Origin of the sequence: Paenibacillus sp. GXUN7292, assembly GCF_050864975.1 — a bacterium.
Taxonomy (GTDB): domain Bacteria; phylum Bacillota; class Bacilli; order Paenibacillales; family Paenibacillaceae; genus Pristimantibacillus.
The window spans coordinates 1-54,945 of the sequence record NZ_JBOZWO010000041.1; the positions used below are offsets into that span (position 1 = coordinate 1).

Here is a 54,945-nt window from a genome sequence, read left to right on the forward strand (position 1 = left end):
GTGTGTCCGGCTGATTCCGCTTACTTGTTCAACAACTTCTACCGGACCGAGAGCGTAAGCCAGATGCGTGAACATGGTGTTAGAGTCGGCTGAACAATTGGCTTGGATGGGTTTATCCCTTCTAGAGTCTAAAGAGGAATAAGAACCCACCTTTGGCGTCAACCTTGGGGTGGGTTCTTACTTTTTCTTGTTGTTATCGCTGACGTATGTTAAAAGTACAAGGATAAACATTCCAAATAGGAACATAATCGTTATTGCATCTTCCGAAGGAAACTTACTTCGTAAGCTTATGCTCAAAGGGATACTATGCCCACCCAAGATTCAAATTATCTTTTACTATTCTACCATGATATACCAAAAAAAGAAGATCGATTGTTCCTGTTACTTACGTCCTTCTTATGTTTTTAAATCTTGTTAATTTCACCTAACGTTCAGATATTCACGACGTTCATTCCCCTTAGATAGCTCTTCGAATGGTTCGATGCGTGAATATGGTGTTATCAGAGGGACCATTCTTCCATGAGTTTCTATAGTAAAGCTTCAAATGAAAGTATTTGTTCAGAACTTTGATCTACAGCATACCAAGTTGAAGCATCATATTTGTTTGAAATAGAATTCCACGCTATATATACATGAAATTGGCATAATTCATTAACTCTAATACTCGGAAGTTCTATTGTTAACCCTTCTTCATTACTCATTACTAAATCATACGAATCTCTTAATCTTATAGGCATTAACTTATTACCATTCATTCTTTGAACCATGTATTCCGAGTCCTCGGCTCCTATAGATAGACGCCGACAATCTTTATCCCAAGTCGATGCTTCCAGGTATTGTCCTGTATCACTTCCCCCATCTTCCCAACATCTTTGTGACCAATACGTTAAAAATCTCAGGGAAATGTTATCTGTTTCACATAATATTCTTATTAGAATACCTACAGCACTATCCATTTTCATCGTTTCCGGAATATAAATTGGTGGATTAGAAATTACAGTTTCAACAATAATGTTTCTAGCTTCCCATCCATATATCCGTCCTCCGGATGGAAGTACTTTATTAAAATTCGGTTTCTCTAACAAGATATCAAGATCACCATAATAAAGCGATAGATTAACTGTACCCAACGGAGTAATAATTGATGGTTCAGTATTGCACTCATTAAATTCTATTGTTGTGCTAGGTTTAAATAATTTCATATTTTTCACCCCTTATGGTCTTTCTGATAACGTCGTCACATTCGCGAACCCCACCGACTTAGATAGCTCTTATCTTAGTCGGTGAGGGTATCTGCTGATTCCTCCTCCTCGAAATTCCTCGGCAGACCGAGAGCGCCAGCTCGATGTGTGGATGGTGTTATGTGATTTTACTGACTTCCTACGAACGACTTACAAAAATATTTATCTGCGGTCATGGCAATTTAATAGGTGATCCTGAAATATATTGAGTAATTACCCATTCTTTATTTATTTTCTCAAGTATAATCCTATCCGTCTCTGTCGTAGTACTATCATGTCCATATTCTACTTCAACGAAAACATATCGCTTATTTTTACCAAGCCAGAGTATTGGCTTATATTGAATTCCTTTAATATCACCATACCAATGTCGATAATTTATAAGAAATGTTGCAATAGAACCTTGTTTTTCGGTAAAATCCAAGTCATTTCTGTATTTTATATCAAAATATTTATAAAGATCCGCATACTCTTCATCAATGAAATCCTCGTAGAATCCATTTAATGTAGTTTTCACATTCTTCTTTTCCTGTAGGCAAAGAAGAAAATATATAAAAGATAAAAGGATAAGTATTATAAATAATGTTATGATAATTTTTTTCTTCATCTATTGCTCCTTAGTTCTAGATTTTTATTTTTTTCAGTAATTTCCCATAACGTTATTGTATTCACGACGTCCTACTATCTTAAGCCTGAAGGGCGGCTTCGATGCGGTTAGGTGGTGGGATGTGTCCCGTTGATTCTGCTTCCCCGGTATACTGAAATGCCTCACTGAACTCACTTCGGACTGCTGCCGGACCGAGGACCGAATGGCCCGAAGCGAATATTGTGTTAGCAGACTTCCTGAAATACTCTCGAATGCTTCATTAAATTTGTTCTTAAATCCGTTCTTTCATCTGTTCTTAAATTGCCAAATATACAACACTTAAATAAATTCATTAATCCGTATAGATTTGTTCTATGTCCATTAACATCAATGATTGTATCTCTTGGAACTTTTAGTTTTTTCAAAGTATTTATTACAAGGTCTTTAACCTCAATTTCATTAGTATCGTAAACTTCAATATCAAGATTTCCCGTACCTCTCTCACCTTTCCCTTGAAGTACCTCTTCAATCGCATCTTCAATAACATCTTTCGGTACTTCGACTTTTGAATGAAAGTAGATAAAGATAAAAGATATCCATTTACTAATCCCCTTACTGGAATCGATTGTACTTGTTCCTTCTTGAACTTGTTTTCCTAAACTCAATCACTTAGGAATTTCTGCTAACGTTCATATATTCACGACATCCATTCCCCTTAGATAGCTCTTATATTAGGGGAATGGATGTGTCCGCAGCCTTTACTTCTTGAATCAGCTTCTGTAGACCGAGATCCGAATGGATCGATGTGTGAATATGGTGTTAGACGAAGTTCATTTGAATTACTCACACTTTTTATATATGTTTTCCTATATTTATTCTTTCCTCTGCAATTGATCTTATTTCTTCATCCTCATCATTGATTAATACTTCAAGAACTTTTAATGTTACTTTTTTATTTCTAACAACAGAGCTTCTAACAAAATGAATACAATGCTAGTTTCATTTGAAGCTCATCCGTTATCTTGTTTTTTGATGCTATCATACGTCCATTCCCCTTAGATAGCTCTTATCTTAGGGGAATGGATGTGTCCACAGCCTATACTTCTTGCAATCCCTTCTGCGGACCGAGATCCGAAAGGATCGATTCGTGAATATTTTGTTATGTGAAGTACCTGACATCTTGGAATATCAATCAAAAATCTTAATTAATTCATTTACGAGTTCATTTAAATAGGTTTGATCTGATTCAATGTTGAAAGTTAATTCGTTGTCTTTATCGTGTCTCTCTCTAAATGTTCCCTTTACTTCTATATACCCTCTGGTTTTATACTCAATAATTAATTCTAATGTCCCTTCATAATTAATTAATTTCGCTACTCCCTTACATCTTTTATGTGCCTCTATTAATCCTATATAGAATAATCTAATATCTTCAATTGATATCCAAAGAACACCTGAAACTGAATAATTACCACTTTTGATCTCTATTCCTGCAGTGTCAATTGTCTCATAGTAGAGCTTCTCTTCAGAATTTCTTATTTCAGAGTAAAGTGTTAATGTTATCAAACCTTCATCACACTTAATGATTTGAATGGTTTTCATTTCACTAATCCTCGTTATTATTTAATTATTTTGGATTTCAGGTATTTCACATAATGTTATTATATTCACTACGTCTATCCCCCTTAGATAGCTCTTATCTTAGGGGGATGGATGTGTCCGGTAACTCCTGCTTCCCCGAAATCCATCTGCCGAACCGAGGGCCGAATGGCTCGATGCGTGAATATTGTGTTATATGGCGGAACTCTGAGTTACCTGCATTAATAATATTTTGTATTTATTACATCCTCAATTGATAATCCTTCAGGAGATTCATCTGTAAATTCATTACTAGGATCATAGTTCTCATTTTTCCATCTATTAAGCATTTCATTCTCAACAATAGTAATTGGTAGCAATCTTAGAAAGTCAGAATTCATTTCCTTAATTATTTGTTTTCCTTCGATAATCGTTTCAACTTTAGGAATAATTATTGATATTGGCTCTAAACTCCACAAATTATGATGATGTTCATACTTTTCATATAATCTTATAAATACTGAATAATTTTCATCAATATCCTCAATAATTTCATCAACCAGCCTATAATACATAGTATCAGTTATTTCAAAATCAAAATCAGGAAATTCCCTCTCTATTCCCTCTTGTTTCATGTTTAATATCTTATAAGAGTCTTGGTTACGTTCATGCCCCCAGACTTTGTCTGATTTCATAATTGTTTTGTTAATTTCAATATTTACAATAAATAAAATCAGAACAATAAAAATTGCAATCACAATAGAAGTTTTTAATGTATTCACTTACTAATCACATCTTTCTTCGTTCTGTCATCTAACGTTCGTTCAGATATTCACGACGTCTTTTCCCCTTAGATAGCTCTTATCCTAGGGAAACAGATGTGTCCGCGTATTTACTCTACGGACCGAGATCCGAAAGGATCGACGCGTAAATATGATGTTTGTTATATGAAGTCTGTGGCATCTTAGAGCTACTCGATCTGAACTATTTTTTATTAGTATATTCAATTACATCTTCAATTTTGTTTGTACTTAGTATTACTTTCTGTGACTTCATTCTCAATGTACAGTACGTTCAGTTAGGTGTTTTGTTTTATTTTGCCCAGGGAAAAGCCATTTTGATGGATTCTCTTGGACGCGATACTGCCTGACCATTGCAAATGCTGCTTCTGAAAGTAAGGCAAAGCGAGCTTTTCTGCCTTTTCCTTGTCTTATTCGGATCGTTTTAGCTTCTTGATCAAAATCCTGCAACTGGAGGCGTACCACTTCGCTTACTCGCAAACCTGATGAATAGGTAAGGTATAGTAATGTTTTGTGCTTTATGTTTTGTAGGGATTCTAAGATGTTTTTTACTTCATGAAGGGTTAATACGTTGGGCAGTTTTTTTTCTTTTTTGGGACGAATGTATGAAGGAGCAGTTTGTTAGTTCAGTACTTTCTCGTAATAAAATTTGATTGCACTAATGGCTTGATTGACGTAGGAATGAGACAGCTTTTTATTAAGTAAAGTTAAAGTATAAGATTGAATAGCTAGGTTTTGACTGTTTTTCTCATTCTTGCGATTTGACTTATGTCCAAGCTTGTTCTCACCCTTATAGCTATCTTCAAACGAGTTCGTACTTTCGGATTCATTGATATATCCATTCTGTTTTTAATTAAATTCAAGCTCATTTATAAACATAATATAACGTTCAACATGGCTGCTATAGGTCTTTATTGTCTTTATGCTGTACCCGCGAATTTGCAGTGCTTCCTTTAATTTTTGTTTGGATTCTCGATTCCATTGCGGTACTCCTGTTGTTTTCAAATCTTTCAGCTGAGGACACTCAGCTTTAAGCTCAGAGTCAACATGAAGCTCGAAATTTTGCAATGCTTCTATTAATTGAGAGATAGCTATATATTTATAGGGTATTGTCCATAATTTTTCTGCAGGGTGCCATCGTCTGCCTTGAATCAATTTAATCGCTGTGACAATTTCTCCACTATATTCAAATTGAATTGCAAGTAATGAGTCTGTTAACTTTGACAAATAAACTCCCATACATATCCTCCTCATTATACCTTTATTTTTAATATTTGGTAACAAAAAGAGGTCTGCAGTTCAGTCTTGTTGGACCTTTGCAAACCTCCGATTCTTTCGGCGCACTTAAGAATATATTTTTCTATTATCTGACTAGATTATTAATGCTAGACTCTTATTTCACTATCACATCTAAAGCAATTTTAGACCAATTTTCTAAATGGTCGTAATCCAATTTCAACTCTTCAGCTGAAGAAAGCTTTCCGGCTAATTGATCAACTTCTTTTACACGAATTTCAGTGCCTTCTGGGTATTCCAACTGAATCAAAATACCAATATGTACTTTCCCCACTTCATTAGAATCATCATTTATAAAGCCAAGTGTGGTTAGTTTAGGTTCGACATTAGACTTAATTTCCAGCTCTTCATTTAGCTCTCTTTGAAGATTTTCTAGAAGAAGCTCGTCCCAGCCTTTGCCCTCTATTGTATTCATATGTCCGCCTAAGCCAATGGAGATCATATTATGGAGTCTTTCCTCTCCGCCTTTGTTAAGCCTTTTATACGTAAATAGATCAGCCCCGACTTTCACGATTACATAGGGAATCGGTTGTTTATAGAGCGGATTTGTTTCAGCATCTCCTCTTCTCATTTCTTCAAAATGCCTAGACAAATTCTTATTCATACACTCAACATTCTTTTTATCAGCTGTAAACCCTTGAAATTCATTAATTTCTTGAAAAAGCTTTTCTCTTTCTATAACAACGATAATTTCATCATTTTTACTCATTAACAATCTTCCTTTCAAAGTTAAAAATACTGTCTGTTATGATGGACCTTTCTCTATAATAACAGAATATGAGCATTAACTATATCGCTTATCATTTCCTCTTTAGGAACGCTAAAAAGCCGAGTGCATTTAGCACTCGGCTCATCAAATGAGCTTTGATTTCAAAAGCCCATGTCCAGTTATGAACTAATAATTGAAACTGCCTCTTGCTTTAACTTAGGGCAAGTAGAGCAATAATCCTCTTCAACGCAGGTCTGATAATAAAGACAGCATGTTTTCCGTATACGAATCGGCTCGTCGGATTTCGCTGTTAGCATTTTAGGTTGATCGAACTTAGCTAGCGGGTTTAGGGTTTCACCGAACAGATGCGCAGGTGCAGCTTTGAGCAAGTATCGGAAGTCATCTTCGATCCTCATTTTCTGTTCGGCCGTAGCACCCTCGCTCATTCTTTTCTCGTACAGCCAGTATACGTAAATGGAAGTGTTTTCCCATAACACAGACTTCGAAATAGGAGCTGTTTTAGACATCGAACGCCATACTACCGCGATATTTTCTGCAAAAATATGACGGATCACTTGATCCCGCCATTCTTCCCGTTTGCCATCAACAGGCTGGGATACATCCCAGTTGGCCAAACGCAGATTTGGGAGCCATAATTGTTCATCTTTGCTATAATCGATATAGCAATTTTCAATGGAATAATCAAATGCTTTATCGAACATGGTCATCGCATACAGGCTTGAAGCGATCATCAAATAACTGTATCTTTTAGAAAAGAGTGAGGCAGCCACTACTCGGGTAGAGGCGTTCAACAGCGTCGATACCTCATTCAAATAATCTAATAAAATGTACGGTTCCAATAAATCAATCGCATGTATGGTAAAGGAATGGTCAGCCGATTGTTCAAGCGCTAATCGATAATCCTTCGTTAATACATGTAACTCTTCCGATTTAAACAAATTTGCCACCACGCTTTACTCCTTTTACCTATATATATGTGATTGATAATTTTTATTAACTTTCCTTTTACTCGAAAATTTCGTGCGTATTTATCAAAAATGATAATCATTATTAATTAGAATTTTATCGCATATTGCTGCGGCTGTCCATTCCGTTACATTCGAGAGGTATTTTTAATAAAGGAGGCAGATTTTTTTGGGAAAGAAACTATCTAAAACATTAAAAAGACCGGTTATGATTATAGGAATAATTATCGGAGTATCAATCATAGCCTCAAGTTGAAAGAAGACATCTGCTCCTTTTTTGGATAGATGCCTTCTTTTTGTTTTTAACTGCGAAAGATTGAGAACTGCCACATTGTCGCTTTAACTTCGCCTTTGGGCATCCATACAATGCGATATAATTGCTGACCCCAAATATGCCTAAGCTTTTCATCGACAAGTTCAATCGGTTCAATCTTACATTCCAGGGACGGTCCGCTAATCTGAACTCGAGCAACCTCCCGTTCTTCGAAGAACAATCGAACTTCATTATTAGTTACAACCTTTGGTAAACAGGGAGTCATCCAATGCATGGCGATGTTAGCCGTTTCTTCACGCAGGATGACGTTTTCTTCTAGAGTTACTTTCGGCGTTGTCGTACGGTCGAGTATTAAACTTCGCCTCCAACGTTCCACTCCTGCCTCCACCGGATACGCACCTGCCAACTCCACAGTGAAGCTGGCCTGATCCTGTTTTACTTCATAGTCACAGGAACGAGCTGCGTATTCTCGTCCGGCCTGTTGTTGAAATCCGTTGATCGCGGGCAGATTGTGATAGGAAGATTGCATGCACCATATCTCATAACGCTTGTCGGAGAAGGTCTGCGCGGTATATATCCCTACTCCCGGGTCTATTAAAAGCGGCTTGCCATCAAGATAAACAATGAACTGCCCCACATCATTATGATTGTGGTTCTCTGCGTTGTTTCCTCCCTTGGCGGACAAGTAGAAACCTTCGGCCGATCCCGATGTTTCTCTTGCTGTTGCAATCTGCAAATCCGGCATCCATGTATCTTGAAGGAATATCTCTCCTTCCTCATCAGCTGTCAGACGTTCGTAACAAGCGAGTTCCTGCAGCTCGCGATACAGGGAATTTGCCTGTAACAGTTCGCCTTGCTTGCGCCCCTCTCGATGAAGACGTCTTCCCAGCGAGGCTAATCCCGCATCTAAAATCCGCTCACCGTACCTGTATAGACAAACCGGTGTACCCAAATGACGTGCCGAGCCGTCCGCATAGTTCACAAAATAATCATCAGCTATATATGTCTTCAGCATAAAACGCCCAATCTCACCAATCAGCCGTTCATTGTATATACTAATTTTTCCACCACTGGCCGTATAGAGAAGTTCAAGGCAGTCAAACAGCGATCCTCCTGCACGATACCAATACGAGCTGCCTTCATCGCAGCCGCCGTCGGCAGGATAACTCGCAATGAACAAATCCAGCGTACGCATACTTTTGGATACAGCCTTCATGCGCTTGGATTCGTCCGCCTCCAGCAGCAGAATAACGCCTAGACAGTTAGAAGTGCACCAGGGAGCCCAATTATTGATTCCAAAAGGGTTAACTTCCAGCATCCACCAATAATCATTACGTTTCAGATAAGGATCTATGATTCGCCGCTTTAGCTCATGCTGAATGCGCTCTACCAGCAAAGGGCTTACTCCTGCGAGCGCTGGCTCGAGCAAATAAAGCGCCCATGCAAGCTCGGCTCCCGTTTCGCTGGCGAATAAATCAATTATGGGCTCGGAGACATCCGCAATTGGTTCATGCTTCTTACTCGCCATATAAAGATGGGCAGGCAATATCCATGTCGTCTCTTCGCAAATCGCCCAAAGACCATTGATAATATCGTCCAGAAATCTCCCTTTCCCTTCGATCCACTCCCCCATAATCAAAGCATGGAGGGCATGACGACGGATGAAATAAGGTTTTTCATAACGTGCTCTGTTGCCCGTTCTAACAAAATCCATGAACAATGTTGCGCTCAAGGACGGCCAGTCAAAATGCAAATATTTTTCTGCACGCTCCAGAATAAATGACTCTAGTTCATCAGAAACTCCCCGTTGCGCAGACCATTTTGAGTCGAACGGAAGGAAGTTTTCCAAAGGCACAAGCAGATTCTTTAATTGACTTGCATATCGCTCAGTCAGCATTATAAATCATTCCCCACAATCCCTTTTTCAGCAGTTTGTCAACATCAAACGGGCAGTTGCCACCCCTTCTCCCTCCACAACTACCTGAATAGGTCCAGGCTCATCGCTGGAACGGATCACAGCCAAACATCGGCCCTTATATGCATGGCAACGGTCGGATCTGTAGCTTGTATTGCTAGTCAGATCGGCGGATATCACCCCCAGCAAACTTCCACTGCCCTTGACCTTAACAGTCACCCTGTTTGAAGCATCGGGTACCACAACTCCACTTTCATCTACAACAGCAATTTCAATTGCGGTATCCTCCATCCTCGCTCCCTGAATAGCGTTGTCTTGACAATTCAATTGAATCCGCGAAGCACGTCTGGAGGTCACAAGCTCGCTTGTGCATACAGGCTTGCCCTTTATATATCCGATTGCCTGCAAGATGCCTGGCGCATATTCCAGATTCCACTCCATAGCAAAAGGATTGTCTGGCTCCGTTCTGCGCAAGCCTAGTGATATCCCATTTAAGACGAGCTCTACCTGCTCACAATTTGTAAAGCAGTAAACAGTTTTGTTGGCTCCTTTGTCTGGAAAATTCCAATGCAAGTCAGCCTTCAAATAACGGTAATGTCCGTAATCTTCCTCGTTTTCTGCTTTTACGGCCAACTGAAGGACGGAGGTATCAGACCAAATACTGGCTCTGTAGAAATATTCACCATTAGGTGTATCAATGCTGTCCACCATACCGTAAGCATAGCCGTGTCGCAATATCCGATCCGCGCTTTTATTGGAACTAGCCAATCGCGAAATATCGAAGGTATCTCCCAAGCAGGCGTCCTCTCCAAAACGATCTATACCCTCTCCTATATAATCGTACCCAACCCACAGAAACTGACCTATCGCGTAGTTCTGCTTCTGGATAGCCTGCCAGTGCTCCGGATCAAAGCTTGTCTCCGATCCTACAACTACCTGACTGGGACGTTGCCGATGTATGTTGGCATAATAGGACTTTCCTTCACGATTGGAAACATAATTGTACCCGGCCACATCCACCTGATCCATGATCCCTTCATAAATGGGAAGCATGTGGCTGCCCTCCGCACATACCGTAACAGGTCGGGTGTTATCCTCTTCCTTGCAAATCTTCACCAGTCTTTTTAGAATATCAATGCCATCTTTAAAATATAATTCCGGTATTTCATTTCCTACACTCCACATGATGACGCTTGGGTGATTACGTCCGCGACTGATCATCGCACGCAGATCGGTATCGTGCCACTGTTGAAAATCCAGGTAATACCCATATCTGTTTTTACCATAGGGCTGGTCGCTGTATCCCCTTGTCCACCCGGACTGCCATTCGTCAAATGCCTCATCCATAACCAGGAGACCTAAAAAGTCGCAGACATGATAGAACTCGGACGGGAACGGATGATGTGCCGTACGAATCGCATTGACTCCGGCTTTCTTCAGCAGACCAAGCCTCCTTACCCAGGTTTTATAAGGCACCGCTCCTCCGTAAATTCCCGCATCCTGGTGGAGACAGACACCCTTTAGCTTCATCGTTTGCCCATTAATAGAGAAGCCTTCATTCTGGTGAAACGAAAGCGTCCTTATCCCTAAAGGTGTCATGCAATCATCCACCAGTTCTCCATTCGCCAGCAGTCTGGAACGAATACGATACATTTCCGGATGTGTCGGACTCCATAAAGAGGGCTTGTCTACCCGCAGCTCCTGTGTGAACTCATGCCTGCTGAACTCAGGAAACACCTTCGATTCCTGCGCCTCTGCCACGATGCGCCCTTTGCTGTCGATAATGGAGGTGATTAATACCGCATTTTTCTGTACCTCGTGATTATCTTTTATTCCTGTGCCTTGCCAGTTAAAGGCGTTCCATATTGTATCCTTATAGCGCTCAACGCGGACATTGGTGCGAATTGTAAGTTCAGCACGGTCTTCATCGGCGGCTGCGATGTCCGTCCTGATTCCCCATTGCTCGATATGCAGGGCATTCATGGAGATAAGAAAAACTTGGCGGTATAAGCCCGCCCCCGTATAAAATCTGGAATACGGCTGCAGGGAACTGTCCGCCCTAACAGCAATAATATTGACCGCCCCTTCTTCATGATGAATAAAAGGGGTGATGTCATACCAGAAAGGGGTAAATCCGTAAGGGTGCTGTCCCAGAAATTGTCCATTCAGCCATACCTGACTCTTCATGGCAACGCCGTCAAACAGTATATAATACTTCTCCTGTCTGTGACCGGTGGGCAATATCAAATGCTTCCGGTACCAGAGCACACCGCTTTGCACAAATCCGTTGGCCTCATGTTCTTCAGAAAATTGTCCCTCAACAGAATAATCATGTGGAATATTCAGCGTACGCCAGGAGGAATCATCAAAGTCTTCCCGAAATGCATGGGGAACATCGTGCGGACAAAATTTCCAATCCTTACATAAGGATCGCACTTCTCTGGCCTCCAAATCAGAGGTCATCCGATCCATGTATGATGCGATGGTAGAGTTAAGATTCGTGCTCATGACAAACCTCCGTAAACAAATTGTCAAAAATCCCAAGGCAGAAGGATGTTGCTGGGCTGCAGACGCAAAATAGACTCGTACAAAAAGTAATCTCCATAGATTAGACTTTGATTGGAATAGATGTACTTCCGATCTTTTTCTTCCTGGCTGCCCTCCTTGTACGCAGGCCCCACGCTTCCATGCAAAAGAAAAGCATGAACGTAAGGAGAGGTTGGGGGGCGATGGGCTTGAAGCAAGCGGGATATAATCCGCTCCGCCACCTCCTGCAATTCTCCGTCGACAGAATCGTGCAAGCCCAATTCTAGAATCCCGCAGCTTGCAATACTCATGGCGGAAGTATCCACAGGGAGCCATTGATTGCGTGGTGCGGCAAAATCCCAAGGAGCATCGCCTTCAGGTAGCGTAGACTGTATCCAATATTGCAGGCAGCGCTGTGAAGCCAGGAGGAAATCCTTGTTGCCCGTATACCGGTATGCTAGCGCGAATCCATATATGGCCCACGCTTGGCCCCTGGACCAAGCAGAAGTATGGGAATAGCCTTGCACAGTGCTCCCGCCAATCGGACTTCCAGTTTCGTGATTGAAATTATAGGTATGGTAAGTGCTGCCGTCTTCCCTCACGATGCAGCGTGCCAATTGGGTGGCATGAGCCTCCGCAGCATTCCGGTAGCAGGATTGGCCTGTTTCTTTGGCTGCCCAGAATAGGAGCGGCACATTCATCAGACTGTCAATGATGGCCTTCCCCTTTTTTTCCTGCCGGAATTGCGGTGTATCTGTTTCCCAGTCATTCCATGCACGGATATAGCTGCCGTTCTTCTGATAACGACCTAGCAGCACTTCCGCTGACCTCAGCCCTACCGTCCTTGAAGACCTCGAACCAGTCAATAAATAGTGGTAAACAGCAGTGAGATGAAATATGAAGCCTACATCATGATCCAGATCCATATATCCCCTGCTTTTATTAACCAATGAATCATTATTTACCCGCTCCTCCAGAAACGGCATATACCGCTCATACTCTCGCAACAGCAGATCATCCTGATTTCCCGAGTATGCCAGCAAAAGCAGCCCTGGCCAGAAACCGTCGGTCCACTGTCCTTTTCCCGACAAGGCGTGCTGCCCATCCGCCGAACCGACAGCAGTGGGAATGTCTCCATTGTAATGCAGACAGTTTCTATATAATTTCAGATTTAGATCCCGCATCGCATCATATCGTTCTATTTCATAATCGGTCACGTTTGTACTATCATTAATCATATTCTTTTTCATCCCTTAACCGCCCCCAGCGTAACCCCTTTGACAAAGTATTTTTGCAAGAATGGATACAGCGCTACAATCGGCAAAGCTGTCAATATGACCGTTGCCATCTGAATGGAAACCGCCGGAGGCAGGGGGCGGTCCGAGTCATTGAGATTAAACATGTCGAACTGCCCGACCGTTACCACTTGCCGGAGAAGAACTTGCAGTGGCCATAATGTTGGCTTATTAATGTAAATAACGGCGGAAAAGTACTGATTCCAGTTGCCGACGGCATAAAACAAGGTGAATGTGGCAAGAGAAGCCGTGGAAAGAGGCATCATAATCCGCCAGAAAACTCCCCAATCAGAGCATCCATCAATTTTTGCCGATTCAATAATCCCTTCATCAATACTTCGGAAAAATTCCCGAATGATAATAACATTGAAGGCCGAAACCGCACTGGGAATCATCATGGCCCACAAGGAGTTGATGAGACCGGTTGCTTTAACCACCAGATAAGTGGGTATAAGTCCGCCTCCGAACATCATGGTGAAAATGATCATCAGCATAATCCAACGTCTTCCTGAGAAGTTATGCCGAGACAAGGCGAAAGCTGTAAACGTTGTAAGCAGCATGTTAAGCGCAGTACCTAGCACAGTAACAATGACCGAATTGCGAAATAACTGAAAAAAGATGCCAGTGTCAAATATATATATATAAGAGGTAAAATCCCAAGTTCGTGGCCAAAGAATAAAATCGCCGGACATTTGATCCTTCACTGTCGCTGTAGACATAGCGAAAACATGAAAGAAAGGAAGAATGCAAAGCAAAGCGAAAATAGATAAAAACACCACATTTAAAATGTCAAACCATCGGGAAACCGCTTTCTCAGTCAAGGTATTAGCTCCTCTCCAAACCTCAGGACCTGTCAATACAGTCCCTGTCCGTTTATTTTCCGAACTATTTTGTTTGAGCCATAAATGAGCACAAAGCCAATCAATCCTTTGAGCAGCCCTACGGCAGTGGCAAAGCTATATTTGCCGCTTACCAGACCGGTCGAATACAGATAGGTTTCCAATACTTCTCCAACCCCGCTGACCCGTGCGTTCAGCATGAGGAATACTTGCTCGAAACCCACATCAAGGACATTACCCAAACGTAAAATGAATAGCACCAGAATGGTCCCGCGCAGACCCGGGAGAGAAACATGCCATATTTGTCGAAACCGTCCGGCACCGTCAATTTTGGACGCTTCATACAATTCTGGACTAATGCTCAGCAAGGCAGCCAGATAGATGATTGTTCCCCAACCCGATTCTTTCCAAATCAGTTGAAGCACAAGCATCAGACGAAAATGATCCGGATCGGATAATAAATTGAAATCATGAACACCTACTTGCCCGAGGAGTGTCGTAATTCCTCCGTTGCTGCTGAACATAAGGTAGAAAATGCCTGCAATAACCGGCCACGATAAAAAGTGGGGCAAATAAACTATCGTCTGGATCGGCCGCTTCAGCCAGCTTTTACTCAATTCATGAATCATGATGGCCAGCACAATGGGAAATGTAAAGGCTAACACAATTTGATAAAAACTGATAACAAGGGTATTCCAAAGCACACGCGGTATTTCATCGTTTTGGATGAGATTTAAAAAATGCTTCAGTCCTACCCATGGACTATCCGTAACGCCTCGAATCGGATTATAGTCTTGAAAAGCAATTACGATGCCAAACATGGGAATATATTTGTAAATAATGAAAAACAGGACACCCGGCAGAACCATTAGCCATAAATACCGTTCTTCCTTTAATGTCTTCCAGATTTTTCTTCGTCTGGTTGACGCAGGAGCAACCTTTAACGCCGGAAGCTTTTTTGTATTCATTGTCGTGTCTCCTCTTAAACGAAACGAGCCTATCAAGATCAGGTATGAAATGCTAGATAATAAGCTGTTTCTCCAAAATGGAACGGCCCGCGACCGCGGGCCGTTCCGTTCGTTTGCCCGTCTTATTTGTTTTGGCTTGCCTGATACGTTTCGTTCATTTCATCCAGAATTTTTTGGCCCCCCTTGGCCTTCCAATCTTCAAGCGCTTTGTCGTAGAATTCCAAAGGCTGCTCTCCGGTAATGACTTTTACGATATTTTCAAACAACATTTTGTTCAATTCCGTTCCTTTTTCCTTAAAGGTAGGAGATGGCACAAGCTTGAGCGCAGGATCCGAATAAGGCGTTCCTGTCAAGGCAGCCTTATAAGAGGCATTTTTTACATCTTTAATTTCCTGGCTGTCATTGGGATTATTCAAGTCGACAACATCCGTCGGTGGATTCGTAATGAGATATAAAGATGGTCTCTCTTTGTTGCCCAAGTCGGTATAAACGACTTTTCCATCTTGCATATTGTAATGCTCGCCTTCTATTCCATGTTTCAGCAATCGATACAGTTCAGAGTTTATATCCGATTCCATCTGATCATCCAGGAATTTAAGCATGCGCTTTACCTTTGCTTCGTCTTTGGCTTGAGTCGCCGGAATCGCAACAAAACCATTGAAGCCTGATCCCTTGGCATAACCCTGGAATCCATTTGGTCCCTTAAGCGCGGGAATCGGCTCCCATTGAAAATCGGGATTAATGGCCCTGGCTTTGTTCAATCTGTCTTCATTGTAAGCGTTCCAAGCGAAATCCCCGATTACCCCTGCACGGCCGCTCAGAAAATCATCTTCTGCCTGATTGCCTTTCATGATGACAAAATCCTTTGAAAGGATACCCTCGCTGTACAATTTGGCCAAGTATGCAAGACCATCACGGAAATTCGGATGCGCAAGGACAGGATATATTTTTCCATCCGTATGCTTGTTCCAATTTATATTCATGGGCGTGTTAAAAGAACCAAGAAGAGAAACCGCGCCAAGCGCACCGGATCCCGCATTGAAAGCCAGACCATAGGTATCTTTCTGGCCATTCTCATCTGGATCGCGCTCCACAAACTGCTTCATGACCGATTCCAATTCTTCGTAAGTCGTAGGCATGTCCAAGCCCAGGTTATCCAGCCAATCCTTGCGGATAGTTAATGTATGAGCTGCTTGGGAACGGAGCCTTGGGAGACCGTATATGTGACCGTTATACGTCATCAAGTCCATAATTTCTTTCGGCATCTTGGCCAGATTGGGTGTATCTTGTTCATTAATGTAGTTTTCGAGAGGCATAAACACACCATTCTCCACATAGTTGTACCAATTTTCATCCAGTGCGGGGTAAACTGTAAGATCCGGAAGATCGCCGGATGCTACCATAACCCCCAGCTTGTTATAATAATCGGCAGCTGCTACGGGAATAAAGCTGTAATCCATGTTGTATTTGTCCTCCAAAATTTTCATTCCCGAGCTCTTATCTGGAGGAGCAGCTGAATACAGTATGGTCATGGCTGATACATTAATCTTTTTTGTTGTATCGTCTTTTTCGTTGGCTTGATTTTGAGTCGGCGTGGATTCCGATCCAGGCTTATTGTTTTTGTTGTTATTGCTGTTGTTGCTGCATGCTGCTGTAAGCAACGTTGTGACCAGCACAAACGCTAGCGACAGCGTAATCATTTTCTTCATTTGCTCAACAGACCTCCCATAATAAAATATATTGTAACCGTTTATCTTTGGGTGACTTTCACCATCGGCCGAATGGTTGCTTTAACTTTACCTTACAGCTTAAATTGCAGGCAATGAAACTCTTTTGCCCCTTTGATTCCTTTGCGTTGCTGAATCCTCGCAATTAAGGTTCATTCGTTTGCAAAAGTTGTTCATAGATTTGCACCTAGATATTATTGAATGAAAGCGGACTCCAGCAGCAGTCTTCGGATAACTGCCGCAGCTTCCGCCCGGGTGATCGCCGAACTGGGAGCAAGTTCACCGTTGGCGCGGCCGCCAATAATACCGGATTTCACACAATCAACAGCCGCAGATCGGGCCCAGGAAGATAATGCTGCCGCATCCGAATAACGTTCAAGGCTTCCCTCCGCCTGATCGTCTATCTTATTCTTCAGTCCGGTCATCGCCATAGCTTTGGCCAAAATGACCATAGCTTGCTCGCGGGTAATGAAATCATGAGGACGGAAGCGTCCATCCTCATATCCGCTGACCAACCCATACGTATTAGCGGTAAGAATGTAGCTGCTGTACCAATCGGATGAATCCACATCCGAGAAGACCGAATTACCATGCACCGGCTTTAGACCTAATCCGCGAATAATAATGGCGGTAAACTCGGCCCGGGTAATCTGCTGATTCGGGCTGAACTTGCCCTCCCCTATTCCATTGACAATCATCCGCGAACCCATATCATTCACTTCGGTCCTGGACCAATGATTTGCAACATCGGCGAAATTCTGCGGATTCCAAATAACTGAATAAATGCTGTTGGTGAGACTGCTCATTTCCGCCCAATATATTTCACCCTTCCGTACAATTTTGGTCGGAATATGGCGGACGACACCGTCTGGTTCAAGCACGACACCAGTCGTGATCCTATCGGAATTGACATGATCGGGAATTGCGATAGACCTTTGCACATACTCATTGAATTTATCCACTTCAATGGACTTATCTCCATATGAAGCTGTTACTTTAAAGCTGATGGGCGGAGCAACAAGAGTGAACCTTCCACGATCGGCGGCTTTTTCGAACGACAAAAAGCTATCTTGTTGAAGCTGGGCAACTTCAATCCGTACCATAATATCTTCAAGAGCCGCAGAGCTGCCGAGCTGCATGGCCAGATCTTCAATGTTGAGCTGTCTGGCAGGAAGGGTGTACACGGCCTGCTTCGTCTTGACTTCCAGAATGGCTGATTTCTCCTCCAGTTGCTTCACCATTCGGCCATCTATTTGGCCAATGAACACATCGGCCTCTTCTTCCCCGGCAATGGTCACCACTGTACTGGGGCCTTCACTGGCCAACTTGTCAGCCAACTTTTTTGAGTTTACTTTTAAAGTTAATACGGTTTGACCGTTCAAGCTTGTGAGTGATGCGTCTCCTATAGAGTCAGGCTTGTCGTTGATCGGCACTTGAACGACCGGCAGATTCGGAAGCGGAGGCAGCTTAATCAGAGCCGATGGAGCACTTGCAACACCGTTCACGCTTTGAATCGCATAAAAGGAAGCATCGGCTGTCAGACCGGCGAATCGATGAGTTCTGTCCGGCTGTATCGTCGGGCTGTCGGAGATCATTTCGTCGTCCTCCCCATATAGACGGACCGTCGCTTGCGGATACACATTGCCTACATCCACATAGCCGATTCCTGCATGGACTGTCGGCTCCCGCAGGCTAACCAATACTGAATTGGAGTTCAAGCTCTCGTTTCCGTTTACCGTCTGGGTTACATAATAATGAAGATTATCGGGCAGCACATCGCTGAAGGTGTAAGTAGTCCCTGTCACATTCTCCGCCTGGGCTTTCAACGTATCGTCTGCAAGATACAGCTTGAGCGTTGCTCCCGGACTATAGCCGCTGACATCAACACTTTCTACACTGCCTTCAGCCGCAGGCGCAGCAGGGGTGACGGCAGCAGTCTCGCCATCGTCTACAAAAACCCAATCGATGGAGCCGCTCCACGTGCTTGCAAGAGAACCAATACGATAATTCCAGCGATAGGATGGCTGTATCATGAGACGCTCAATGGTTCCTGTCCATGCCGGAATGGTCGACATGTCCAAAACGTAATCAACCATTCCTCCACCAGGTACAAGCGGGATCGAGATTCCCCTCCCATCCACTTCATTAGCGGGAGGAAAGCCTTTTTCCGGGATGTCGAATGCCGGAGCTTCGCTGGTTGTAAATAATAGAAACGCCGTAAACCGGTTATCGGGGTTGGACATGCGGATATGCACGTAGCGCTGTGTTGCCGCATCGATGCCCAGACCGTCGGGGGAAAGAAGGGCCGGCTCGTAACGTCCGCTTCCAACGATCTTTCCGTCGGCTACCGTAACAGGTGTATAACCTTCGTCAACCGGGGTTGATTCGAATTGTGTGGCAGAATAGGTGCGGAAGCGCAAGCTCCGTTTTGAAGATCCCTCCGGTCCGCGCCAGACGCCCCGTCCGTCAATGCTATAGTAAACGTTCCCATCCGTGTAGCGGCCGGTATCGTCATAACCGACGCCGTAGTTGCCGCCGTTCGGGACGACATAAGGGCTGAAAATTTGCCAGTTGTACAGTTCATTGGGATCAAGTCCCGTAAGCCGTGGATATACGCTGATGAAATTCCCGTTGGTTGATACCTCGCTAGGCGGAACAGCGCCTGTGAACAAAGCATTGTCATTGGCGTCCGCGACCCGGATATAGAGACAGCCGGCTGGATTTCCGGTTTTGTACGCCCACACGTCCAATTGTGCCAACGTGCCCGTTGATACCTTAAAGGTTTGAGAACGGGCCTTGTTCCAGTTGATATCCGCTACTCTGCTAGTATTCCAATCCCCGTTGTTAATGTCGATTTCCGGATCGAGCGGGCGAATCCCGGGTGATGCGCAGCTGACGTCAGGGTTGATCTTCCACCCGCCATCGTTGTTGAAGTCCCAACGAGGCCCCGCTGGGCTCGCAAACTGTACCGAATCGATCTTCACTTCGCCTTCGCCCCCTGCGAGTTCAATACGAATCTGATCGATTCTTCCACTCCAACCGTCTGCTTCGGTAACCGGAATAAGCAAGTTCGTGAAGCCCTCGGCTAATCCCTTCTCTTCTCGTGGATTCACATGAAAGCGTACCGACCGGTTTTCCGAAAAATCTTCCCCATCTGTCCGGAACAGCAGCCGTCCAGAGCTTATGCCGCTGCGATTGGCTAGTCGAAGACGGATAGCACTGCTCGACGCAGCCTCAATACCCAAGGAAGGCGGGGAGGTCAATTGGGTTCCAGTAGAAGTTGTCCCGACGACTAACGAGCCCGCCCTCACATGAAAGTCTCTGTTCGAAGTCCAACCTTGGGCGTCTTTGTCGACAGAAAAGTTCCATTCCCCGAGACCGTCTAGCGACTCGGATTCACCTGTGAAGCTCACTGAAGGCGTCCAACTGACTGCTGGTTCTCCAGCCGGCACAACAAAACGAACGACATCTCCCGCCTGTACTGTGATGTCGTCAGCCAGCAGCACAACACCTTGCTCGTCCACGGCAGCAGATGCTATCTCGTTTCCATTTACGGTGATGCTTACATTCGCTGTTCCTGCTCGTGAGATCGGGAAACTGCGAATCGCAATATTGCCAAGGCGTGGAGCCGTCCATGCAAGCCCGGCGTCAGAGCTTGCTCCAGGAGCAAGCTCAAAACGGGAGATGTCCACATCGCCGTCTCGGTATGTCCCGGTTAAGGAGTCCAGAGGCAGATCTGCCCAGCCTGAGGCAGTCCATTGTTGGTAGGACCACGAACTATTCTCGTTTAGGTAATCCGCGGAGGATTGCGAAATCCAATCGCCGTTTTCAAGCTGGAGATTGTTCGTGACGGTGAGCCCCGAGGCGTTCCCTCTTAAGTGTGCAGTAAGGAAAGCGTAAGGTTCATAGGCAATGTTATCGGCGATGACTGCATCCGGCACAAAGCCGTTGCCAAGCGTAGAGATGGAGCCGCCACCAAGATACGGGATGTTATGAATGTAGCCGTTGCGAACGAAAACATTGGCCCGAATGGCGTTGCCGGTGGAATAGTCGTTAGAACCATGGATCGCCAAATATTCGATTCCGCCTCCGTAATTGTCAGCGAAATAATTGCCCGCGATCAGCACATTGTTAGTACCTGCCTCGTGGTCAATGGCTACCATATCCGGGTTTCTTGTATTAGGAGTGTTGGTGAAGATATTGTTGGCAATCACAACATCCTTGACCCCTCCCAGATAGAGGGCGGCGGTTCCCGAGTTGGTTCGACAGCCTGCTGAACCGTCAAAAATCGAGTTGCGAATCATAACGGAGGAAGCGGAGCCGATAGCAAGACTGTCGGGACATCCGGCATCAATCTGGGCGAATACTTGGGACGGATCAGGATTGTTGTTGTTGTCGTCATGTTGCCAAAGATTTTCAATAAGCACGTTGCGAAAGATCCGGTTGGCAGCGGTCTCAGGCGATGCCACAGGCGCAGGGTTGGTGACGGTGCCTTGACTAGCAAACACGATGCCGTGAGCGTTACGGGTGGTCTCGATATTGCGCAAGGTTATGCCATCCAACACGGTGTCCGTCCTCGATAACGACATTGTGTTGCGGACAAACATGCCGGTTACACGATTGTCGTGAAGGAAAAGGTCCTCAAACACAACATTACTGTTGCCAAGGGTGGAAAAATCCACACGCAGTCCATAGTGGAAGGCTCCTCTTCCCTCGGCGGTTGTGTCGCCGATGTCCAGATTCCGAACAATTACATGACTAGGATTGGTGATGGTCATGGCTGTATTGGTGCCATTGGCGACGAATTGTGGACGCGGTCCTTCGCCGTAAGCTTCGATGACCACGGGCTCGGAAGCAGTACCCTGGGGATTGTCGATTCTGACTTGCTCCGCAAAGCGGGTTCCTCTGGCAATGAGAAGCCGATCGCCTGCCTCCAAGTTCACTGAAGCAAGTGGCGCAAAACTGCACCAGGGGGCTTCGGGATCTGTGCCGCTTCCGTTATCGGAACAAGCAGCTGGTAAGCTATTGTCAATGTAGTAGTTTTGCCCTGCAGCCTCTACCATCTGTGGAAGCGCTAACAAAACAATCGACAGCAAAATAAGGAATAGAACAGGCATTAACTTGCTTCTTATACTGGCCGGACTGGATAAAGATATAGGTTTCAGCATATTGGAACAGTTACCTCCTTCAAATGAATAGTTAAGCAAAAACACTTTTTTTTGCTTCATGCCTCAGTAGACTAGTTGAATCCGTCCGCTCTGGTCTGCCAGCCTTTCACCTCCTTACAGAACCAATTTAACTTTACCCAGACTTGTAAGTGACAGGCAATGAACCTGTTTTGTCGGCATATACAGGCTGATTCGGAGTGCATTTACAAAAAAGGTTCACTAACTGCAAAAGATGTTCATCTCTTAACAACTCCTATCCTTCCTTTCTATATTGACTTGTCCAACGAATAAAGATTATTCTGATTAATATTTGGATTAAGGAGGTGTCTGTGTGAAGCACAAGGTAATGCGCTTTTTTCGACTGTCGTCCACACCTACACTAAAAACCAAAATGCTGGCCTATCTACTCCTTATGTCGAGCATTCCGGTTGCTCTCATGGGCATCTACTCGGCATACAGTACTTCTACTATCATCCGCGAGCAGGCGGGCGAATCCAATGCTGTACTGCTAAGACAGACAGAAAAAGAACTGAATAATTATTTCAAAAAAATCGATGATCTTATGCTCCAATATACTCATGCATCCTCTAACTCAACCCTGCTGTTAAAACGATTTGTCGAGGATGATTTATCTGTAGATAATTGGAAAACAGTCCTGGATCTGAGCGAAATTCTCGTCAAGCTGCAAAGCGGGATGGAGCATGTACTGGAGCTTGACTTCTATTCCGTTCCTTACGGCAAAGTATTAAGCTCTCACGGCAATCTTTATACAGATGAGGAATTTGGTGATCCTATGGTCATCAATGCAGCCAAGAAATTGACTTACACCAACCGCTTCCTTAATCTCCGCATGCCTGCCTCTGAATATGAGACGTTGACGAGGCCCGTATTAACGATTATTAAGCCTATTTTGCAAAACAACCGAGTGAATGCAGCCCTTATCGTATATTTGGATGCTGTATCGATCAGCAGTTATAAGCTGACCCCGCCTGCTCCGTATGAAGGCTCTTCGCTATTCGTGACAGATGAGCATGGTACTATTATTTTGCATTCTGAGACATCCCGAATCGGCACCCGAGCTGACGAAGCTGCTCTGGCAAAAATCAAGGATACCGCCGATGCAGACTGGATTATTCATGACAAGTTGAATTTGGACGGCGTTTATTCAAACACTGTGATGTTACGTTCAGAATCGAAAAATTGGTTTTACTTTGCGAATGTACCGGAGAAAGCGTTCACTATGAAAGCTAACACCCAACGAAATATCATGCTTGCCATCAGCCTTGGACTTGTCGTGATCGGCTCACTTATCGGCTATGGCGCTTCCCGTTCGCTATATCGCCCACTCCAGAAACTGACCAGCAAGCTAAGACCTGCGGCTGCAAACATAAATATCGTCTCAGATGGCGATGAGCTAGCTTTGTTGGATCGCTATCTGGACCTTCTCAGTCTGGAGAACAGGCAGCTTTCTAAAGAAATGAACATTTATTTCGAACATGCCAAGCATTTTCTGCTGCACCAATTGCTCGTTAGAAGCATTCCGCATCAAAACATTTCTCTTGGCGAGCAGGAAGCGCTCCCTAATGAATGCTTCTTTATTCCCCTTCTGATCGTAGACTTGAATCGGAACAGGATGATGGAGAGTTACTCCCGACGGGATCGCTCCCTGTATTATTACGCTGTAGATAATATCACTATGGAACTGCTAGGGGATCAAGTTAAACCTCAGGTTATCATGGTCCAGCCCGGTATGTTCGTCACCATTATCCCTATGGAAAAGCGAATCACGCCAGAGGAGCTCCGCGGGATGGGCCACAAACTCCAAGATGCGCTGCTGCGCTATCTAAAGCTTAATTCATTTATCACCGCCAGTTATTCCGATACAGGAGCGGATGGCTTGCACGAAGCCTATGAGGAGGCCTCCGGCCTTTTGCGCTACCGTTTTCTTGTAGGTGACAATGAAGTGATGCTCGTTCACGATCTGAAGACTTCCGTCTCCATGCAAGCGGATGTATTGTTTCAAAGTGAAAATGAAATTGCTGCCGCCATCCGTTCGCGTCAATGGAACGAAGCAGAAAGGATTTTTCAGGATATCGTTGAAACACTCCAGGAATCCTTCAATATTTCGGAGGATCTGCTGCGTGGTTACTTTTCCCAATTACTTGGCACTATCGTAAAATCCGTCAGGACATCACCGCGAGATTTATTTGATGCCGATATTGTTAAAGAGCTTTTGCTCCATCTGGCAAAGTGTCGTAACCTTGAAGAAGTCCGAATATTTTTTCGAGACCAGATCTTTAACGTGCTGCGCCAAGAATATGAGGAAACAAGCACTGTGTCTCATCGCATCCGTCTGGTTGAGCAGGTGCAGGATTTTATTCTGAATCATTACGATACTGATCTCTCCTTACAACAATGCGCAGAAAGAGTAGGGCTAGCCCCCTTCGATTTAAGTCGTATGTTTAAACAAGTCACAGGAGTTAACTTCATTGATTACCTGATTGAGTTCCGCATGGAAAAAGCCAAGCTGCTTCTGGCCAATCCGGACTTGCGAATACAGGATATTTCCGATAGTCTTCGCTATTCCTCATTGCAGGGATTTATGCGAGCCTTCAAAAAATCGACCGGCATGACTCCAGGTCAATACCGCAGCAAGCTTAAGGGTTGAGTCATTCGGCACGATGGCCTTAAATACCAATCAGATCCGCGCATCGGATTTTGAAAAGAGAAGGTTCTACAGGACTAGAAGCCTGACAGAACCTTCTTTTTAAGACTTACTCTAAATTTTGTGCCATTATCTAATCAATAAAAGCATACAAAAAAAATCCCCAAAGATTTCTCCATAATTGCATGGCTGTGTTATTCATACAACCAGAATTAAGTCGGATTTTCTTTAGGGATTGTTAATTTGTTACCAATCTAATTTATTAACATTCATTAGATGTATCTCTAAATCAGTATCTATTTTAATCGTATTGTTTAGCCGATTTTCAAGTTGCTATTATTCACAGTCTCAATCCAGGCTCTGGCAATCAGCTCATGACCGGCGGCAGTCGGATGCACGCCATCTCCTGCCCAATAAGTGGCATCTGTGCGATTGCATGCTTCGTCAAACGGTTTCTGCAGCTCAACTAACACTGCCCCATATTCCCTTGCAAGCTCACGAACAATAGATTGATAGTTTGCTACTAGAGTTCGCCAATCCTCCCAGCGTTCTTCTGCTGCACCGCATTTCAATATAAACGGCTCGCACAAAATCAGTCCCGTGTCAGGCAAATACTGTTTTGTAATGTCAAGCAAATGGCGGTAAGCACTCTCGAAACGATCAGCTGCCCCTTCAGGAAGCTCATTCATAATTCTCCAAGCATCGTTAATTCCAATTAGGATACTTAAACGTTTCGGATTCAAATAGATAGCGTCTTCATTCCATCTGGCATATAAGTCAGATACCCGATTGCCGCTAATCCCCTTATTAATAAATAAAGGTGCTGCCTCTGCCAGTTCATGCCCAAGTACACCAGCAATACGATTCGCATATCCCTTTCCCAAGCAATACAGATCATTGCGATTACGCGACGTATCTGTAATAGAATCCCCTTGAAATAGCACATCAACGTTTTGCTCAAATTTCATGGCATTGATTCTCCTGTCCTGTCCAATTTTTGTATTTCTCGAGGTTAGTTTAGGACTGTAGGAAAACGTTGTCAATATGAAAGTAAAGAAATACTCCATTCGATGTCAATCTGAAGCATCCGACTTCCACTCCGGTAGACGAAGCGCTATTCAAAAAAAGAACTGGCTTGACGCCGACCGAATACCGCAACCGTGAGACTTGATCGTCTAACTTGCTCGATATAATAATAATCTTTACATTATCACGCCTGTGCAATTACCTTAAGAACGGCTTTCTGGTTGATGCCGAAGCTATTGCAGTTAAACGGACATTTTATGAGCCAACACAATGGCATTGACCGCTGTTACGGTATCCTTGGCTACCAGCTGCTCATCCAGCTTCAAATAAAGTTGTAAGGTAGAGAGTGGTGGATTTTTAGTAGAGATCATGAGCTCAACCTCATGAGTTGAAATCACCTTCGCTTGCGTGATTTGCAGCCAAGGGATAAGATCCGGTAATGATTTATCCTCCGAAGGGCCGGTTTCCATGCCATTCACACCAATAGGTGAATGCCCATCGAAATACTTAATCCTGAGGACAGCATAAGAAGGAGGGCTGTTCCTATTCAAGGTCGCGGCCGCCTCCAGCCGATGGCGGGAGTTTTTTTTAGGACCGATAATTATATTCCACAAAACAATAAACAGAGAGGGGATAAGGAAGCCGAGCACCGCCAACCAAACACTGGAGGTATTGACATAGACAGTAAGAGAGAGGGCTGCAGATAGAATCGCAGCAAACCATATGTAGAGCTCCTGCCGCCATTTGGACTGGCGCTTCCCTGATGCTGGAGGAATGGACTGTGCTGGCTGGATTTCCGAAGCTTGCTCCTGTTGAGATACCTTACGTTCTCTCCATGGCAAATGCTCCCCATTCAGCATATAGCAGTTATCGGCTGCTCTCTGCCAGACCTTCTCCTGCGAGGGATGCGGCGAATGCCAGAGGGTAACGTATTCTTGAATGTCTTTCAAATAGAGGGCTGGATCGCCCGTGAACGAGAAATATTGTGAAAGCTCCAGATGAATAACAGCAGCAGAATACCTCTGTACATGGGTTGATAAGGTTTCTAGCCACTCCTGCACAGGAGCGGCAAGCGATGGGAAATGGGCCAGCGTGCCGGGTAAGCTCAGGCGCAGCTGCTCTGCAGCATCCGCCCATGGAATCTGCCATTGGAATGCTTCGGAAAAGCATTCCCACTCAGGCAGATCCTCCACATCCGGTTGGTCCATATGGGGTTGAATCTTGCTCCATGCTTGCATAAGCTGCCTGCTATAACGCTGGAACTGCTCTTGGCTGACCAGACAAAACCATACTGGAGCTAGAAAATTATTGGTCTCAAAAGCTGTATTTTCATAATCGACCGAATCTGTATCGGCATTTGTAACGCTCAGGAATGTCCGGTTTCCCATATAAGATCCTTTCCTCCTACCTTTGTTTCACATCCAATATTGGAATCAAATAGCCTTCGTATACCGTGATATTTTTAATGCATTTTAATACGAATACTACATGAATTAATGTAGAAAGCCAACATCGAATTTATTTCTTACCTCAATTGCTTTATTAATACTTTCAGCTGAAAGTTCTAATTTCTCATTTAAATCTATAATAAAACCATCTTTGAGTTCAATAATACTAACAATGCCGGGAAGAATATTATGAATCTTTTGATTTTTAAAGTAAGTTAAGTAGCCTACCCATATATTTTGACCATTAGTTTTAACCTTACGTCTAAAATCATTGGAAATAACAACAGCATAGTTTAGGCTGCCGGTCATTTCTATACATTTAATTATTTTTATCAAAAACTCTTTTGATATTAACTTCAAAAAGCTATCTGAAAATTCAACGTTGATACATGCTGTTTTATTGGCTTCGTAAGCCCCTTGTGTAATGCTTATTGATATTTCGCTTTCTTCACTTTCTTTATTTTTTTAATGTAAAGTAAAGAGCTAAAGCCGGCCCAGCTTTTAGAGTTCTTTCTCAGTTCTTTCTCAGTTCTTTATCATTTTCATTTTCATTTTTAAAAACATCTTCTTCTTTATTTGCAATTATTATTTTTTCAAGGTTTTCAACATTAAAATCTGACAGATTATTTTGGAAATGATAAACTGCATTCACACTGTCATCCCACGTAGATACCGTTACGTCCTGATGAAGTTCATCCTTTATACTAACAACAATCTCTTTACAAAAATTTATAAATTCATATGCATACATTTCAATGCTCTGTAAACGAGTAATTATTTTTATTTTATCCATCTTCGCTAATTACCTCCTTCTGTAGTTATTTTGTGTAATTCCATGATAGCAAATATAATCATCCTCAGGAACGAAATTTGAATGTCGAGGTGAGTATCAATCCACATGAGGCAGTACAATTCGAATCAGGGTCCCCTTGCGAATGCGGCTCCTAATCCGGATACGGCTCCGTTCTCCAAAATATAACACCAATCGTTCATAAACATTTACAATTCCAATATGATTCGAATGGTCCTCTTGAAACTTTCGTTTATGTTTAGTGAATACGCCTCGCAGCGTCTCATCATCCATCCCAAGGCCATTATCCGCAATTATGATGATCATCCTATCCCCCTTCTGTCTGCCGCGAATGCAGATCACGCCTTTTCTATTCGTAGAGGCAAATCCATGAATGATCGCATTTTCCACCAAAGGCTGAAGGATCAGTTTAGGAATCTCATAGTCCATTACGGATTCATCCATATGGATGTCCATTTCAAATTTATCTCCGAATCTAACCTTCTGTATCTGAACATATTGATTAATCGCGTCTATCTCCTGCTTGAATGTAACTCTCTCATCCTGATTGTTTACACTATAAGAGAGCAAGCCAACTAATGATCGGATCGTGGTTTGGACATCCTCGTTCCTCTTCTGGAACGAAAGACTTTCAATACAGGCTAAAGTATTATAAAGAAAATGCGGTCCGATTTGACTTTGAAGCAGCTCCATTTCGAATTTCCGTTTGGCTTGCTCCGTTAGCTTTAGCTCCGAGGTCAACAATTGAATCCGTCTCATCATGTTGTTATAGCTTAGGGATAATTGGCCGATCTCATCGCCGCGTTGAATATTAATTTCCGAGAAAATCTCAAGGCTTTGCACCCGATTCATCTTCTGCACAAGGGTTAATATCGGTTTGGAGAAGTAACGCGAGAAAATATACGACCCAATAAGCAAGATCATAAACCAGATTACAGCGCCTTGAATAAATATTTTATACAAATAAGTAATACTTCGGAAATAATACGATTTATCGATCAGCGCTATCAGTTGCCAGCCGAATATACTCTGCGATGTCTTAACAGCCACCCATTCGCCGTCTTCTGAGAAAGAGAGAATATGAGTGCCATTCGACATTTCAGCCAGATACGTCTGAACCCTTTCATCAAGCGCATAGGATTTCTTGAAATCAATCGGCAGCAACTGATTATTCCTGCCCATCAGAATTAATTCATCCATGATCGAATAAATAACAAAGCTTTGGAATTTATTTTCCATAAGATTAGAAATCTTCGTCTGCAGCAGATACAAGTCTATCTCAACCGCTATCGTGCCAAGATACACCTTATCATCACCATAAACAGGAATTGCAAATGCAATCGTTCTCTGAGAAAGTGGCGATACATAAGGCTCCGTCCAATTGATAGAACCATAATTCTGCATGGATATATCTATAACCTGTTGCAGATGCGGATTGCCGAGCAGATGATAATATACTTGTTTGTTCGTAATGACATTGCCCTTTTGATGAAGGATATAGAGCATATTTACCCCAGTATAGTTCTCGGCATATGAACGCAGGATTTCGATAGTATCGTCCTGGTTTGATAGATCGAATAACTCCTTGCGCTCTGCCAGCGTTAACAGTAAACCATTGATGTTATCCAAATAAACATTCAGGTATTCATCTGTACGCGCTAACACCACTTGCGCATTCTCTTCCAGCTGATTCTTAAGAAGAACTTCAGCGTTCTTCAGCGCATACCATCCTCCAACCGCGAAAAGGATACTGCTGCATATCACTAGGAAGATAAATTGTTTCGTAGCTAATCGCATATGATGGAAATATCGTAGCACAACTCTCATCACTTCAGCCCTTCTTATATTCAGTAGGCGATATACCTGTATGCTTCTGAAACAAAGTTGAGAAATACCGATAATTAGTGAACCCGACCTCTTCCGCGATCAGGTAAATTTTCTTGTTCGTGTTCCAGATCAATTCCATCGCCTTCTCCATGCGTATACGGGTAACGTATGCTTTGAAATTCTCTCCCGTAGCTTCTAGAAACAGCTTCCCTAGATATTGAGCATTGTACCCTACCTCACTTGCAATCGCGGATAGAGATAATGGTTTGTCCAGGTTTGTAACTACATAATTCTTAATCGAAATAATTTCAGATCTGCTTTCTTTCACCTGCATGCCAGAGATCAGATAAACTAATTCCGCATGCAGCTCGCGTATTGTTCTCACATTTTCTAAATTATTACGTACCTGTTCATTCCATTTGGTGGAATACTCCTTCGGAGTAACGGTACTCATTAGTTTTGCGACTAATTCTCTAATTAAGGCTTGTGGGTATATATGTTGATCCTTCGCATAGACCAGAACATCATTCTTAAGCGACTTGAGCATCGCATCTCCGTGATACATCTGAATTGCCGTCTTAATCCGAGTAACCAGTTCCCCGTCCGCATCTGAGAATTTTGGTGGTTTCCCTACGAATAACAGGGATTCTTCGTAGAAGTAAGCATCCCTCCAAACATCGCCATGTTCGTAGAAAGTAAACAAGTCTTGATTGGATTGAATAGGTGCTCCATACGCAAACAGAAAAAGTTCACCTAGCGCGGAATTCACATTCGATTGGATCTTGTTTCTCATTTCAGCGACGAACTCCTGCATTTTATTAAACCAATACATATATGAGCTTGCATCCTCCGAGATGAGGAGATATTGTCCGAACGATGCTGGAAACCACCGATACTGGTATGCCGATTCCATAGATTCCAGTAACTCTTGCATAATTGGATCAGCGAAGTATAGATCCTCTGGTTCTCCCATTAGCCTTAGTCCTAGAGCCATAGTATGAATGGATGTATCCTTGCGAAGCAATGGAAAATCGATGTTTTCCATTGCTTCCGGATTAACCAAATGCCTGCGGAATTGCTCTGTAAGCCTAATGCGTTCCTGTTGTCGCTTATTCCATTTATGGGAGAAATCCTTGGTCAATTGTTCACGGGCCAGCTTCAATGCCCTGCCGAGCTCAACAGGAGAGAAACCGCCCTTCAGCAAATAATCAATCGCTCCTAATTTAATAGCCTGTCTTGCATATTCGAAATCATTATGGTTAGTTAATAGAATTACCTTAATATCCGGAAATTCATCCTGCAGCACATGGAATAGCTCAAGCCCGCCCATTATGGGCATTGTAATATCAGCCACTACGACATCTGGAGGATTATCCGCACAGAAGTCAAGCGCGACTTCACCGTTATCCGCATCGCCTACCCACTCTGCTTGCCAGCTGCCCCAATCCAGGTGCTTTAACCACTCGCGAATAGGAAGCTCATCATCAACCACTAACACTCGAAGCTTATCCACCAATTGAACACTCCCTCAATGATGATAAGCGACCCTCCAGCCTGATAGCCAGAGGGTTGCTTGTTCTGTTGGTCTTATAGCTCTCCCTTATCCTTCAAGCGCTTCTCAACTAACTCCATGTATGCATCATAGTTGAAGGTTTTCCTTAGCATTTCTGTAAATGCTTCGAATTCATCCAGTGGTTTCTCACCAAACATGAATTTCACTAGTTCTTCCTCTGTGAATCGCTCCACATCAGCTATACTATACCCGTCAGGATATTCATAAATGAGACCATTCAATGCTCTTAACCTTGGTTGCTCATACGCGAACATGAATTCTTTCTCCACATAAGCGAATCTAGAAGATAAGTACTCCAGCTCATCGCGTCCAGAAAGCTGGTAGAAGGAGATATGCTGAATATCTTTATTCGCCGGCAACGTCTTTATCTTGCCGTCAACTATTTCATAATGCGTTCCTTCAATTCCGAAGCCTACTAACTTCAGCCCCTCATCCGTTGCCAAGTAGCTGAACAAATCTAAAATCTTCTGAAGCTTCTCTGGATCCTTCTCTACGGACTTCGAAATAACATGATAAGAGGGAGCCTTACCGTAGTCATAGGAAGCGTTCCATGTTCCGGCAGGTCCTGTTAACGCTGGAACTTGTGACCATTCCGCTTCCGGATTAATTGCCTTAATCTCTGCGAAAGTGGTGTCTCTTAGAATTTGATGCCATGCAGCGTAGACAATACCCGCACTTCCTTGCTTTACTTTATCGATATGCATATTGTTCTTGTTCACTAGAAATTCTTTATCCACAGCACCGCTGTCAATCATCTTATTGATAAATGCAAGTGCTGATTTCATATCTGGATCGAGTGCTGCACTCATTGCCCGTCCATTTTTCACATAAATATCACCAGGACTCCCAACACCGAATACTGGATACAACGGCCCGAATGTGTTCAGTCCGAACCCGGTCAGCCCAATCGTGTCATTTTTCCCATTTTGATCCGGGTCATTCTCTGTGAACGCTTTGGCGACACTCAGTAATTCCTCTGGCGTAGTTGGCATTTGGAGGCCAAGGTTATCCAACCAATCCTGACGAATCATATAGGTGCTGAATGGGATATCCGCATGTCGGATAATCGCATACTGCTTGTCCCCAATCTTGCCCTTCTCGAAATTATCTGGCGTCTGGAAATCAACAACCTGCTGCAATTGATCCAGATAAGGGGTCAGATCCAAGAGCAGTCCACGTTCACTGTAATCCGAGATTTGATTCAATGGCAGTTCATATACATCAGGAAGATTACCGCCTGCCAAGCGGACATTAAGCTGGGTATCATATTCAGTCAGTAGATTAACCGTCAAGTCTATGTTTAATTTCTCATTCAACGCCTGAATAACCGGATCATCAGCAGGCTTAGGAACACTGCCCGATCCCAACGCATTCTTCACAACTTCAATTTTAATAGGTGAGCCAGGTGTAGTGTTTGTCGCATTAGTCGCCTTGTCTTTTGAGGGTTTCGTTGTCGTTTGTGATCCTTCATTCGAATTATTTTTTGAACCGCATGCAGTTAGAAGCATTGAAAAACTCAATATTAACACTAGTAAGATGGTAAGACCCTTTTTCATTTTCATTTCCCCTTAGTAGTATATTTATGTAAAAAGTTCATGGTCATACTGCTGGATACTACTTGCTACAATCATACTGTATCATGTCGCCGTATGACAACGAACGATTAACCTTTAACTGCCCCGATGACCATCCCTTTGTAGAAATACTTTTGAACGAATGGGTACACGACAATAATTGGCAATGTCGCATAGACAACTGATGCCATCTTCAGACTCAATGTCGGAATGACTTCATCTAGACTCGCCTGCATATCCGCATTTTGGCTATTCATAAGGATTCTATGAATAACAATCTGTATGGGATTCAAGGTCGGATCTGTAATATAGATAAGCGCTTGAAAATACTCATTCCAATGCTGCACGGTGTAGAACAGTCCGAGTGTGAATAGCACAGGAGTTGAGAGTGGAAGTACTAATTGTAGAAGAATACGAAACTCTCTCGCGCCATCGATCCGCGCGGATTCAAAGATCTCTTCCGGCAGGTTCTGAATGAAGCTCTTCATGATGAGCAGATAGAATCCGTTTACTGCTGTCGGTATGATCATTGCCCATACTGTGTCTAATAGCCCTGTCGATTTAACTATTAGATAGGTAGGGATGATTCCGCCGCTGAACAACAAGGTGAAGACGATCAGCATTAGCACAACATTCCGTCCTGGCATGTTCTTCCTACTAAGTGGATATGCCATTAGGCACGTTAAAAACAAGTTGACTGCTGTGCCTACTACAGTAATAAAGACCGTGACCTTGAAAGCATCGAAGATATAAGGATGCTTGAACAGCTCCGCATAGGCCGCAAAGGTGATGGATCTAGGTATTATGATGAAGCCGCCATTCTTCAACACCTCTGTATATGGCGTAATAGAAACAGACAATACATATAGCATTGGAAATAATGCGGCTAATCCAAAGAGTGACAGCAATACGACTGTAATCAAATTGAAAATTCGACCTTCGTTCTTTCTCGTCGTTACCATATGGCTTCATCCCACCTCTTCGCTACTTGATTTGCCATGATAACCAAAATGAATCCAATGATTGATTTGAACACCCCAACAGCTGCAGCCAAACTGAAATTGAGCTGTTCCAACCCGGTTCGGAATACCCAGGTATCAATAATGTCTGCCACAGGATATACTTGAACGTTATACATGACATAGATTTGCTCGAAGCCCGCGTCTAGGATATGGCCCAACTTAAGTGCAGTCATTAGGACGATGACACTTCGGATACCCGGCAGCGTGATATGCCAGATCATTCGCCATCTTCCTGCTCCATCAACTCTCGCAGCCTCATATAATGAAGGATCGATACCTGCCATTGCGGCTAGATAGATGATGGCTCCCCATCCCAAGTCCTTCCACAAATCCGAGCTAATCAGAACTGTTCTAAACCAATCACTCGAGGACATGAATGAGATCGGATCTCCGCCAAAGTCGACAATGAATTGATTGAGCAATCCATTATTCGGTGACAGGAACGCTATCAGGATTCCATATATAATGACCCACGATAGGAAATGCGGCATATACATTAAGGTCTGAACGATGTTGCGGAATCGCTTTAGTGGAACTTCATGGAATAAGATTGCTACGAAGATATGCGGAACAATGCTGAACACAAGCTTGTATACGCTTATCAACAAAGTGTTTGTTGTGACTTGCCAGAAATAGGGTGAATGGTAGAATGTTGCGAAATGCTTGTACCACGGATTCGCCCAATCACTGCCATTGATGCCTCCGACGAAGTTGTAATCCTTGAAGGCAATGATGATTCCGTAAATCGGCATATACTTATATATTATTAAGTAGATAATTCCAGGTAAGAGCATCAAATATAGGGGTAATGGCTGAATCAGCAAACGATGTAGAGTTCCCTTATTTATCGATATCAATTTCTATTCCAACTTTCAAAATAGTTTTGTGCGATACTCCTTAGCGAATCTTGCATGCTATGCTTAATTCCAGACTCACCATGCAAGGAAAACTGCAGACTCAAGTCGCTTCTCCCCAGTACTCGATGCAGCGCGATTTCAATGCGTTCTCTAGAATCAGGATGGCACTCCCCGATTCTCAGCAAGGCTGTCCAGACATAAGAGAAGTACTGAAAGTGAATGTCCTGGTCGTCATAGACGAGTGAGCGGTCGTTTGATTCATACTCGTAAGGAATAGCATTCTCTAGGATATCGATCAAATCTGAGATCATTTGAGCGTCTCCTAGCTTGCCTATCAGATAAATTGCCGCGAAGCCGCGTGCTTGACTATATAGATGGCTGGTCTGCGGAACATATGGGTCTCTCTCTCTAACAATTTGTCTCAGCACCGGTAGAGCTTGCGAATTCCCAATCAATCCAAGAGCAATTGCAGCATGCTTACGAAGATTCTCATTTTCTGTATTCACCCAATTCAACAAACTGTTTACGATTGGCTCACCCAATCTGCGAGCTGACCAGATTGCAATCCCTGGCTTATCCCCCGATAGTCCTTCCATAATCTCCGCTGGATCAATCAACCAGCTTATAATCGAGCCTTCTTCATAACAACTGCTGTCCTGCAGAAGCTCCAGTAATTCCACATAGCTTACATCCCGGATAGAGCTGCCATTCTTAATGGCTAGATAGGAAGCGAGTGCAGCTACCTCGCCACACTTCTGAGCATCGCGCTTCATTCTGACATGGCTAGCGATATCATGATCGACTCCTATATTGCGTCCAGCGACAAGAATTCCGTCGTAGCCCTTTGGTATGAACGCTCCATACGGAACAGGAACCGAGAATTTCTGCGACCATAATCCGCTAGCGACTAGCCAATCTTGTACGTGCTCGCTTTCTAATGCGATGTCCTTACTATGTGTATCAAGATTGGAATAAGCATGAAATACGGGGCAGTCTGTCTCAGAATTATCAAGGAAATTCTTAAATGTAATATCATCTTCCGATACAATACATCGTCCTTCACGTATTCCGAGCATGGTCGCTACGCGCAGCCACCTCTTCTCGTCTGTATAGGTTTCCTTCAGATGCGTGCTCACTATAGCAGATTCCACGATTGCTCGGGACATATCCTCCGCGCTACTAGGATTGACATAGCCAGAATCAGTATAAAAATTGCGAACACGCCCCTTCTCGTGCCATACAACCACATTTGAATATGGCTGCGGCTTCCCATCGGCGCTTCTTCCTTCGCGAAGCTCACATCCAGCAAGATCGCACGCATACGAGTCACCGGAACAATCAATGACAACAGAGCTGCGTGGATAATGAAAGCCATCTGCATTGAAATACTCGATCCCGAGAACTTTAGTGCCTTCAAGCAGCATTCCAGTTACACTTGACTCATAGCGAATGTCCACCCCAGCCTTCAGAGCCATCTGCTCCATGACATACTTCTTTATCTCACCATTTACTCCAACCGATGGTGTATACAGGTCCGATCTATATGATGTAACTTTACTGTCAATCTCCTCGAATTTGCCGCCTCTCGAACCGAAATAATATGATAATACCTCACCAGCTGTACCGGAACCGCCCATGCTACTGAGCTTATCGATAGCGAGTACCTTAAGTCCTTTCTCCGCAGCCACTATCGCCGATATTGCTCCCGCAGTCCCAAGACCAACTACAATTACGTCGTAGCAATGCGAAGACTGGTCTTCGAATGGTGTCTGAACAATTTGATCGTTAATCTTATGCGAAATAATCATTGAAGCCCTTCCCTTCTAACGAATGAATTCACATGTGAATTGAAAGCCAGAACTGGATTAACGAATGCATTAGATGGCCTCCAAAACCAGTTATCGCTGCTCCACTCAAGTGATTCTTGCTTGAACTCGAACGCGCTCGCGATCGTTGTTAATCGCCATGATTGTAGAATCTCTGGTCGATTCTCCCAATATTCATTCAGCTTACGCCTTGCGCTAGGCCAATCGTCATCCGGGGATATCGACAATTTAAAGATAAACTCAGTATCAAATCTCCCCTGATGAATCTCAACATCCGGGTGACGTGATAAGTCTGGCGGCTGTGCAGCCTGTTCTAAACAATCCACATAAGCATTGATCCGTTTCGAGATGATCGGCACTTTCCAATCTGTTCTGGATAAACAAGTAGAAGTAGTATCGATGATCCTCTTTACACGAATCTTATTAAATCCTGCTACATTATGGAGAGTGACTTCATATTCACACTGCAGTTTCTCCACCTTAACGATATCGGTTAGGAATAGAACATTCAGTTTATGCCTATGTATGCGCTCGCATAATAGCGGATGTAGACCTGGGAGATGAACCCTGCCATCAGACGTCAATAGATTCCGACTAGTCATGTCTGAAATTAGATCAAGAGCATGATCTTCCAGTGGAGATTGCCCCCAGCTCTCCCCAGAATTCATACAAGCAATAAACTCATTTCCTACTCCTGAGGAAGGCTCCACAATCAGGCAAGAGGAATTCTCGGAGATACCCATCCCGATACCTGCAAACGTCGCCCCGCATATTAGAGTTTGATAAGACTTAACTAGACCCATTTAGATTAGCTCCTTAATTAGTAGTCTTCATTTATCTATCTGTGATCATTCTAACAATGCGTGAATCTGAAAAATATGCATGAAACTAGAGAAAATGTTCAGGAATGAGACAAAAAACACAAGAAGCACCCACCAAATGCAGATTCATTGATCGAGCTTTTGAAAACGACTTAGATGGAAGCGAACCTCATCTAGGAATGGTACAGAAATTTCTAAAGAAATGAACTGAGCTTTCAACGGGGAGCAGAAGAAGATACTTCAATCGAAACGAGTTCATAATTCTTTTGTTTATCTCCATTAGAACGTTACATAAGTGACACCATCCATTTATACGAATTGCCATTATCTTTCTAACGTAGTGATGTATTAAAATATAAAAACAAGAAAAACAGCCGATCATAATGATCAGCTGTTTTGGGTTGCTGTTTTTGCTCAACACATTTTATTTATTAATTTGCAATTAAACCTTATAGGCCTTCATCGCTTTACGGATTTCTTTCCAGCTAGGACGCTTGCCATACATCAATACGCCTGTACGATAGATCTTTGCAGAGATCCATACGGAGATGTAGATCGATACTAGCAAAATCCCGATGGAAGTCAGCACCTGCCAGGTTGGCGGGTCTGTTAATCCCAATCTGAGCAGCATAACAAACGGCGAGAAGAATGGAATGAATGATGTTACTTTTACGAGCATGCTGTCCGGCGAGCTGATGCTGAAGATTGAAATATAAAAGCCAGCTAGCGAAAGAATAGTGATAGGCATTACTGCTTGCCCAAGATCCTCTGTACGGCTTACTAGCGAGCCTACTGCTGCGAACATGGTCGCAAATAGGAAGAAGCCGGTTAGGAAGAACAGCAAGGAGTAAATTAACAGCATTGGATCAATCATATCCAGGCTAATATTGAAGCCTTTCATAACATCACGATTATGCGGCAGTGACAAATTGATAACGATAACTGCAACATATACAGCGATTTGCAAAATTACGACAACGAACATACCGAAAATTTTACCGAACATTTGCTTAAGCGGTGCTACGCTTGTTATGAGAATTTCCATAACGCGTGAGCTTTTCTCCGCTGTTATTTCCGAGGCAATTAATTGCCCAGAGATCATGACAGCCATGAAGAGCAAAATAATCATGAAGTAGATAATGCCCATATTTACGCCTTGCTCGCCTTCCGTCTTGCCATCGCCAATGCTGCCGGCGCCTTCAGTAGCGGAAATTTGTACGGTCGCGATATTGATCGGCGCATTCAGCAATGCCATTTGTTCTGCAGTAAGGCCAGCATCCTTAAGGATAGACTCCTGGCGAATCAGCTGCAAAGCACCTTGAAGCTTGCCCTGCACTTCATATTCCAAAAGCTTTTCAGTTTTGTAGGTCATTTCCGGAAAGCCGCTTTCAGCTAATGCGCCGAATTCCAGGTATCCGTTAATTTCGCCATCAGCAATTGCTTTTTTAAGCTGCTTCTCGTTCTCATCTGCTGAGCCTTTATCCGCATATGCTTTTAGCTCGAGATTAGAGCCTTCAGCTGCTGCAAAATGCTTCTGCAGGCTAGCGCCTGTTTCACTGCCGGCTGCATCCTGAACGTACCCGACTGTCGTCAGCTTATCGCCGCCGCCAATATTAAACTCTTTGAAAAAGTACGGCAAATTAATCCCTATGCTTAAAATTAATGCAATGACTAATGTAGTAATAAGAAACGCTTTTGCTCTGATTTTGTTGCGAACTGTAAACCCGACAACTGTCCAAAAACTATTCATTACGCTCACCTACCGTCTTAATAAATATTTCATTCAATGTTGGCTCTTTAATTTCAAATTTAGAAATTTCTGATTGGCCAAGTGCATGCCGCAATATGTTGCCAGCGACATTTTCATTCGAAATCATAATTTCATAACCGGATTCATTACGAACAACGTTGTTGACCCCAGCAATTGCTTCAAGGCCGCTTACTTCTTTTTCTGTGCTTAATACGACACGTTCTCTAGGGAACTGCTTTTTAATTTCGCGGATATTGCCCTTTAACACGGTGTTAGAGCGGTCCAATATCGTAATATTGCGGCAAAGCTCCTCCACATGCTCCATACGATGCGTTGAGAAAAGTATGCTTGTGCCAGAGTCGCGCAGCTCTTTAACAGTAGATTTGAGAAGCTCTACATTAACTGGATCAAGCCCGCTGAATGCTTCGTCCAAAATAACGATTTGCGGCTTGTGAATGACAGCAGCGACAAACTGGATCTTTTGCTGATTTCCTTTTGACAGCTCTTCAACGCGTTTATTATAATACTCAGGCACCTCAAAGCGATCAAGCCAATACTTTAAATTATCGTCAGCTTCCTTGCGAGACATGCCGCGCAGCTGTGCTAAGTATATAAGCTGCTCACTCACTTTAATTTTGGGGTATAGACCGCGTTCCTCCGGCAAATAGCCGAGCAGTCTTAAATTCTCATTCGTGAACGGCTTGCCGTTGTATAGAATTTTTCCCTGGTCCGGATAGATGAGTCCGAGCACCATACGCATCGTCGTTGTTTTTCCGGCGCCGTTTGCCCCTAGCAAGCCATAAATCTCGCCTGCGCTAACCTCGAAGCTAATATTGTTGACTGCTGTTTTCTCCCCGTACTGCTTTACTACTCCTTCAACTACTAATGGGTTCATTGTAATACTCCCTTCGCATCATGTACTCTTTACTAATTCGGAATAATTGCCTATTATGTCTGACCTTGCAGAAGCAGCATGCTCATAATTTCGTCAAGCTCCAATGATTGTTTGCTGGTAATCGGGATCTGCTTCTGATTGCACCACTGCTCAGCTTCCATCGCGTTGTCAGTCGTAACTGTAAAATAACCATTGCCAGCATGATCGATCTTTCGAACGCCAGGCATTTGTTTAAGCAGCGATCCTATATTCTGCTCGCCATTTATAAAAAACGTGAACCAGCTGCTGAACAGCTCATCCTTTTCGTAGGTGCCTAATACTTTGCCTTGATCCATAAATACGATATAATCGGCAAGACGTTTCACTTCATCGATAATGTGGGTCGTCATAAGCAAGGTGCGATCACCCGTGTCCATATAGCGGTGCAATATTTCGATCATTTGCTTCCATGCCAACGGATCAAGACCGGATGACGGCTCATCAAGCAGCAGCAGCTCTGGATGGTGCGACATTGCAATAACGAGCTCCAGCTTTCTTCGCATGCCTTTTGACATTTTACCCATTTGCAAATGGTCATTTACCTGCAGCTGATGAACGAGCTGTTGATAGTAATTAATATCCCAATTACTGTACCAGTGCTGATTGAATTCAGCCTTTTGCCTGCCCTTCATTCCGTCCTCATATTCCCAGGGCGTCTCTGCCAGAAAGCCTATCCGCTGCTTATATGCCTCATTAGACTCTGGCTTTATTGGTTCGTCAAACAATATTACCTCTCCAGAGTCCTGCTTGGAAATACCAAGCAATATGCGAAACAAGGTGCTTTTTCCACTGCCATTCGGGCCAACAATAGCTGTAACGTATCCTTTTGGAATTTGCAGTGTGATCGGTCCGAGCTTAAAATTCGGCTTTTTCCTCTCTATATTATGGAACGATATTGCGAATTCAGAACTCAATTCATCCACCTCCTCTTTTCCGCTATCATGTCTTTATTAAAAATATTTATCGAGCACTTCTGTCATCAGCTGCTCCAGCTCTTGTCTTGTGCATTGCACGCGCTGCCCAGCTTTTACAGCCTCCTCCAGCTCTTCCCTCACTGCCGCCAGTCTTTGCTTGTCGAGCTCATGAGGATTAACTTTATTTACGTAGGTGCCCATCCCTTGCCTTGTACGCAGCAAACCTTCATTTTCAAGATCGCTGTATACTCTTTTTATTGTAATCACACTGCACTTTACCGATTGAGCCAGCTCGCGTATGGAAGGCAGCAGCATGCCCTCCTCCAGCTGGCCGCTTACGATAAGCGCGCGCAGCTGTACACTGATTTGATGGTAGAGCGGCTCAGCGCTCTGCTCATTGATTTGAATCGGCAGCCGCATTGCCTCACCTGCTTTCTATCAACCGATATACTCTCTCTTATTCAATCTGCTGATTAACGCTTTTAATCCAAAAACATATACCAGTGTTGCAGCTGCTGCCGCTATAACAGCTGGCCAATAATTGCCGTTGCTGATCGTGTTAATACTCAGTTTTACCATACTCACTCTAAAAAGAGCTACATACAGCATTGTGAAGCCCATTACGACAACCATGAACAAGCTATAAATGACACTATACATTTTTCCAGTAAAGCCTAGCTCCAAATATATAATTAAGTAAGTAATAATTAAGCTGATGCTGAACCATGTAAGGGAAAATACAATAAATGTTGAGATTGGCAATTGAATGCTGCTGTAATGAATCATAATGTAAAAGGCTGTAAATAAAGGAACCTGAGTCACAACTGCTCCGAATAATACTTGTAAATAACGGGCAAGTGCAATTTGCTTGGAGCTAATAGGCATCGTGCGCCAAATGGCCATTTTTTTAGAATAAGGATCTGACTTCCAATATTGCAGCTGCAGCTTGCCGCAAAGGAGTCCAATCGTTGGCAGCATTGTATAAAATAAAAAGTCCACCGCCCACTCTAATGCAATATGCTTCTCGCCTTCCAGTATGCTTTTTAGCATCGGAAGCAGGAAAAAGATGAGATATACTAAAAAAAATAAAACGAGTATGTAGCTTTTCAAGCTTCTGCTCAACTCGTGCTTTGTAAGAATCAATGCTCCACGCCATGTTCCTATCATTAGCGCTCTTCCTTTCATAAGTGACTGCAGCTGTTCTGTTTCACAGTCGTTCTCTTGTTACTGTTTATTTAATGTTTATATACTGTATATATCTTTATACACAGTATACTCACACTTATATACACTGTCAAACATTTTTTTATCTATTTTTTACAAGAAGGTAAAAATCGTCACTGCGCTGCAGATTGGACTTCCGACCGCTGTTGTACGCCAACTTTTTAGAATATGCAAAACCTGTAACGGTTAAAGTTGTCATACAAAGGCGGACGCTGCCGCTTCTCCAGTTCCAATCTTGCTCTCCCCTCCTCAATACCTTCGACATAAAACAAAAAAATGCAGCCCATCTCCAAAGAGATTGAGCTGCATATGTCGCGACTAGAATTGATTAGCCGAAAATGGCATCCAGCAAAGGAGTTACCTCATTGCCCGGATAGATCAAATATAATAGCGAGTATACAAACACGCCTGTAATCGCCGTAATAAACCAGATAACAGAAGTGACTCTGCCCAGCTTGCGATGCTTGGCAAATTTTTCCTTATATCCAAGCGTCAACGTCATGATGCCGAATACGGCTGCCACGGTCGCTAATACAATATGAAACAGCAAAAATACAATATAAAACGGCTTTACGCTGTCCGGACCGCTCCAAGGCGTGTTGCCAATAAATACGGTTCTTGACAAATACACGATGAAAAATATAATAGCCGCTACAGCCGCATACACCATCATTCTCTGGTGCTCTTCCAGCCTGCGCTTAATCGCCAGCCTCCAGCCAATAGCTACTAATACAGCGCTTAACGCAATAAAAAATGTGCTTATTGTTGGCAATAAATTAAAAGTATTCATACGATGCACACTCCAAAACTCGCCTCAATGGCATATTTATTAGACAGTACCTGGGTTGGAGTTAACCTCCGTATAGCTATCATCATCATCTGCGTGCTCACGTTTGAACCACTGTCTAAATATATAAGCAAGAATTACGCCATACATTAGCTCTTGCACGATTTTCATAACTAATCCGCCTAGCTGCTGATCCTCAAGCACATCAAGGAAATTAAAAAACTGAGGGCCGCTAAATTCATCAAGCAAATAGCTGGTATCGCCAGGCAAGCAATAGCCCATTGCAGTTGCCCACACATTAGGATCGCTATATGTTGCGAATAAAGGTGTACTTGCAAAAATAATTAGCGCACAAGCAGGCGTTAATAATACTCCATTAGCAAAAATATAGGCCATTTTCTTCACATCGGTAAGACGTGTCCACTCTTTCACAGGAGTAACGATTTGCCACCACATCATAAGTGCGGCAATAAACAAAACAATATAATACAAGCGATGGATCGTAAAATGGGTCATGACATAATCATGTACGAATGGCAAATGGTAAATGGAAAACAGTAGATTGAACAATACTAGCGTCGAAATAGGATGCATCAAAAAGCTCAGCTTTTGCCAAAAACGTTTTGCGAATATATGCTTCCATACAAAGCTTGGAATGGATAGCAATACTAGCGGCGGTACAATTAAATAGGAAATTGCCATACTGACCATATGAAAAGTAAACATCAAATGCCCTAGCAATTTAATAGGTCCGCCATGACATAAATAGATCAGAACAGTAGCAATAACGAACATAAATTTCATATTGCCGGATACAGGCTCTTCTTGCGGGTAATGCTTCTCTCTCCACGGGCCTATCACGTAGAAGTACAAAATATTAACTGCGATTATAGCGAAAATAAACAGCGGTGACCAAAGCTCTTCCCATTTGAAATATTGTAAGCCAAGCATGATGAAGACTCCTTTCTATTGCAACGAGGATGAGTTAAATGCTGCGCATTTATAGGTCCCCGCCTGAGGACTAACTACAATTTTCACAAAGTTAAACAACTATTGCTCTGAAACTTATACATTTTCCTAAAAAGAAGAGGGACCCAAGCTTTGGGACCCTCTCTTGTGACGGCACATCTTCTTGAAGAGCTATTACCACCATACCCAAGCAAGAGCCATAACTACGCATAGCAGAACTACAAACACGCCGCCCAAAATTCCAATAATAGCAAATGTGTGTCCGCGATCCTTCATATGCATCCAGAAGGCTAGCTGTATGAATACTTGAAGTATAGCTGTACCAACAAGAATAATGTAAACAAAATCGGTATTAATCTCGCCGCTCGCTACTGTAACGAATGCGATTAGTGTAAGCAATACAGAAAAGATAAAAGCGACAATATGCTTTTTAGGGCCTTCAACACGATGCTGCTCTTTTCTGTTTTCATTTGAAGCCGATTGACTTGTCATACATTAACCCACCTTTCCCATCAAGTAAACGACGGTAAAAATGAATACCCATACGACGTCGATAAAGTGCCAGTACATACTAGCTACATACACCTTTGGTGCTGTAGTCGTGTTCAGACCACGTGTTTTCAATTGGAAAATCAGCAGTGAAATCCAAACAATACCTAGCAAAACGTGTGCTCCATGGAAACCAACTAATGTATAGAAGGAGGAGCTGAAGGCACTTGTCGTAAATCCGTGTCCAAGACTTAGATAATGACTAAACTCATAAATCTCCAACACAAGGAAGGCAAGACCGAGAAGAACCGTAACAATCAACCAATTGATAAGCGACTTCTCATTTCTATTATGCAACGCATTAACTGCAAATACACTCATCAAACTGGATGTCAACAATATACCAGTTGCCAATGCAACAAGACCAAGGTCAAACAATTTGTCAGGTGAAGGACCGTCAAGAACTTGACCGCGCAATGCAAGGAACGCTGCGAACAATGTTCCAAACAACACAGTTTCTCCACCTAGAAACAACCAGAAGCCCAAAATTTTATTACGACCCTCGAGGGTCGCCTTTTCTGGCTCATGAGGCAATTGACCATCTACATGCGTATGTGCGCTCATGCTTTCCCCTCCTGATCTTTAAGTACTGTTTCTTTCGGGATATGGAAACCATGATCGTCGATCATAGAACGTGCAATCATACATCCGAAAGTAATGACCAATCCCAAAACGCCTACAGCGTGACCACTCTTGAAGTTGCCGAACAAAGTACCCCAATCCGGAGCATACATGAAGCCAATACCTGCGATAAACAAGCCGATACCCATGATGAAAGGAAGAATGGACGGATTTGGCATATGAATATCGCCAATTGGTTCCGCAGGCGTCATGCCTTTGTGACCTTCCATTTTCTCTTTCCAGTAAGCGTCATAGCCGCGTACCAATGGAGTTTGAGCAAAGTTGTACTCAGGTGGCGGAGATGGAATAGACCACTCAAGTGTACGGCCATCATGCCATGGGTCATTCTCGACACCTTTTGGCTTGAAGCCAGTAATAATAGCATTTAGAACAAAAATAACTGTACCAACACCCATCAGCAATGCGCCGACAGTACTGATCATATTCATTTCAGTCAATCCTAGACCGTCGAGATATTGCCAAATACGACGAGGCATACCCATTAGACCAAGGAAATGCTGAACGAAGAATGTCAAATGGAAACCGATAAAGAAAGTCCAGAATGTCCATTTTCCAAGCGTTTCGTTAAGCACGCGGCCGAACATTTTTGGCCACCAGAATGTCAGACCTGAGAACAAGCCGAACACAAGACCCCCAACGATAACATAGTGGAAGTGAGCTACAACGAAATAGGAATCGTGATACTGGAAGTTCGCTGGTGCAACAGATAGCATAATACCTGTTACCCCACCCATTACGAACGTTGGGATAAATCCAACCGCGAACAGGTTTGCTGTAGGGAACGTAATCGAACCGCCCCACATGGTGAATATCCAGTTGAAAATTTTAATACCTGTTGGTATTGCAATTAGCATCGTTGCTATTGAGAACAAGGAGTTCGCTACTGGTCCCATACCCGTTGTGAACATGTGATGCGCCCAAACCATGAAGCCAAGGAACGCTATCAGCAATGTTGCAAATACCATGGAGCTATATCCGAACAAACGCTTGCGGGAGAATGTACTTACTACTTCTGATATGATACCGAACGCCGGAAGGATCAAAATGTAAACCTCAGGGTGTCCGAAAATCCAGAAAATATGCTCCCAGAGTACAACGTTACCGCCCATATCCGGGTTAAAGAAGTTAGCGTCGAACAATCTGTCAAACATAAGTGCTGCCAAGCCTACTGCAAGCGCAGGGAAAGCAAATAGGATTAGAGCAGATGTTGTAAATGCTGCCCAAGTAAACATCGGCATACGCATAAATGTCATACCAGGAGCACGCATATTGATAATTGTTACTAGGAAGTTAATACCTCCGATTAGTGTACCGATACCTGCAATTTGAAGTCCTAGCACATAGTAGTCCATACCATGATGGCCACTGTATGTAGTGCCGGCAAGTGGAGCATATGAAGTCCAGCCTGCGTCAGGCACATGGCCTGTAAACCAGCTGACATTCAGCAATACCCCGCCTGATACGAACGTCCAAAAGCCTAGTGAGTTAAGAAAAGGGAACGCAACGTCGCGCGCGCCGATTTGAAGCGGAATAACTGCGTTCATAATCGCAAATATAATTGGCATCGCCGCCAAGAATATCATTGTTGTTCCGTGCATTGTAATCAGCTCGTTGTATGTTTCCGCACCTACAAAGTTATTGAGCGGCTTCCATAGCTGAATACGTATAAGAATGGCTTCCAAACCGCCGATTAGGAAGAACAAACCTCCCGCGATCAAATACAATATACCGATTTTTTTATGGTCTACTGTAGTCAGCCAATCCATAATTCCTGTGTACCGTTTAGCTGGCATAGCATGTGCATGAGCCAAGGTAGCTACCTCCTTCGATCAAAGATGAATTATTATTCAAAATCAAGCGTTAGCTTCGACAAGTAGTCGGCAATGCCTTTAACTTCTTCATCAGTTAAATCATATGCCCCACTCATGTGGTTTTTCGGCTTGATTGCTTCTGGGTCTTTGATCCATTTGTATAAGTTGTCATAAATTGAACCTTCATGCTCATACTTCGGATCGTCTGTATTCACAAGAATACCGCCTACGCTTTCGCGACTTCCGATACCTGTAAGGTTAGGATATGCTTTACCGCCTTCTGTTCCAATAGCATGACAAGTCAAGCATTGGCTTTCAAGCGCTGTAGCGATTCCTGGGTCGCTTGGCATTGCAACCGGTTCCTGAATAGCTGCTGTCCAACGATCGAATGAAGATTGGTTTACTACTTTCACCTTGAAATCCATCAAACCGTGCGAAGGACCGCAAAGCTCAGCACATTTACCTAGATAAACGCCTTCTTTTGGTGCGGAGAAGTACATTTTGTTAACGTTAGCTCCAGGGTTCGTATCGATCTTACCTGCAAGCGCAGGGATCCAGAAGGAGTGAACAACGTCATTAGATGTCAACTCAAGCGCAATGTTTTTTCCTGCAGGGATTACCAGTTCTTGTGCAGTCGTGATACCCAATTCAGGATATTCAAACTCCCACCAGTATTGGTGAGCAATTACTTTTACTTTAACTGCATCTGGATCATTGCTATAATCCTTACCCAAACCAAATACCGTTTGAAGGGTAGGAACAGCAAGAACTACAAGCAAGATAATTGGAATTACCGTCCAGATAACCTCCAATTTGTGATTCCCTTCGACTTGTACAGGAATCTTTTTGTCTCCAGGGCGTCTGCGGAAACGAATAATAACATAAATACTAAGCACAAACACGACTACGACAACTAGCGCCATAATAGATATGGACAGCACCATCAGGTCAAATTGCTTTTGCGCTACAGGTCCTTGCGGATTAAGCGCAGACAAGTCTTCCCGTCCGCATGCCGCTAGCACTAATGTCATAAGAGCCATTAGCGGCGCAAGCCGTTTTACAAACTGCCACCGTTTCATCATTCATCAACCCCACTTTTGACTTTTTCGCAACTGCCAATTCTAATCGTGGCATGCGGCCAGTTGCGTCTAACACAGCTGTTTCTGCAATTTCTGCATATTGAATCACTTTATTAAATATAAAGTTGAACCCCCTATTTGTCAATGTTCCACGGAGAGTTCACAAATTGTTCTCAAAGCTGTCAAAATCGCGCTATGACTGCAATTATGGCTTATTTCACGCACGTTTCCCTTATACCGCGGATAGCTTGACACCGCTTCATAAATATATAGCTGCTTGCATTTCCTTTCTTTAAATTAATCTGTGACTTATCCGATTGCAAAATCCTTCATATCCTCTTCTCATTTTCATCTTCACTCCTACATTGTTCGCCAAAAGTATGGACAATTATGTATAGACATGATGTGTATAATTACATGCTGATGATTGAAAACTAACTGCATCATTTATTTGTGAAGGAGCATAAGCCATCATGAAAAAAATAGCATCGCTTGTACTCATCCTTTTGGCAGTTAGCACTGGCCTCATTGGCTGTTCAGACAAGGTGAAGGTTGAAAATACAAATTATGATTACGGCAGCCGGAAATCAAATGATCCTAAAGTGCAGGGCGGGAAAGCATATGGCTCTGCCAACCCTTCGCCGGATCAGCATAATAACGCATTTTTCGAATACAGCAATGAAATTTCCTCCAAAATAAGCACATTGTACGGTGTAGGTTCCGCTACGGTTATGCTGACTGACAAAAATGCTTATGTTGCAATCTTGCTTGATCAAAGCGCTGTCGGCACAAGAACTGCAAAAGACAATGACAAACGTGTACAAAACAATGACAGCAGCTATTCAGGAATATATGGGCTAAGCAATGGCAGCAGGCCCGATAAGCCGCGCGCATTGGCTCGTTATTACAATTCTGATTTTACGGTAAAGGACCATAAAAACATTTCCGGAGAACTAAAGCAGACGATTGCTCTGGAAGTGCGCAGATTAGCTCCGACTGTACAAGAAGTGCATATTTCCGCCAACATGGATTTTGTGAATAAATTTGTGCAGTTCGCCCGGGAAGCTTGGGGCAGCAGACCGCTTACGCCTTGGCTTGACGATTTCAACACAACTGTACAATATTATTTTGCCGATGGTGTAAAAGAGCCCGCGCCTTTTCAGTAAAACAAGACAACATTTGGAACGCAGAATTTTTCTTTCTATTATATATGCGGTTTGATGTAGTTAGATCAGATCCTTACCTGTTTTAAGGACCTGATCTAACATTTGCTTTTTTCACAGCTTGCTCTTGCTCATAGAACGCACCTTATTAAGCGCTGCTTCGTATTGCTGACGATCGCTGTCATTGCGTGCAAATTGCCCTAAGCGCTCCAATTCGAGCTCTAACTGGTGGGTAAGCTGTTGAATTTTTTTTTGCGGCCTTACCTTTTGATCCTCAGGATAGGTTTTACCATCCGCCGTTTTGATATTTAACTGGCCATCTGTATCAATTTGAGCAATTAAAACATTTTCCATGTTAACTTTGTATTGGTCAAGTTGATAATCAAGCCATTCTTTGCTGTAGCCAGCAATGCCTAGCGGACCGTCAAGCATGATGCCATCCATAATGACTGTCTGTGGCGGCTGCTCACTGCTCATCTTCCAGCCAAGCATGTCACCTGTAAGTGGCTGATGCTCTTTTTTAAGCATAGCATTGATGACCCCAGACGATTCCATTACTGCGAACTCTACATCTGCAATAGCAAAAACATCTTTTTGCCTTAGTTGGCTTAGTAATTCGTCAACCGTCAGCTTTTCTTTTTTTAAATTTTCTCTAATCAGCTGACCATCCTTGATTAAAACGGTACCTTTACCGTCAACAAAGTTTTTGACTCGTCTGTTTTTGATAGTCCAAAATTCCATGCTGGCCGAAACAGCTACCCATACAGCAATAGACACTAAGCCCAAAAACCAAAGGTTGTCCAAATCCAACGAAACATAGGCTGCAAGATTGCCTATTGAAATACCCGTTATGTACTCAAACAAAGATAGCTGTGACAGCTGTCGTTTACCTAAAATTTTTGTCATAAAAAACAATACCACAATCGCTACTAATGTTCTTAAAATAACCTCTAACCAATCTGGCATTCAGGGTTCACCTCTTAACATTTATCTTATCCAGTAATTTCTATGATCATTCAGGATAACATCCATTTTGTTAAATCAAGGTTGAGGAGCGCCTTATTTGCTTCCTCCATAGAGTTTACTGCAATCGCGGCTTGATAACGAGGCGATTCCTGAAGCTTCTCCCAAAGATCTTCTACTAGCAGATTGACCATCTTGACATGCTCCTTAACAAATCTCATTTAACGCCCTGCGAAAGCGTGAAAGGGCTGACATTTCTACAAAACAATAACATAAGAATTTTACAAATTTACAAATATAACAATTGCTTTTTCCGTTACTTTCTGCTATAGTTATTTATTAGATCATTTAACCTCGAATACTTAATCCCTCAGTAATATTCAATTTATCCCACTTTGTTGATTTTACTGTCAATTCGAAACATCTCACAATCGTATTATGTAGCAGTTCTGATTCATACTGGCGCGGTCATTGGAGCCGTAAGGACGGAAGAGAGGCAGGGCTTTCGTTGTTTTGGAGTGCAAGTCTCACCGCATTGCAACATACTGCTGCTATGGGAAGCATCATGGCGCATCATATATAAAAGGTTAAATACAATAAGGGCTTAGCGCTCGCTTAATCATAAGCGAATGCTAAGCCCTGTCCAATTCATAAAGCATTATCCGGCTACGTCATAGCCCTGTTCTTCAATTGCTTCTACAATTTTTTCCAGCTTCACGATTGCTTCATTATAGTCAACCGTAACTTGCTTGGCCGCAAGGTCAACCTTAGCGCTTGCTCCAACCTCTGCTACTGCTTTCTCCACTGAATTAACGCAATGTCCACAGCTCATGCCTTCTACCTTCAATATTGCTTGACTCATGATAAACTCTCCTCTCATTATTTCATTAAGCGATTAACAGTTGTCATCAATTCATCAATGACCTCAATGCTCCCCTGCTTCAATCCGCGAATTTGGCCTTCAATCCGATTCAATCGTTTGGCCTGGTTTTGCTTTGTCCACTCGGAATTGATGACTCATTCTCTCTGAGCTAGTATGACAATCTTGTTCTTCATTCATACTGCAAGGACTGTCTCACTTCATGTTTGAATTCATTATTATACCTCCATGGGGTATCGTAATACGTCCATTTTACTTTACCCCCCAAGGTATGTAAAGTGAGTTTTCAGCCGAATTTCTGCCCGTTTTGATTACGATATCTTTACTAGGAATATGTAACTGATTGTGCTATTATCCAACTACAGAACCATAAACTAAAATTATAGGATATTACAGTAAAAGGGAAAGGATGCTTACATACGATGAAAAAACCAATTATATTCGCTCACCGCGGAGCAAGCGGATATTGTCCTGAGAATACAATGGCCGCTTTTGTGAAAGCGCTTGAAATGGGAGCGACAGGCATTGAAACTGATCTGCAGATGACACAGGATGGCCAGCTGGTGCTTATGCACGACGAATATCTTACACGCACTGCGGGCTTGAATAAGCTGCTTGCCCATACTACGTGGGAGGAAGTGCAGACGCTTGATGCAGGAAGCTGGTTCCACCCTGACTTTTCCGGAGAAAGAGTTCCTTCACTTGAAGCTTTGCTTGAGCTCACAAAAGGCACTGAAATCATCATTAATATCGAGCTAAAAAACGGCTTCGTGCAATATCCTGATCTAGAGAGCAAAATGATTGAATTAATCCACAACTACGGCATGGAAAAACAAATTATTATATCCAGCTTTAATCATTATTCCTTATTTCTTTGCCATCAGCTTGCACCAGATATAAAAACAGGCATTTTGTATATGGAAGGATTATATGAGCCTTGGAAGTATGCCAAATCGCTTGGCGCAACCGCTCTGCATGCTCCTAAATATGCGGTTCTCCCAGAATGGGTGGCCCAAGCAAAGGAACATCAGGTCGTCTATCATCCTTTCACCGTCAATGACGAAGCAGAAATGCAAAGCTTGCTGCAAGCAGGAGTAGCTGGCATTATTACGGATTATCCTGATCGGCTGGCCAATATTATAGCGAAGCAAAGCGAGGGATAGTATGAAAAAAACTTGGCTGTTAGGGCTTGGCTTTTTCAGCATCAGCATTACTTGGGCTTTGTATAACGCATTTGTGCCTTTATTTCTTGAAAAATTTTTAACGAGCACAGCACTTATCGGCTTTATGATGACTATCGATAATTATTTCGCGATAATTCTTCAGCCTCTTATCGGCCGCAAAAGCGATCGGACAAGAACAAGATTTGGCAAAAGAATGCCCTTTCTCTTGATTGGGATGCCGCTTGCCGCCTTGTTTGGTGCGCTTATTCCTTGGCATAACGGCCTTCTGCTGCTTATTATTTTTATGGTGCTTATGAACTTGTCGATGAGCTTATACCGCTCTCCTACCGTTGCTTTGATGCCTGATATAACGATCCCGAGCAAACGGACACAGGCTAACGGCATTATTAATTTCATGGGCGGGCTCGGCTCTATTCTTGCCTTTGGCGGGGGCGCGATACTCTACGACAAGCATATTTCATTGCCTTTTTTAGCATCAGCAATTATTACGCTAATCTGCTTGTTTGTTTTGCTTAAAGTAATTAAAGAACAAAGAGATGTCATTAACTATACTCCCGCTGAAGAAGCCAAACAACCTTCGTTCGGCTCGTACAAAAGGGAATGGACCCGTCCCACATTATTTTTGCTGGGCGCGATCTTTTTCTGGTTTTTCTCTTATCAAGGAGTTGAAGCGCTATTTACTTTATACGGCAAAAATCAGCTGGGGCTTACCGATAGCGAGGCGACCTTCTCGCTCGCCTTTTTTTCCGTCGCCTTTGTAGCGGCAGCTATACCGAGCGGCTTGCTCGGTAACCGCTTCGGCAAAAAACCAATCATTATGATCGGCGTGTGCGGCTTGATTATTGTTTTTGGCCTTATCAGTCTGATAGATTCCTTGCTGCTGCTGCGCATAATGCTGCTGATCGGCGGGATATTCTGGGCTTGCATCAATATTAATTCCTACCCGTTTGTCGTATCGCTCGGCAAAGAATCAAGCATTGGCGCAAGAACAGGCATCTACTATATCGCATCATCTCTCGCGGCAATACTGTCTCCTGTCTTGATGGGTCTAATGATTGACTGGTTCAGCTATGCTGCGCTGTTCATTATCGCCTCATGCGGCATGGTCATCGCTTTGCTGCTGTTGCTAAAAGTAAAAGATAATTCAGCAGCTGTTACGAATGCAACTTAACAAGCAATAGAAAGCATACTTCGGCGAATCATGCAGATTAAACAAGCAAAAGAAAAAGACAGCGAGCAAGTTTGGATTTTCTTTTGCATCATGAATAGTTGTCTGCAATGAACATTTGCCTACAATGAGTAATTGCCTACAACGGGTAGTTGCCTACTATGAGCTGTTGCCTACTATGAGCCGTTGCCTACTATGAGCCGTTGCCTACTATGAGCAGTCAGCCCCAATCCGCTTACGCTTGAAGCAGCTTCTCTATTGCCTGCTTCAAGCGTATTGGTTCTGTTGTGGAGCCGAATCGCTTCACAACAGAACCATTGCGATCGACTAGAAACTTCGTAAAGTTCCATTTAATATTTTTCGAACCGAGCACTCCGCGCGCATCATCAGTCAGCTTTTGAAACAATGGATGGCTATTATCGCCCTTCACGTCAATTTTTGCATGCATCGGAAACGTTACGCCAAAGTTAAGCTCGCACACCTCTGCAATCTTGTCATTGCTGGCCAGTTCTTGATTGGCAAATTGCGAGCAAGGAAAGCCCAGCACGCGAAAGCCTTTGTCTTTATACTCCTTGTAAAGCTCCTCCAAGCCGCGCAGCTGTGGTGCAAAGCCGCAGCCTGTAGCGGTATTCACAATCAGCAGCACATCTCCTTTGTACTTCTCCAGCGTCTCTCTTTGTCCTGCAATCGTAGTTACTTCAATTGTATAAATCGACATTTGGCATTCACCTCATACATATCAATTTTAAGAAGAAATTTAAAGATTCTTTTATCTCAACTTTCGCGGATTAATTTCAGAAGATAAATCTTAAGGTAATTGGTGTTGCATTTGTTCATAATTTAGTTTTTCACTGCTGGTATAGGTAGTTGGATGTTCGGTGTTGCGTGTTACGTGCTGAGTATTGGGTGCTTGTTATGTGCTGGGTGTTAGGTGCCTGTTGTGTGCTGAGTGTTGGGTGCTTGTTATGTGCTGGGTGTTAGGTGCCTGTTGTGTGCTGAGTGTTAGGTGCTTGTTATGTGCTGGGTGTTAGGTGCCTGTTGTGTGCTATGTGCGTGCTAGATATAGTATGTTGGCTGCTGGCTGCGAAGGAGTAATAATAGGTGCACAAAGAGAGTTTGGGCGCGAATTTGAACAAGTGGAGCCTAAAGAACACCTAGTCAACCTACTGCGGCCTAGTCAACTTCTTAAGAATTAATCTTGAGAAATCGGGTTTGTTGAAAAGTATACAATGAAGAATGGGCAAATGCTCGTGGTGGCTAAGTACATTTTGTGCATCTAGTTTCATCCTTTTTATAGAAAAAACGATTCTAAATGTATTTCATGCATCTAGTTTTACTAAATTACCTTGAATTTTGCGAATTGCGCCAAACTAGATGCAGTTTTTCCCTTTAGTATCATAAAAACGTCATATTTCTCAAAACTAAGTACAGAAAATGTAGTTAGTTTTGATGCGTGAGAGCTCGATTAGCATACATTTGGCCATTTCCAGGCGGCACCGACCATTCCTATATGAAATTTCATATACAATCGCGATTTTCGGGCCTTTTCGGCCAAATGTATATGAAATAT

46 protein-coding genes and 1 pseudogene are annotated in these 54,945 nt (G+C 43.2%); 4 read left to right on the forward strand and 43 right to left on the reverse strand.

The features are described 5' to 3' along the window. Positions 1-177: 177 nt before the first annotated feature. From ACRRU2_RS23675 to ACRRU2_RS23755, 17 genes are all read right to left on the reverse strand, one after another. Entirely contained in the window at positions 178-246 is a 69-nt protein-coding gene (locus ACRRU2_RS23675; protein ID WP_432505552.1) for a putative holin-like toxin, read from the reverse strand. A gap of 281 nt (positions 247-527) precedes the next feature. Continuing rightward, entirely contained in the window at positions 528-1,202 is a 675-nt protein-coding gene (locus ACRRU2_RS23680; protein WP_432505488.1) for a hypothetical protein, read from the reverse strand. Between the two features lie 211 nt (positions 1,203-1,413). Next, positions 1,414-1,848: a hypothetical protein gene (locus tag ACRRU2_RS23685; protein ID WP_331701874.1), complete on the reverse strand. Its 435-nt coding sequence runs from the start codon at positions 1,846-1,848 to the stop codon at positions 1,414-1,416. 224 nt (positions 1,849-2,072) lie between these two features. Beyond that, entirely contained in the window at positions 2,073-2,492 is a 420-nt protein-coding gene (locus tag ACRRU2_RS23690) for a hypothetical protein (protein WP_432505490.1), read from the reverse strand. 523 nt (positions 2,493-3,015) lie between these two features. Next, complete coding sequence (locus ACRRU2_RS23695; RefSeq protein ID WP_331702726.1) at positions 3,016-3,429, reverse strand: WapI family immunity protein; 414 nt, start codon at positions 3,427-3,429, stop codon at positions 3,016-3,018. Between the two features lie 218 nt (positions 3,430-3,647). Next, positions 3,648-4,187, reverse strand: a complete 540-nt coding sequence (locus ACRRU2_RS23700; RefSeq protein ID WP_432505492.1) for a hypothetical protein — start codon at positions 4,185-4,187, stop codon at positions 3,648-3,650. Between the two features lie 276 nt (positions 4,188-4,463). Then, positions 4,464-4,808: a tyrosine-type recombinase/integrase gene (locus tag ACRRU2_RS23705; RefSeq protein ID WP_432505554.1), complete on the reverse strand. Its 345-nt coding sequence runs from the start codon at positions 4,806-4,808 to the stop codon at positions 4,464-4,466. 246 nt (positions 4,809-5,054) lie between these two features. Continuing rightward, complete coding sequence (locus ACRRU2_RS23710) at positions 5,055-5,444, reverse strand: hypothetical protein (RefSeq protein WP_432505494.1); 390 nt, start codon at positions 5,442-5,444, stop codon at positions 5,055-5,057. Positions 5,445-5,598: 154 nt separating this feature from the next. Then, positions 5,599-6,210: a hypothetical protein gene (locus tag ACRRU2_RS23715; protein WP_432505496.1), complete on the reverse strand. Its 612-nt coding sequence runs from the start codon at positions 6,208-6,210 to the stop codon at positions 5,599-5,601. A 179-nt stretch (positions 6,211-6,389) separates the two neighbouring features. After that, complete coding sequence (locus ACRRU2_RS23720) at positions 6,390-7,178, reverse strand: IucA/IucC family C-terminal-domain containing protein (protein WP_432505498.1); 789 nt, start codon at positions 7,176-7,178, stop codon at positions 6,390-6,392. 320 nt (positions 7,179-7,498) lie between these two features. Further along, positions 7,499-9,367 carry a heparinase II/III domain-containing protein gene (locus ACRRU2_RS23725; protein ID WP_432505502.1) on the reverse strand — a complete coding sequence of 623 codons (1,869 nt, stop codon included), beginning with the start codon at positions 9,365-9,367 and terminating at the stop codon, positions 7,499-7,501. 27 nt (positions 9,368-9,394) lie between these two features. Beyond that, the gene (locus ACRRU2_RS23730; RefSeq protein ID WP_432505504.1) at positions 9,395-11,893 is read right to left on the reverse strand and encodes a glycoside hydrolase family 2 TIM barrel-domain containing protein; all 2,499 of its coding nucleotides are present in this window, start codon (positions 11,891-11,893) and stop codon (positions 9,395-9,397) included. Positions 11,894-11,916: 23 nt separating this feature from the next. Further along, the gene (locus ACRRU2_RS23735) at positions 11,917-13,161 is read right to left on the reverse strand and encodes a glycoside hydrolase family 88 protein (RefSeq protein ID WP_432505506.1); all 1,245 of its coding nucleotides are present in this window, start codon (positions 13,159-13,161) and stop codon (positions 11,917-11,919) included. Continuing rightward, positions 13,158-14,027 (reverse strand): carbohydrate ABC transporter permease, encoded by an 870-nt coding sequence (locus ACRRU2_RS23740; protein ID WP_432505508.1) that lies wholly within the window; start codon positions 14,025-14,027, stop codon positions 13,158-13,160. The genes ACRRU2_RS23735 and ACRRU2_RS23740 overlap by 4 nt, the downstream gene beginning before the upstream one ends. A 32-nt stretch (positions 14,028-14,059) precedes the next feature. After that, entirely contained in the window at positions 14,060-15,013 is a 954-nt protein-coding gene (locus ACRRU2_RS23745; protein ID WP_331702133.1) for an ABC transporter permease, read from the reverse strand. Between the two features lie 122 nt (positions 15,014-15,135). Next, on the reverse strand, positions 15,136-16,722 hold the full coding sequence (locus ACRRU2_RS23750) for an extracellular solute-binding protein (RefSeq protein ID WP_331702132.1): 1,587 nt from the start codon (positions 16,720-16,722) through the stop codon (positions 15,136-15,138). Between the two features lie 212 nt (positions 16,723-16,934). Beyond that, positions 16,935-20,954 carry an S-layer homology domain-containing protein gene (locus ACRRU2_RS23755; protein WP_432505511.1) on the reverse strand — a complete coding sequence of 1,340 codons (4,020 nt, stop codon included), beginning with the start codon at positions 20,952-20,954 and terminating at the stop codon, positions 16,935-16,937. Positions 20,955-22,239: 1,285 nt separating this feature from the next. On the opposite strand from ACRRU2_RS23755, the gene ACRRU2_RS23760 reads away from it, so the two are divergent. Next, entirely contained in the window at positions 22,240-24,576 is a 2,337-nt protein-coding gene (locus tag ACRRU2_RS23760; protein WP_432505513.1) for an AraC family transcriptional regulator, read from the forward strand. A gap of 311 nt (positions 24,577-24,887) precedes the next feature. On the opposite strand, the gene ACRRU2_RS23765 is transcribed toward ACRRU2_RS23760, so the two are convergent. The 22 genes and pseudogenes from ACRRU2_RS23765 to coxB all read right to left on the reverse strand — a co-directional run bounded on the left by ACRRU2_RS23765 (position 24,888) and on the right by coxB (position 48,020). Then, complete coding sequence (locus ACRRU2_RS23765) at positions 24,888-25,541, reverse strand: SGNH/GDSL hydrolase family protein (protein ID WP_432505515.1); 654 nt, start codon at positions 25,539-25,541, stop codon at positions 24,888-24,890. A 300-nt stretch (positions 25,542-25,841) separates the two neighbouring features. After that, positions 25,842-26,987 carry a hypothetical protein gene (locus ACRRU2_RS23770; protein ID WP_432505517.1) on the reverse strand — a complete coding sequence of 382 codons (1,146 nt, stop codon included), beginning with the start codon at positions 26,985-26,987 and terminating at the stop codon, positions 25,842-25,844. A gap of 105 nt (positions 26,988-27,092) precedes the next feature. Beyond that, a pseudogene (locus ACRRU2_RS23775) lies at positions 27,093-27,488 on the reverse strand (hypothetical protein); the annotation flags it as partial. A gap of 73 nt (positions 27,489-27,561) precedes the next feature. Continuing rightward, entirely contained in the window at positions 27,562-27,840 is a 279-nt protein-coding gene (locus ACRRU2_RS23780) for a hypothetical protein (RefSeq protein ID WP_432505519.1), read from the reverse strand. A 96-nt stretch (positions 27,841-27,936) separates the two neighbouring features. Further along, entirely contained in the window at positions 27,937-29,685 is a 1,749-nt protein-coding gene (locus tag ACRRU2_RS23785; protein WP_432505521.1) for a sensor histidine kinase, read from the reverse strand. 4 nt (positions 29,686-29,689) lie between these two features. Beyond that, a complete protein-coding gene (locus ACRRU2_RS23790) occupies positions 29,690-31,198 on the reverse strand; it encodes a response regulator transcription factor (RefSeq protein WP_432505523.1) in 1,509 nt (502 codons plus the stop codon). A 74-nt stretch (positions 31,199-31,272) separates the two neighbouring features. Then, the gene (locus tag ACRRU2_RS23795) at positions 31,273-32,814 is read right to left on the reverse strand and encodes an extracellular solute-binding protein (protein WP_432505525.1); all 1,542 of its coding nucleotides are present in this window, start codon (positions 32,812-32,814) and stop codon (positions 31,273-31,275) included. 107 nt (positions 32,815-32,921) lie between these two features. After that, positions 32,922-33,794, reverse strand: a complete 873-nt coding sequence (locus ACRRU2_RS23800) for a carbohydrate ABC transporter permease (protein WP_432505527.1) — start codon at positions 33,792-33,794, stop codon at positions 32,922-32,924. Then, positions 33,788-34,648, reverse strand: coding sequence for an ABC transporter permease (locus ACRRU2_RS23805; RefSeq protein ID WP_432505556.1), 861 nt, complete (start codon positions 34,646-34,648; stop codon positions 33,788-33,790). The genes ACRRU2_RS23800 and ACRRU2_RS23805 overlap by 7 nt, the downstream gene beginning before the upstream one ends. Positions 34,649-34,707: 59 nt before the next feature. Then, positions 34,708-36,519, reverse strand: coding sequence for an FAD-dependent oxidoreductase (locus ACRRU2_RS23810; protein ID WP_432505529.1), 1,812 nt, complete (start codon positions 36,517-36,519; stop codon positions 34,708-34,710). Further along, entirely contained in the window at positions 36,516-37,280 is a 765-nt protein-coding gene (locus ACRRU2_RS23815) for a hypothetical protein (RefSeq protein ID WP_432505531.1), read from the reverse strand. The genes ACRRU2_RS23810 and ACRRU2_RS23815 overlap by 4 nt, the downstream gene beginning before the upstream one ends. A 520-nt stretch (positions 37,281-37,800) precedes the next feature. Continuing rightward, positions 37,801-39,108 carry an ABC transporter permease gene (locus tag ACRRU2_RS23820; RefSeq protein ID WP_331702125.1) on the reverse strand — a complete coding sequence of 436 codons (1,308 nt, stop codon included), beginning with the start codon at positions 39,106-39,108 and terminating at the stop codon, positions 37,801-37,803. Continuing rightward, positions 39,101-40,003, reverse strand: a complete 903-nt coding sequence (locus tag ACRRU2_RS23825) for an ABC transporter ATP-binding protein (protein WP_432505533.1) — start codon at positions 40,001-40,003, stop codon at positions 39,101-39,103. The genes ACRRU2_RS23820 and ACRRU2_RS23825 overlap by 8 nt, the downstream gene beginning before the upstream one ends. Before the next feature lie 53 nt (positions 40,004-40,056). Beyond that, the gene (locus tag ACRRU2_RS23830; protein ID WP_432505535.1) at positions 40,057-40,956 is read right to left on the reverse strand and encodes an ABC transporter ATP-binding protein; all 900 of its coding nucleotides are present in this window, start codon (positions 40,954-40,956) and stop codon (positions 40,057-40,059) included. 36 nt (positions 40,957-40,992) lie between these two features. After that, positions 40,993-41,376 carry a GntR family transcriptional regulator gene (locus ACRRU2_RS23835; protein ID WP_331702122.1) on the reverse strand — a complete coding sequence of 128 codons (384 nt, stop codon included), beginning with the start codon at positions 41,374-41,376 and terminating at the stop codon, positions 40,993-40,995. Positions 41,377-41,394: 18 nt separating this feature from the next. Beyond that, the gene (locus ACRRU2_RS23840; protein WP_432505538.1) at positions 41,395-42,123 is read right to left on the reverse strand and encodes a hypothetical protein; all 729 of its coding nucleotides are present in this window, start codon (positions 42,121-42,123) and stop codon (positions 41,395-41,397) included. Between the two features lie 385 nt (positions 42,124-42,508). Further along, positions 42,509-42,970 carry a DUF420 domain-containing protein gene (locus ACRRU2_RS23845; RefSeq protein WP_432505540.1) on the reverse strand — a complete coding sequence of 154 codons (462 nt, stop codon included), beginning with the start codon at positions 42,968-42,970 and terminating at the stop codon, positions 42,509-42,511. Positions 42,971-43,009: 39 nt separating this feature from the next. Next, positions 43,010-43,918, reverse strand: a complete 909-nt coding sequence (ctaG, locus tag ACRRU2_RS23850) for a cytochrome c oxidase assembly factor CtaG (RefSeq protein ID WP_331702118.1) — start codon at positions 43,916-43,918, stop codon at positions 43,010-43,012. 192 nt (positions 43,919-44,110) lie between these two features. Then, the gene (locus ACRRU2_RS23855; RefSeq protein ID WP_331702117.1) at positions 44,111-44,428 is read right to left on the reverse strand and encodes a cytochrome C oxidase subunit IV family protein; all 318 of its coding nucleotides are present in this window, start codon (positions 44,426-44,428) and stop codon (positions 44,111-44,113) included. Positions 44,429-44,431: 3 nt separating this feature from the next. Beyond that, positions 44,432-45,049 (reverse strand): cytochrome (ubi)quinol oxidase subunit III, encoded by a 618-nt coding sequence (locus ACRRU2_RS23860; protein ID WP_331702116.1) that lies wholly within the window; start codon positions 45,047-45,049, stop codon positions 44,432-44,434. After that, complete coding sequence (gene ctaD / locus ACRRU2_RS23865; RefSeq protein WP_432505558.1) at positions 45,046-46,893, reverse strand: cytochrome c oxidase subunit I; 1,848 nt, start codon at positions 46,891-46,893, stop codon at positions 45,046-45,048. The genes ACRRU2_RS23860 and ctaD overlap by 4 nt, the downstream gene beginning before the upstream one ends. Before the next feature lie 77 nt (positions 46,894-46,970). Further along, on the reverse strand, positions 46,971-48,020 hold the full coding sequence (gene coxB / locus ACRRU2_RS23870) for a cytochrome c oxidase subunit II (protein ID WP_331702114.1): 1,050 nt from the start codon (positions 48,018-48,020) through the stop codon (positions 46,971-46,973). A gap of 470 nt (positions 48,021-48,490) precedes the next feature. Here coxB and ACRRU2_RS23875 point away from each other — a divergent pair, with 470 nt between their 5' ends. After that, positions 48,491-49,183: a YhcN/YlaJ family sporulation lipoprotein gene (locus ACRRU2_RS23875; RefSeq protein WP_331702113.1), complete on the forward strand. Its 693-nt coding sequence runs from the start codon at positions 48,491-48,493 to the stop codon at positions 49,181-49,183. Between the two features lie 111 nt (positions 49,184-49,294). Here the strand turns inward: ACRRU2_RS23875 and ACRRU2_RS23880 are convergent, their stop codons facing one another. The 3 genes from ACRRU2_RS23880 to ACRRU2_RS23890 all read right to left on the reverse strand — a co-directional run bounded on the left by ACRRU2_RS23880 (position 49,295) and on the right by ACRRU2_RS23890 (position 51,005). Further along, the gene (locus tag ACRRU2_RS23880; RefSeq protein ID WP_432505543.1) at positions 49,295-50,146 is read right to left on the reverse strand and encodes a DUF421 domain-containing protein; all 852 of its coding nucleotides are present in this window, start codon (positions 50,144-50,146) and stop codon (positions 49,295-49,297) included. Between the two features lie 50 nt (positions 50,147-50,196). Continuing rightward, positions 50,197-50,364 (reverse strand): hypothetical protein, encoded by a 168-nt coding sequence (locus ACRRU2_RS23885; RefSeq protein ID WP_331702111.1) that lies wholly within the window; start codon positions 50,362-50,364, stop codon positions 50,197-50,199. A gap of 437 nt (positions 50,365-50,801) precedes the next feature. Next, positions 50,802-51,005 carry a cation transporter gene (locus ACRRU2_RS23890; RefSeq protein WP_331702109.1) on the reverse strand — a complete coding sequence of 68 codons (204 nt, stop codon included), beginning with the start codon at positions 51,003-51,005 and terminating at the stop codon, positions 50,802-50,804. A gap of 440 nt (positions 51,006-51,445) precedes the next feature. On the opposite strand from ACRRU2_RS23890, the gene ACRRU2_RS23895 reads away from it, so the two are divergent. Together ACRRU2_RS23895 and ACRRU2_RS23900 are read left to right on the forward strand one after the other, a co-directional pair. Further along, on the forward strand, positions 51,446-52,186 hold the full coding sequence (locus ACRRU2_RS23895; protein WP_432505546.1) for a glycerophosphodiester phosphodiesterase: 741 nt from the start codon (positions 51,446-51,448) through the stop codon (positions 52,184-52,186). Position 52,187: 1 nt separating this feature from the next. Further along, the gene (locus ACRRU2_RS23900) at positions 52,188-53,378 is read left to right on the forward strand and encodes an SLC45 family MFS transporter (protein WP_432505548.1); all 1,191 of its coding nucleotides are present in this window, start codon (positions 52,188-52,190) and stop codon (positions 53,376-53,378) included. A gap of 232 nt (positions 53,379-53,610) precedes the next feature. Here the strand turns inward: ACRRU2_RS23900 and ACRRU2_RS23905 are convergent, their stop codons facing one another. Next, positions 53,611-54,093: a glutathione peroxidase gene (locus ACRRU2_RS23905; protein WP_432505550.1), complete on the reverse strand. Its 483-nt coding sequence runs from the start codon at positions 54,091-54,093 to the stop codon at positions 53,611-53,613. Positions 54,094-54,945: the final 852 nt, after the last annotated feature.

Coding starts and splice junctions, on each gene's coding strand:
- ACRRU2_RS23725 (WP_432505502.1), bottom strand. CDS start 9,367: ATGCTGACTGAGCGATATGCAAGTCAATTAAAGAATCTGCTTGTGCCT.
- ACRRU2_RS23785 (WP_432505521.1), bottom strand. CDS start 29,685: ATGAGAGTTGTGCTACGATATTTCCATCATATGCGATTAGCTACGAAA.
- ACRRU2_RS23815 (WP_432505531.1), bottom strand. CDS start 37,280: ATGGGTATCTCCGAGAATTCCTCTTGCCTGATTGTGGAGCCTTCCTCA.
- ACRRU2_RS23840 (WP_432505538.1), bottom strand. CDS start 42,123: ATGATAGGAACATGGCGTGGAGCATTGATTCTTACAAAGCACGAGTTG.
- ACRRU2_RS23695 (WP_331702726.1), bottom strand. CDS start 3,429: ATGAAAACCATTCAAATCATTAAGTGTGATGAAGGTTTGATAACATTA.
- ctaG (WP_331702118.1), bottom strand. CDS start 43,918: ATGCTTGGCTTACAATATTTCAAATGGGAAGAGCTTTGGTCACCGCTG.
- ACRRU2_RS23780 (WP_432505519.1), bottom strand. CDS start 27,840: ATGGATAAAATAAAAATAATTACTCGTTTACAGAGCATTGAAATGTAT.
- ACRRU2_RS23745 (WP_331702133.1), bottom strand. CDS start 15,013: ATGAATACAAAAAAGCTTCCGGCGTTAAAGGTTGCTCCTGCGTCAACC.
- ACRRU2_RS23845 (WP_432505540.1), bottom strand. CDS start 42,970: ATGAATACTTTTAATTTATTGCCAACAATAAGCACATTTTTTATTGCG.
- ACRRU2_RS23710 (WP_432505494.1), bottom strand. CDS start 5,444: ATGGGAGTTTATTTGTCAAAGTTAACAGACTCATTACTTGCAATTCAA.
- ACRRU2_RS23735 (WP_432505506.1), bottom strand. CDS start 13,161: ATGAAAAAGAATATGATTAATGATAGTACAAACGTGACCGATTATGAA.
- ACRRU2_RS23750 (WP_331702132.1), bottom strand. CDS start 16,722: ATGAAGAAAATGATTACGCTGTCGCTAGCGTTTGTGCTGGTCACAACG.
- ACRRU2_RS23895 (WP_432505546.1), top strand. CDS start 51,446: ATGAAAAAACCAATTATATTCGCTCACCGCGGAGCAAGCGGATATTGT.
- ACRRU2_RS23860 (WP_331702116.1), bottom strand. CDS start 45,049: ATGAGCGCACATACGCATGTAGATGGTCAATTGCCTCATGAGCCAGAA.
- ACRRU2_RS23900 (WP_432505548.1), top strand. CDS start 52,188: ATGAAAAAAACTTGGCTGTTAGGGCTTGGCTTTTTCAGCATCAGCATT.
- ACRRU2_RS23680 (WP_432505488.1), bottom strand. CDS start 1,202: ATGAAATTATTTAAACCTAGCACAACAATAGAATTTAATGAGTGCAAT.
- ACRRU2_RS23875 (WP_331702113.1), top strand. CDS start 48,491: ATGAAAAAAATAGCATCGCTTGTACTCATCCTTTTGGCAGTTAGCACT.
- ACRRU2_RS23835 (WP_331702122.1), bottom strand. CDS start 41,376: ATGCGGCTGCCGATTCAAATCAATGAGCAGAGCGCTGAGCCGCTCTAC.
- ACRRU2_RS23805 (WP_432505556.1), bottom strand. CDS start 34,648: ATGCTCTTACCTGGAATTATCTACTTAATAATATATAAGTATATGCCG.
- ACRRU2_RS23820 (WP_331702125.1), bottom strand. CDS start 39,108: ATGAATAGTTTTTGGACAGTTGTCGGGTTTACAGTTCGCAACAAAATC.
- ACRRU2_RS23765 (WP_432505515.1), bottom strand. CDS start 25,541: ATGAAATTTGAGCAAAACGTTGATGTGCTATTTCAAGGGGATTCTATT.
- ACRRU2_RS23770 (WP_432505517.1), bottom strand. CDS start 26,987: ATGGGAAACCGGACATTCCTGAGCGTTACAAATGCCGATACAGATTCG.
- ACRRU2_RS23715 (WP_432505496.1), bottom strand. CDS start 6,210: ATGAGTAAAAATGATGAAATTATCGTTGTTATAGAAAGAGAAAAGCTT.
- ACRRU2_RS23685 (WP_331701874.1), bottom strand. CDS start 1,848: ATGAAGAAAAAAATTATCATAACATTATTTATAATACTTATCCTTTTA.
- ctaD (WP_432505558.1), bottom strand. CDS start 46,893: ATGGATTGGCTGACTACAGTAGACCATAAAAAAATCGGTATATTGTAT.
- ACRRU2_RS23855 (WP_331702117.1), bottom strand. CDS start 44,428: ATGACAAGTCAATCGGCTTCAAATGAAAACAGAAAAGAGCAGCATCGT.
- ACRRU2_RS23795 (WP_432505525.1), bottom strand. CDS start 32,814: ATGAAAAAGGGTCTTACCATCTTACTAGTGTTAATATTGAGTTTTTCA.
- ACRRU2_RS23905 (WP_432505550.1), bottom strand. CDS start 54,093: ATGTCGATTTATACAATTGAAGTAACTACGATTGCAGGACAAAGAGAG.
- ACRRU2_RS23890 (WP_331702109.1), bottom strand. CDS start 51,005: ATGAGTCAAGCAATATTGAAGGTAGAAGGCATGAGCTGTGGACATTGC.
- coxB (WP_331702114.1), bottom strand. CDS start 48,020: ATGATGAAACGGTGGCAGTTTGTAAAACGGCTTGCGCCGCTAATGGCT.
- ACRRU2_RS23880 (WP_432505543.1), bottom strand. CDS start 50,146: ATGCCAGATTGGTTAGAGGTTATTTTAAGAACATTAGTAGCGATTGTG.
- ACRRU2_RS23810 (WP_432505529.1), bottom strand. CDS start 36,519: ATGATTATTTCGCATAAGATTAACGATCAAATTGTTCAGACACCATTC.
- ACRRU2_RS23825 (WP_432505533.1), bottom strand. CDS start 40,003: ATGAACCCATTAGTAGTTGAAGGAGTAGTAAAGCAGTACGGGGAGAAA.
- ACRRU2_RS23885 (WP_331702111.1), bottom strand. CDS start 50,364: ATGAGATTTGTTAAGGAGCATGTCAAGATGGTCAATCTGCTAGTAGAA.
- ACRRU2_RS23730 (WP_432505504.1), bottom strand. CDS start 11,893: ATGAGCACGAATCTTAACTCTACCATCGCATCATACATGGATCGGATG.
- ACRRU2_RS23800 (WP_432505527.1), bottom strand. CDS start 33,794: ATGGTAACGACGAGAAAGAACGAAGGTCGAATTTTCAATTTGATTACA.